46 protein-coding genes and 6 pseudogenes (2 of these 52 cut by a window edge) are annotated in these 57,671 nt (G+C 47.7%); 22 read left to right on the plus strand and 30 right to left on the minus strand.

Annotated elements, in window-relative coordinates:
- From ACIDITHRIX25_RS74415 to ACIDITHRIX25_RS74425, 3 genes are all read right to left on the minus strand, one after another.
- Positions 1 to 293 carry the 5' end (the start) of a UxaA family hydrolase gene (locus ACIDITHRIX25_RS74415; RefSeq protein WP_052605934.1) on the minus strand. 865 nt of this gene lie to the left of the window's left edge, so the window shows 293 of its 1,158 coding nt (coding positions 1-293); it begins with the start codon at positions 291 to 293; its stop codon lies beyond the left edge, outside the window.
- Positions 275 to 571 (minus strand): UxaA family hydrolase, encoded by a 297-nt coding sequence (locus ACIDITHRIX25_RS74420; RefSeq protein WP_052605933.1) that lies wholly within the window; start codon positions 569 to 571, stop codon positions 275 to 277. The genes ACIDITHRIX25_RS74415 and ACIDITHRIX25_RS74420 overlap by 19 nt, the downstream gene beginning before the upstream one ends.
- A 111-nt stretch (positions 572 to 682) precedes the next feature.
- On the minus strand, positions 683 to 1,402 hold the full coding sequence (locus ACIDITHRIX25_RS74425) for a FadR/GntR family transcriptional regulator (RefSeq protein WP_052605932.1): 720 nt from the start codon (positions 1,400 to 1,402) through the stop codon (positions 683 to 685).
- Positions 1,403 to 1,786: 384 nt separating this feature from the next.
- On the opposite strand from ACIDITHRIX25_RS74425, the gene ACIDITHRIX25_RS74430 reads away from it, so the two are divergent.
- A complete protein-coding gene (locus ACIDITHRIX25_RS74430; RefSeq protein WP_201732780.1) occupies positions 1,787 to 2,959 on the plus strand; it encodes an ABC transporter ATP-binding protein in 1,173 nt (390 codons plus the stop codon).
- Between the two features lie 547 nt (positions 2,960 to 3,506).
- The gene (locus ACIDITHRIX25_RS74435) at positions 3,507 to 4,331 is read left to right on the plus strand and encodes an SMP-30/gluconolactonase/LRE family protein (protein WP_201732781.1); all 825 of its coding nucleotides are present in this window, start codon (positions 3,507 to 3,509) and stop codon (positions 4,329 to 4,331) included.
- Here the strand turns inward: ACIDITHRIX25_RS74435 and ACIDITHRIX25_RS74440 are convergent.
- Positions 4,328 to 5,554, minus strand: coding sequence for an MFS transporter (locus ACIDITHRIX25_RS74440; RefSeq protein WP_201732782.1), 1,227 nt, complete (start codon positions 5,552 to 5,554; stop codon positions 4,328 to 4,330). The two genes, ACIDITHRIX25_RS74435 and ACIDITHRIX25_RS74440, sit on opposite strands and share 4 nt — an antisense overlap.
- Before the next feature lie 1,315 nt (positions 5,555 to 6,869).
- Positions 6,870 to 8,288, minus strand: a complete 1,419-nt coding sequence (locus tag ACIDITHRIX25_RS74445) for an ATP-binding protein (protein WP_201732783.1) — start codon at positions 8,286 to 8,288, stop codon at positions 6,870 to 6,872.
- Positions 8,289 to 8,939: 651 nt separating this feature from the next.
- Between ACIDITHRIX25_RS74445 and ACIDITHRIX25_RS74450 the strand changes: the two genes are divergently transcribed.
- Positions 8,940 to 9,389, plus strand: coding sequence for a hypothetical protein (locus ACIDITHRIX25_RS74450; protein ID WP_201732784.1), 450 nt, complete (start codon positions 8,940 to 8,942; stop codon positions 9,387 to 9,389).
- 359 nt (positions 9,390 to 9,748) lie between these two features.
- Here the strand turns inward: ACIDITHRIX25_RS74450 and ACIDITHRIX25_RS74455 are convergent, their stop codons facing one another.
- From ACIDITHRIX25_RS74455 to ACIDITHRIX25_RS74465, 3 genes are read right to left on the minus strand one after another with little or no spacing between them, the layout of a single operon-like run.
- On the minus strand, positions 9,749 to 10,150 hold the full coding sequence (locus ACIDITHRIX25_RS74455) for a type II toxin-antitoxin system VapC family toxin (RefSeq protein WP_201732785.1): 402 nt from the start codon (positions 10,148 to 10,150) through the stop codon (positions 9,749 to 9,751).
- Positions 10,147 to 10,443, minus strand: a complete 297-nt coding sequence (locus ACIDITHRIX25_RS74460; RefSeq protein ID WP_349632136.1) for a type II toxin-antitoxin system Phd/YefM family antitoxin — start codon at positions 10,441 to 10,443, stop codon at positions 10,147 to 10,149. Before ACIDITHRIX25_RS74460 ends, ACIDITHRIX25_RS74455 begins: the two co-directional genes overlap by 4 nt.
- Before the next feature lie 52 nt (positions 10,444 to 10,495).
- Positions 10,496 to 10,678, minus strand: a complete 183-nt coding sequence (locus ACIDITHRIX25_RS74465; protein ID WP_201732787.1) for a hypothetical protein — start codon at positions 10,676 to 10,678, stop codon at positions 10,496 to 10,498.
- Positions 10,679 to 10,995: 317 nt separating this feature from the next.
- Between ACIDITHRIX25_RS74465 and ACIDITHRIX25_RS74470 the strand changes: the two genes are divergently transcribed.
- The 3 genes from ACIDITHRIX25_RS74470 to ACIDITHRIX25_RS000000104245 all read left to right on the plus strand — a co-directional run bounded on the left by ACIDITHRIX25_RS74470 (position 10,996) and on the right by ACIDITHRIX25_RS000000104245 (position 13,504).
- Positions 10,996 to 12,771, plus strand: coding sequence for a DUF2075 domain-containing protein (locus ACIDITHRIX25_RS74470; protein ID WP_201732788.1), 1,776 nt, complete (start codon positions 10,996 to 10,998; stop codon positions 12,769 to 12,771).
- A 107-nt stretch (positions 12,772 to 12,878) separates the two neighbouring features.
- Positions 12,879 to 13,064 carry a transposase gene (locus tag ACIDITHRIX25_RS74475; protein ID WP_201732789.1) on the plus strand — a complete coding sequence of 62 codons (186 nt, stop codon included), beginning with the start codon at positions 12,879 to 12,881 and terminating at the stop codon, positions 13,062 to 13,064.
- Between the two features lie 242 nt (positions 13,065 to 13,306).
- Complete coding sequence (locus ACIDITHRIX25_RS000000104245; protein WP_201732964.1) at positions 13,307 to 13,504, plus strand: IS3 family transposase; 198 nt, start codon at positions 13,307 to 13,309, stop codon at positions 13,502 to 13,504.
- Here ACIDITHRIX25_RS000000104245 and ACIDITHRIX25_RS74480 read toward each other — a convergent pair.
- Complete coding sequence (locus ACIDITHRIX25_RS74480; RefSeq protein ID WP_201732790.1) at positions 13,501 to 13,719, minus strand: TroA family protein; 219 nt, start codon at positions 13,717 to 13,719, stop codon at positions 13,501 to 13,503. The genes ACIDITHRIX25_RS000000104245 and ACIDITHRIX25_RS74480 overlap by 4 nt on opposite strands.
- Positions 13,720 to 14,333: 614 nt before the next feature.
- On the minus strand, positions 14,334 to 14,660 hold the full coding sequence (locus ACIDITHRIX25_RS74485) for a hypothetical protein (protein WP_201732791.1): 327 nt from the start codon (positions 14,658 to 14,660) through the stop codon (positions 14,334 to 14,336).
- A 323-nt stretch (positions 14,661 to 14,983) separates the two neighbouring features.
- On the opposite strand from ACIDITHRIX25_RS74485, the gene ACIDITHRIX25_RS74490 reads away from it, so the two are divergent.
- Entirely contained in the window at positions 14,984 to 16,123 is a 1,140-nt protein-coding gene (locus ACIDITHRIX25_RS74490) for an IS630 family transposase (RefSeq protein WP_201732792.1), read from the plus strand.
- Positions 16,124 to 16,308: 185 nt separating this feature from the next.
- Positions 16,309 to 16,432, plus strand: a pseudogene (locus ACIDITHRIX25_RS74495) (IS1595-like element ISAxf1 family transposase); the annotation flags it as partial.
- A gap of 255 nt (positions 16,433 to 16,687) precedes the next feature.
- Here ACIDITHRIX25_RS74495 and ACIDITHRIX25_RS74500 read toward each other — a convergent pair.
- From ACIDITHRIX25_RS74500 to ACIDITHRIX25_RS74515, 4 genes are all read right to left on the minus strand, one after another.
- Complete coding sequence (locus ACIDITHRIX25_RS74500) at positions 16,688 to 16,969, minus strand: hypothetical protein (RefSeq protein ID WP_201732793.1); 282 nt, start codon at positions 16,967 to 16,969, stop codon at positions 16,688 to 16,690.
- A 10-nt stretch (positions 16,970 to 16,979) separates the two neighbouring features.
- The gene (locus tag ACIDITHRIX25_RS74505) at positions 16,980 to 18,086 is read right to left on the minus strand and encodes an IS1380 family transposase (RefSeq protein WP_201732794.1); all 1,107 of its coding nucleotides are present in this window, start codon (positions 18,084 to 18,086) and stop codon (positions 16,980 to 16,982) included.
- An 84-nt stretch (positions 18,087 to 18,170) separates the two neighbouring features.
- Positions 18,171 to 19,013 (minus strand): MFS transporter, encoded by an 843-nt coding sequence (locus ACIDITHRIX25_RS74510; protein WP_201732795.1) that lies wholly within the window; start codon positions 19,011 to 19,013, stop codon positions 18,171 to 18,173.
- A 366-nt stretch (positions 19,014 to 19,379) separates the two neighbouring features.
- Complete coding sequence (locus tag ACIDITHRIX25_RS74515) at positions 19,380 to 20,450, minus strand: YHYH protein (RefSeq protein ID WP_201732796.1); 1,071 nt, start codon at positions 20,448 to 20,450, stop codon at positions 19,380 to 19,382.
- A 716-nt stretch (positions 20,451 to 21,166) separates the two neighbouring features.
- Between ACIDITHRIX25_RS74515 and ACIDITHRIX25_RS74520 the strand changes: the two genes are divergently transcribed.
- Together ACIDITHRIX25_RS74520 and ACIDITHRIX25_RS74525 are read left to right on the plus strand one after the other, a co-directional pair.
- Positions 21,167 to 21,337, plus strand: coding sequence for a hypothetical protein (locus tag ACIDITHRIX25_RS74520; RefSeq protein ID WP_201732797.1), 171 nt, complete (start codon positions 21,167 to 21,169; stop codon positions 21,335 to 21,337).
- A 528-nt stretch (positions 21,338 to 21,865) separates the two neighbouring features.
- Positions 21,866 to 24,061 carry an IS1634 family transposase gene (locus ACIDITHRIX25_RS74525; RefSeq protein WP_201732798.1) on the plus strand — a complete coding sequence of 732 codons (2,196 nt, stop codon included), beginning with the start codon at positions 21,866 to 21,868 and terminating at the stop codon, positions 24,059 to 24,061.
- 124 nt (positions 24,062 to 24,185) lie between these two features.
- Here ACIDITHRIX25_RS74525 and ACIDITHRIX25_RS74530 read toward each other — a convergent pair whose 3' ends face one another.
- From ACIDITHRIX25_RS74530 to ACIDITHRIX25_RS74550, 5 genes and pseudogenes are all read right to left on the minus strand, one after another.
- Positions 24,186 to 24,509 carry an integrase core domain-containing protein gene (locus tag ACIDITHRIX25_RS74530; RefSeq protein WP_502756213.1) on the minus strand — a complete coding sequence of 108 codons (324 nt, stop codon included), beginning with the start codon at positions 24,507 to 24,509 and terminating at the stop codon, positions 24,186 to 24,188.
- Between the two features lie 336 nt (positions 24,510 to 24,845).
- Complete coding sequence (locus ACIDITHRIX25_RS74535) at positions 24,846 to 25,220, minus strand: DDE-type integrase/transposase/recombinase (RefSeq protein WP_201732800.1); 375 nt, start codon at positions 25,218 to 25,220, stop codon at positions 24,846 to 24,848.
- Positions 25,194 to 25,286: pseudogene (locus tag ACIDITHRIX25_RS74540) on the minus strand (IS3 family transposase); the annotation flags it as partial. The pseudogene ACIDITHRIX25_RS74540 and the gene ACIDITHRIX25_RS74535, both read right to left, overlap by 27 nt.
- A gap of 303 nt (positions 25,287 to 25,589) precedes the next feature.
- Positions 25,590 to 25,803: pseudogene (locus ACIDITHRIX25_RS000000104250) on the minus strand (transposase); the annotation flags it as partial.
- A 53-nt stretch (positions 25,804 to 25,856) separates the two neighbouring features.
- Positions 25,857 to 26,288: a helix-turn-helix domain-containing protein gene (locus ACIDITHRIX25_RS74550; protein ID WP_201732801.1), complete on the minus strand. Its 432-nt coding sequence runs from the start codon at positions 26,286 to 26,288 to the stop codon at positions 25,857 to 25,859.
- 449 nt (positions 26,289 to 26,737) lie between these two features.
- On the opposite strand from ACIDITHRIX25_RS74550, the gene ACIDITHRIX25_RS74555 reads away from it, so the two are divergent.
- A complete protein-coding gene (locus ACIDITHRIX25_RS74555) occupies positions 26,738 to 27,424 on the plus strand; it encodes a hypothetical protein (protein ID WP_201732621.1) in 687 nt (228 codons plus the stop codon).
- A 77-nt stretch (positions 27,425 to 27,501) separates the two neighbouring features.
- Here ACIDITHRIX25_RS74555 and ACIDITHRIX25_RS74560 read toward each other — a convergent pair whose 3' ends face one another.
- From ACIDITHRIX25_RS74560 to ACIDITHRIX25_RS74575, 4 genes and pseudogenes are all read right to left on the minus strand, one after another.
- A complete protein-coding gene (locus ACIDITHRIX25_RS74560; RefSeq protein ID WP_052604386.1) occupies positions 27,502 to 27,888 on the minus strand; it encodes an RNA polymerase sigma factor sigma-70 region 4 domain-containing protein in 387 nt (128 codons plus the stop codon).
- A gap of 512 nt (positions 27,889 to 28,400) precedes the next feature.
- Positions 28,401 to 29,081, minus strand: a pseudogene (locus ACIDITHRIX25_RS000000104255) (TSCPD domain-containing protein); the annotation flags it as partial.
- Between the two features lie 175 nt (positions 29,082 to 29,256).
- Positions 29,257 to 30,399 carry a group II intron reverse transcriptase/maturase gene (ltrA, locus tag ACIDITHRIX25_RS74570; protein ID WP_249685607.1) on the minus strand — a complete coding sequence of 381 codons (1,143 nt, stop codon included), beginning with the start codon at positions 30,397 to 30,399 and terminating at the stop codon, positions 29,257 to 29,259.
- A 734-nt stretch (positions 30,400 to 31,133) separates the two neighbouring features.
- Positions 31,134 to 32,635, minus strand: a pseudogene (locus ACIDITHRIX25_RS74575) (adenosylcobalamin-dependent ribonucleoside-diphosphate reductase).
- 82 nt (positions 32,636 to 32,717) lie between these two features.
- Between ACIDITHRIX25_RS74575 and ACIDITHRIX25_RS74585 the strand changes: the two are divergent.
- Positions 32,718 to 33,056 carry a helix-turn-helix domain-containing protein gene (locus tag ACIDITHRIX25_RS74585; protein WP_052604390.1) on the plus strand — a complete coding sequence of 113 codons (339 nt, stop codon included), beginning with the start codon at positions 32,718 to 32,720 and terminating at the stop codon, positions 33,054 to 33,056.
- 891 nt (positions 33,057 to 33,947) lie between these two features.
- Here ACIDITHRIX25_RS74585 and ACIDITHRIX25_RS000000104260 read toward each other — a convergent pair.
- Together ACIDITHRIX25_RS000000104260 and ACIDITHRIX25_RS74590 are read right to left on the minus strand one after the other, a co-directional pair.
- Entirely contained in the window at positions 33,948 to 34,496 is a 549-nt protein-coding gene (locus ACIDITHRIX25_RS000000104260; RefSeq protein WP_201732955.1) for a DDE-type integrase/transposase/recombinase, read from the minus strand.
- A 569-nt stretch (positions 34,497 to 35,065) separates the two neighbouring features.
- A complete protein-coding gene (locus tag ACIDITHRIX25_RS74590) occupies positions 35,066 to 36,325 on the minus strand; it encodes an IS1380 family transposase (RefSeq protein WP_201732803.1) in 1,260 nt (419 codons plus the stop codon).
- Between the two features lie 121 nt (positions 36,326 to 36,446).
- Between ACIDITHRIX25_RS74590 and ACIDITHRIX25_RS74595 the strand changes: the two are divergent.
- The 9 genes and pseudogenes from ACIDITHRIX25_RS74595 to ACIDITHRIX25_RS74635 all read left to right on the plus strand — a co-directional run.
- Positions 36,447 to 37,302, plus strand: a pseudogene (locus ACIDITHRIX25_RS74595) (IS1595 family transposase); the annotation flags it as partial.
- Positions 37,303 to 37,547: 245 nt separating this feature from the next.
- Positions 37,548 to 39,281, plus strand: a complete 1,734-nt coding sequence (locus tag ACIDITHRIX25_RS74600) for an ABC transporter ATP-binding protein (protein WP_201732804.1) — start codon at positions 37,548 to 37,550, stop codon at positions 39,279 to 39,281.
- A complete protein-coding gene (locus tag ACIDITHRIX25_RS74605; protein ID WP_201732805.1) occupies positions 39,278 to 41,218 on the plus strand; it encodes an ABC transporter ATP-binding protein in 1,941 nt (646 codons plus the stop codon). Before ACIDITHRIX25_RS74600 ends, ACIDITHRIX25_RS74605 begins: the two co-directional genes overlap by 4 nt.
- Before the next feature lie 2,009 nt (positions 41,219 to 43,227).
- On the plus strand, positions 43,228 to 44,376 hold the full coding sequence (locus ACIDITHRIX25_RS74610; protein WP_201732806.1) for an ABC transporter substrate-binding protein: 1,149 nt from the start codon (positions 43,228 to 43,230) through the stop codon (positions 44,374 to 44,376).
- A gap of 41 nt (positions 44,377 to 44,417) precedes the next feature.
- Positions 44,418 to 45,356 carry an ABC transporter permease gene (locus tag ACIDITHRIX25_RS74615; protein WP_201732807.1) on the plus strand — a complete coding sequence of 313 codons (939 nt, stop codon included), beginning with the start codon at positions 44,418 to 44,420 and terminating at the stop codon, positions 45,354 to 45,356.
- The gene (locus ACIDITHRIX25_RS74620) at positions 45,344 to 46,204 is read left to right on the plus strand and encodes an ABC transporter permease (protein WP_052604205.1); all 861 of its coding nucleotides are present in this window, start codon (positions 45,344 to 45,346) and stop codon (positions 46,202 to 46,204) included. Before ACIDITHRIX25_RS74615 ends, ACIDITHRIX25_RS74620 begins: the two co-directional genes overlap by 13 nt.
- 81 nt (positions 46,205 to 46,285) lie before the next feature.
- Positions 46,286 to 47,380 carry an ABC transporter ATP-binding protein gene (locus ACIDITHRIX25_RS74625; RefSeq protein ID WP_201732808.1) on the plus strand — a complete coding sequence of 365 codons (1,095 nt, stop codon included), beginning with the start codon at positions 46,286 to 46,288 and terminating at the stop codon, positions 47,378 to 47,380.
- A 989-nt stretch (positions 47,381 to 48,369) separates the two neighbouring features.
- Entirely contained in the window at positions 48,370 to 48,690 is a 321-nt protein-coding gene (locus ACIDITHRIX25_RS74630; RefSeq protein WP_201732809.1) for a hypothetical protein, read from the plus strand.
- 201 nt (positions 48,691 to 48,891) lie between these two features.
- Positions 48,892 to 51,012: a putative transposase gene (locus ACIDITHRIX25_RS74635; RefSeq protein ID WP_201732810.1), complete on the plus strand. Its 2,121-nt coding sequence runs from the start codon at positions 48,892 to 48,894 to the stop codon at positions 51,010 to 51,012.
- Between the two features lie 530 nt (positions 51,013 to 51,542).
- Here the strand turns inward: ACIDITHRIX25_RS74635 and gad are convergent.
- Positions 51,543 to 53,042: a glutamate decarboxylase gene (gene gad / locus ACIDITHRIX25_RS74640; protein WP_201732811.1), complete on the minus strand. Its 1,500-nt coding sequence runs from the start codon at positions 53,040 to 53,042 to the stop codon at positions 51,543 to 51,545.
- 1,246 nt (positions 53,043 to 54,288) lie between these two features.
- On the minus strand, positions 54,289 to 54,513 hold the full coding sequence (locus tag ACIDITHRIX25_RS74645; protein ID WP_201732812.1) for a hypothetical protein: 225 nt from the start codon (positions 54,511 to 54,513) through the stop codon (positions 54,289 to 54,291).
- A gap of 253 nt (positions 54,514 to 54,766) precedes the next feature.
- Here ACIDITHRIX25_RS74645 and ACIDITHRIX25_RS74650 point away from each other — a divergent pair, with 253 nt between their 5' ends.
- On the plus strand, positions 54,767 to 54,991 hold the full coding sequence (locus ACIDITHRIX25_RS74650; RefSeq protein WP_213333417.1) for a hypothetical protein: 225 nt from the start codon (positions 54,767 to 54,769) through the stop codon (positions 54,989 to 54,991).
- 243 nt (positions 54,992 to 55,234) lie between these two features.
- Here ACIDITHRIX25_RS74650 and ACIDITHRIX25_RS74655 read toward each other — a convergent pair whose 3' ends face one another.
- The 3 genes from ACIDITHRIX25_RS74655 to ACIDITHRIX25_RS74665 all read right to left on the minus strand — a co-directional run.
- Positions 55,235 to 55,516 carry a type II toxin-antitoxin system TacA family antitoxin gene (locus tag ACIDITHRIX25_RS74655; RefSeq protein WP_201732814.1) on the minus strand — a complete coding sequence of 94 codons (282 nt, stop codon included), beginning with the start codon at positions 55,514 to 55,516 and terminating at the stop codon, positions 55,235 to 55,237.
- Positions 55,517 to 55,941: 425 nt separating this feature from the next.
- Positions 55,942 to 56,073: a hypothetical protein gene (locus ACIDITHRIX25_RS74660; protein WP_283770401.1), complete on the minus strand. Its 132-nt coding sequence runs from the start codon at positions 56,071 to 56,073 to the stop codon at positions 55,942 to 55,944.
- A 688-nt stretch (positions 56,074 to 56,761) separates the two neighbouring features.
- On the minus strand, positions 56,762 to 57,671 hold the 3' portion of the coding sequence (locus tag ACIDITHRIX25_RS74665; protein ID WP_201732815.1) for an MFS transporter. 566 nt of this gene lie beyond the right edge of the window; the window shows 910 of its 1,476 coding nt (coding positions 567-1,476); its start codon lies off the right edge, out of view; it ends in the stop codon at positions 56,762 to 56,764.

The following is a 57,671-nucleotide window of genomic DNA, read 5'->3' on the forward strand; positions in this document are numbered from 1 at the left end:
GCAATGCCATCGGCTACCCGATCGGTCCACGATGGTTCAATACCAACTACGACCACAGCCGCGACATTTGGATTTGCGCCAGTTCCAATTAGGGTTCGGAAGGTAAGTTCTAGATCCTCTCCAAATTGAAGACGACCATAGGAGTGAGGTATCGCTATCGTCCCTGGAACCAGTGCGGCGATTCCCTCAACCGCTGCGTTCGAGAGATCATCGACGGCTAGGATCACCACATAGTTACGAATACCTACAGCGCCATTTGCGCGACGAAAACCGGTTAGGCCTTGATTTGCCATCTATTGCTCCTAATGTTATGGATGTGGACCAACTCTCCAACTTCGATCTCTTGGCGAGAGGATCCGATAATCTCTCCGTACTCAATAATTTGGGCATCCGCCGGAATCTGCACTAAAGCAACTTTGTGTCCGAGCGGAATTGGCTCTGCAACGGTAATATCTCTTTGATCCTCAGAGTCAAGAAACGCCAATCGGGCAGGCCCGACTTCAACATCTCTCACCGCGATAGCCACGGAATCCCCCGCTAGATGGGCCAATAAGGCCAATTCATCACTCATGTGTCACCTCAGTGTCTAAGTTTGGTTTCAAGGTATGACCTCTGTCCAATAACCTTAGCCTCTGATTTGCATTCTGTCAATTGAAATGACTGACTCTTTTAATAGCAACTCTCACTCGGGCGATTCCACCCCACGTATTCTGAGCAAAGCGGCCTCCCGCGCTCCAATGATATGTGAGGAACATGCAATTCGAGCAGCTTCGCCATCATGATCTCGGATAGCTTCAAAGATCGCCCGATGGTCTTGACGAGAGCGATCAAGACGACCCGGAACAGTCAGCGTGGTTTCCATACCGGCAGCCATCATCTCCTGTAGGATCCCAACAGTCTGCAGGAGAAAGCGGTTCTTGGCGATTTCAACTATCATTAGATGAAAACCGGCATCTAATTCGGCAAGACGCCCATAATCGGTGGGCTGAGTTCTGATCTCTTCCTCTGCCTCAAGTGCTACGCGAAGGCGTTCTATCTCTTCATCGGTCGCGCTATTTGCAGCCCAACCGGCTGCCGGTGCCTCAAGTACATTTCGCATGGCGTAGAGCTCTGTCATGGAAACCTCTTGATTTGCGAGCCGGATTCTCATAACCTCATCGGCGCTTGCGTTGACAAAGACACCCTGACCATGGCGAACTACTACTCGACCATGTGCTTCAAGGGTTTTCACAGCCTCCCGAAGTGCTGGTCGAGAGACCCCTAGGAGTCTCGCTAAGTCCCGCTCAGAGGGAAGACGTGATCCTGCAATTAAATTAGATTCATCGATTATCTGTTCAATTCGCGAGACGATCTTCTCGGTTAGATGGCCCGTCTCTTTGATGGGCCGCCAGATGGTATCCATTGCTTCCTCCGGGTCGCTCTTTGGGCTAAAGTCAAAATAAGAAAGACCTAGCGTTGACGATTATCTCTTGAACCAAATCGGACTGAATTGACCTCTACCGGGGCGCCAGCCAGTGGACAACATATCAGATTCGCATTCATTTCGGCCCCCTCATATAGCGTCTTACCACTTGATCTTTGTAGCAATCTATCATCTAATCGCCTATTTGAATGATTTTCGCCATTCTAGGACTTTAAATACAAACTGTCATTGTCAATATAAATTATCCTCTATGCTAGCATTTGCATAACGCAAGTGGTAAGAACTCTTAACTGCTTAGCAAAGAATTTTCGCCATGGGGGGCGAAGCTTCGCGAAGGCGAAGGTGGGCAATGAGGAGATTTCAATGGCAACAGTCACCATGGAGAAGCTGACCAAGGTCTATCCGAACGGCCAAAAGGTTGTCCACGGTTTAGATCTAACTATCGGAGAGGGTGAATTTGTTGTCTTGGTTGGCCCCTCCGGATGTGGTAAAACCACTACCCTAAGAATGGTCGCCGGTCTCGAAGAAATCTCCGATGGCACCCTTAGAATCGGAGATAGAGTCGTAAACGACCTACCCGCTCGGGAGCGGGATATTGCTATGGTCTTTCAGAACTACGCTCTCTATCCCCACATGACGGTGGCTCAAAATATTGGCTTTGCACTCAAATTAAAAAAGACCTCCAAGGATGAGATAGCAAGGGCAGTCACCAATGCGGCTGACGTCCTTGGCCTAACGGAGCAGCTCGATAAAAAGCCGGGACAGCTCTCGGGAGGACAACGTCAACGAGTGGCCATGGGTCGAGCGATAGTTCGAGATCCTGCAGTCTTTCTCATGGACGAACCCCTCTCCAACTTAGATGCGAACCTTCGCGTTAAAATGCGTGCAGAGGTCTCTAGAGTCCAGCGAAAACTCGGCGTTGCCACACTCTATGTAACCCACGACCAAGTGGAAGCAATGACCATGGGCGATAGGGTTGCAGTCATGCATGCCGGAGATCTTCAACAGTGCGATCATCCACAAACGCTCTACTCAAAGCCAGCAAACCTCTTTGTAGCTAGCTTCATCGGCTCACCTTCGATGAACATCTTTGAAGCTGGCCTCTCCGAAGATGGAACCTACTTCGCCATGGGCGGTCAACGTCTCGAACTTGACCCTATGGGCTATAGTGAAAATCTCAGAAAATATCGAGGCAAAAAGATTGCAGTTGGCTTTCGTCCTGAAAACTTATCGGTAGCAACAACAGCACAAGGACCTGCCAAATTGAAGGTTCAAATCGACCTGGTTGAGGCACTGGGTTCTGAACTACTGGTCTATTTTAGATTTGATGCTAAGGCGATCAAAGTTGCTGGTGCAATTGCAGAGGAAGAGGATTTGGGCGACATTGAAGTCGGCGTTGAAAAGGGAGCCGGCATTGGCCTTGGCGTAGCTCGCATACCACCCTATTACCAATTTCAACAGGGGCAAACTCTGGAACTAAACCTTGACACCCAAAGAATTCACTTCTTTGATATCGCAACAGGCGATGCAATCTAAGACCCTAGATGCAATCTAATACCCAAAGTGCTAGAGCGATTGAGAGACTCTCCCGTTGTTGATTGAGCAGTTATCTGAGCAGAACCAGCGCCATCCATTAGAAGATATTGCTAGCTGGAGCTATTGGAGATATGTTCGATAGGCAAACGCCCATGGCTCCTATAGTTAGCCATGGGCGTTCCTCCAGGCAAACACTGACCCAATGGGTTCAAGTCGGATCGCAAAAAAGTAAGATCGCTAACTGGTTTGATAGTGGCCGAAACCTCATAGGCTCATCGTCGCCCCAAAGATGGCAGTCGATATGGCGCTTCCTCGTGACTTTGGTATCACCGCTTCCACTTTAGAAGTCGAACCCAATCCAATTGGGCCATGCCTAAAGACGAGCATGCCTTGCGCCGTCCAATTATCTAAAGGTTGAGGTTACTGAAACAACCAAGCTCAAGAGGCGATACGTGCCAGACTATGGCCGTTAATTTGAAGTTCAAACCTTATATTTTAGGAAATCACAGTTACACTAGAGATAGAGATTATTGAGACCAAAGCCGAGTTGGGAGAATCTCCCTTTTGGGACCAAAAGAGTCAATCACTCTTTTGGGTCGACATCGACGGCTCCAGTCTAAATTGTCTCAGTGGAGACCACGAAAACCACAACATTGCGACCTTCAAGGGCAAATGTACGCCCGCAATTCCACAAACAAGCGGTGGTTTCTTAGTCGGCGTTGACCTCGATCTATTGCACCTCCAAACAGATGGCTCCACCGCAAAACTATGTAGCGCGCCAAGCGGAGATAGATTCAACGACGGAAAGTGTGACCCCTTGGGACGATTTTATATCGGGACCCTCTCCTATGCTAGAACTCCTAAAGCGTGTGGTCTATATCGTTACGAGGCTGATAATGGGCTAGTGCCCGTAATAGAGGATGTAACACTCTCCAATGGAATGGGATGGAGTCCCGCTGGAGATGAGATGTACTTCATCGATACCCCAACCCGACAACTAAGAGCATTTGAGTACGACTTATCGAGCGGTACCATAGGGGCCACTCGAATCGTGGTGGACTTTGGTGAATTGCCAGGAAACCCCGATGGCCTTTGCGTCGATAGCGAAGGAGGAATCTGGGTATCTATGATCCGTTCTGGGGATCTTCGACGTTACCACCCAAATGGAAGCCTTGATAGTCTTATCAACCTTGGGTACATTGGTACAACAAGTTGCTGCTTTGGCGGAGAAAACCTTGAAAAGCTCTACGTCACAAGTGGAGCATTTCTGATTCCAACCGACCAAAGACAAGACTACCCAACAGCCGGATCAATCTTTGTTCTAGAACCAGGGGTCCAGGGTCTGCCCAGTGTCGCTTACAGCGGCCTCTAAAGTACTGGGGCCCCAGAGGCAGTTTTATGGTGGTGAAAGAATAGCGGCATAGAAAATCCAATAGTTGGAAGCGCCATCAACAAAAACATAGTTGAGATACCAAAACTAGCAGATAAAAGGCCGATGACAAATGGCCCAGTCAAAGAGATCAATCCAGTGGTAGCCGAGAGAATTGAATTTCCCTTTGCGAGCTGATCCGGAGTAGCCGACTCATTCAAAAGGTTGAGCGCCAGCGGATATGTGAGGCCATGAGGTATCCCAAGAAGTCCCATTGCAACTACAAACCATAGAGAACTTCCAGCCAACCCAACTATAACGACACCCAAAATCGTCAAGATCGCTGCACCTCTAAGCCAAGTTTTATCTCTATTTTTGGTTGGATGAAATAACAAGACCGCCCGTGAGATAAACGAAACTAAAAAGAATGAAGTCAATGCCTCTTGTGAAAAGGCCGCACTGGCACCAAAGCGGGTGCGAGCCAAGATTGCACCAAAGTTGATTATTGCGACAAATGGAAACTGGTACAGGGCAAGGCTAAAGACTGCGTCGCGAAAGTCTCGCTGTCGAAAGAGCACGTAAGCTCTTTGGCCCGCGGATGACCCTGAAGAAGGCTGATCTTTGGTGCGACCCAACTTTAATATCCCAAGGACAGATCCCACAGCTGCCAATGGCACAAAGAAAGCGAGCGCAATGCGCAAAGAATCGTGACTTGCGCGCAGGGCGCCTGCCTCGATTAGCGGACCAATGGCGAGGCTCAAGCTGAGTGCAACAGTAAAGGCAACTGCGCCTCGCTTGGAGGAAACCGATCCTAGGGTTGCTGATGAGCTCGCTAGCGCAGGCATTACTATCCCACCGCTAATTGCCAAAAGCAAGATAGAGGCTATCAATTGGAGATAGGTGTGGGAAAAGACAAGAGCCAAGATTCCAAATGGAAATGCAATCAAACCACCAACAAAGATGTAACGGCTAGATCCTCGAATGGATGCTATAAAAATATTGGTAACAACACTTGCGCCACCCCAGATCGTTGCAACCAAGCCAATCTGGCTAACACCAATTCCAAGCAGGTCGTGACCGATCAATGGCATAGTGGTCTGTGCTGCGTTCTGGCTAGCTCTAAAGAGGCCGGTAACGATCAGGTAAGTTGCAATAATTAAGATCTCTTGACCAGATAACTCTAAGAGACGCCGCACTGAAGCAGCTATGCCTCTTGTCTCTTTCACTTGATCTCCAAGGATAGACGAACAGAAAAGGGAAAAAGGCACAAGTGGTAACTTGACAATGAGAGATTAGCCACTCGGCCCAACTTCGACTTCCATCCTAGTGGTAAGGACAGTTACCTTAGCTGTGCGATTCGTCACAAAAGAGATTCAAAGACGTCGCAAAGATCCACTCCAAAAAACAATTCGTACCCAAATTCATCAATGCCATAGCCACTTCTGTTCTCACAGTTACTCGATTTGTCTGTATCGATACCATTTGGGCCCTGAACCCACAAAAGGGCGGATATTTTCTATCCTCATAGCAGCGCCATGGAAAACTGCGTCGGCAACTATACGGGCCAAAGCAAGACACAATAGGAGTTGTGGGCTGTGGGTAGGATCTCCAGAACGATCATAACAGCTGGTCTCTAAGGATCAATTCGTTTATGGCATTCTTCTTATCCTCGATCGGTTTTCGCCAGGATGAAAGCTTGGCAATGGGAATCGCGTTCTTTACCAACGAAAAGTTCGCCGCGATAATCGCAAGCACCTAAGTTTTTGTATAGTTTCAATGACTTGGTGCGCCTGATGAGAAACGAAGTCACCCAGACAGATCGTATGGACTTTGTGAATCACCTCACGCCACCAATAACAGCCGTAATTGAGAAATAAACCCCTAGTGAGCCCCATATCCTTCCGATGTACAACACGGGCGAAAGTGATCCGTCTTGCCCGACCAAAGTTGATCTTGCGGATGGACATTCCCAGGAAGCGTATGGGGAGTCAACCCATTCGATTTGAAGTATTTGGCATTTTCGGTCTCAATAGCCTTTGATCAACTGTAGTCAAGTCCCTTCGTCACACTAATGGCCTCACCGCGAAGTCATTGATTCCGGCGTTAGGCTTGGGGCACAGGTGTCGGCAACATTTCATTGACTGTAATGGCGGGCACTAATATTGTTGTCTTCAAAATGAGTCACTTCGTCGGCTCGGAGGATGAGCCACCTGTCGTCAATCCTTCCTGGGTGATTTAGGTACAGGGCTACATACCTCGATAGAACGAGCCTCGACCTCGCGCCTTAAATTCAAATGCTGTACACGAAAATGGCAATCTAAGATTCAGAGCAGTAATCGAATTACAGCTGGACCAAAGGACCTTTTTAAAGTTCGGACGATTGAGCGTGACCGATTTCGATCCCCATCAAACAAATTGTGCAGTTACCGTGGATTACGTATCCAATCCTTCACTTGGCGGTTGGCGCAAACTAAACCTCGAACACACGGATCAATACGATCGGAGATTTCCCTTCAGCAACTACGAGCATTCCCGTTCAATTTACCAAGCTTTGATCAGGTCATCTGGGCCAAATTTGAACGCAGCGTTGACGTTTGGCCCCACCCCACTACGGCTAACAGCGATTAACGGCGTATCTTTGCTAGCGCCCGGAACCTGAAGAGTTGCGGCAGCTAGAGCGTTTAGATCGCCGTTGTCAAAAGGTTCGGTTTCAAGCCACTTTATTGAGCCTGCAAAGGTAATCACCTTCGCTAAGGGATTGCGGTCGGCGCCGATGATATCAACCTCAGGGACGTTAGTTCGGGTCCAGTATCCGCCTACGGCTTCCGCAACGAGGCCATCAAGTGGAAGAAGTCGGGCCAGAGACTCCCTAACTATCGGCTCTATTGCTCGCCCTCTCCAAGAGGTCCAGCTAGCTTTTATTCGCGCCAACACCCGATCGGAGCGTCCACGTTCGATTTCCGCTAGATGAGGTCCAATGAAGGTAAGCCAAAATCTCAGGTAGGGATCATCGACGCGATATCTTGCCTCTTTTGAGGGCTTGGTCGATAATGGAACCTCTCGAATGACAATTCGCTTCGCGGTAAGTAGTTCAAGTGCTCGGGAAGCACTAACTGCTTGGAGCCCACCGGCAGCACGCGAAATATTGGTAAAGGTCGTCTCCCCTGCCCCGATCTTTCCTAAAACCTCACGGGCTAATGCTTCTACCGGGAACTCGGCGGCCAAAGACCGTTCTGCACTGACGATCAGAGCTGACGTTGTCTCTGAGAGCGCCCCTTCGAGGTAATCCCACATAGGAAGACCTACAGGCCAATCGTCACAGATGAGTGGAAGTCCCCCGGTGATAAGGTAGGAGTCGAAAGCCGATGTTTCATCAGGTGAACCAACGATTTGTGCCGTCTCGAGTGGTGACAGCGGCGGGATTATCATCTCGGTTCCCCGCTGGTAGAACGCCCGGTCATGAGAGTTCAGAGCCTCCATCATAGCGAGGTCAGAACCGACCAAGATCAGCAGAACTGGCTTGTGGGATAGAATACGGTCCCACTGCTTTTGGAAGATAGCTTCGATACTCACATCTTGTTCGACAAAATACGGAAACTCGTCAAAGATCACAATGCTCGGAGTGTCGTGCGGCAAAGTCTGCCCGAGCAATCGCAGTGCAACATCCCAATTATCCAGGTGAGTACCTCTGAACAGATCAGCATTCGGAAGATTCGACTCCACGACCGCTTCTGCAAACAACTCCAGTTCATGGCTTCGCTGGCGCGATGCCGTGAAATAGAGCGTCGGTATCCCCGAACGGTTGGCAAAGACCTCCACCAGTCGACTCTTGCCAACCCGACGTCGACCACGCATGAGTATGCAACGTCCCGGAAGATCGGTATTAATCTCTGACCGAATACGCCCTAGCAATCGATCAAGCGAATTCAACTGAGTCTGACGACCAACAAAGCCCGGCATAATACCTCACAAGCGTATAATTTATGTTACTAACATTAATGTAAGTAACATAAATGTTAGTATCTAAAGGATTGTTTTTCGTACATTAACGCACCAACCGCTATGAATGCAGAGAACTGGCTTTCACCAAAGCGTCAACGCGGACCTGGAATCTACCTTCCCTGGGTCAAGTCTCCAAGGTGCAACTTAGCTCTCAAGCATCTCCAACAGTGCGAACTTCGACCTTGCATCAAGCTGATTTTCATGAAAGACGCTGCTCAAAAAGTCGAGGGCCTCTTGCGCGGAGCGAAAGTTGCAGTCGTGTACACAACACCGCAACATGCGCAAACCGTAGCAGTGCTCGAGCGACCTACGTAACAAGTATCGAGTGCCTTCCGAAGGAATCACAACATTCTCACTGGATCTAGTAACAAGGTTTACAAAAGGCTGCGGTGCGACATTCGCTCCCCATTAGCACAGGAACGTTAATGGGCGCAGAGACTGTAACTGCCGCTAGGCAGAATAATAATGGTGACTTACAAAGGTGCTACAGCAATGAAAACAGCAAAGGGAGTGGCAAATTTCAGTTCGCCCTTTCCCGACCGCACCTCTCTCAGGTAACAGTGGGAAGCTGAACTTACCACCATCAATCGGGCTCAGAAGGGGAGTTACATGTCAGTTCCATCCACTTGGTTTGAACGAGACCTTCCGATACTTGAAGCCATCATCGAGCTTCTCAATGAGAAAAGGCCCCATAGTTTACTCTCAATAAACGAGGTCGCCGAGCACTTGTCCAGATCAAAAGAGGAAGTCTACGCAGCTGCTCACGCTCTCGGAGAGGAGTACATCACTCTCAGAGAGTTCCTTACTGGAGGAGACCCTGGACCCTACTTAGTCACGGCGGTCACATCAGCCGCACGGCGCGCATCCGGGCAGTGGCCATCCGAGGAGTTAGTGATTGAATCTCTAATTCGTGGCGTTCAAATTGCTATTGAATCGGAAACGGATCCTGAAAAACGTTCCAAACTTAAGCAGTTCCTTGACTCAGCCGTGGGCGTTAGTCGAGAAGTATTGGTCGGCATCCTAACGACGACTTTGACACAAAAAATTGGTGGCATTTAGGCAGCAACTAGTACTACATTCTTCCTACACCAACGAAAGACGTACTGTCACTTTGGAGATTATTGGCACATGAATTTGAGCGATTTACGTGAACTTCCTCTGATGCAAATTTGGAGACGCCATCATTGCGCCAGGCGACTTCGAAAAATACAACGCCTTGAGCAATTGGTCGGAAATCGCAATCGGCGTACTAAAACGTCGCCCTCACTGCCAACGAACGATTCAAAACGATCTAATTTAAGCTTTAGTCCACGAAGGGCTACCGATGCTCATCGACTTATTCGACACTTTCGATTTGCATGGCTGGAACTACCTGATAGTTACAACACAATTGACCGCTGCTAATCCAAAGTCGGACTCTAGTCCACTCTCGATGGCGACTCGACGGCGAACCCCGCTTCGCCAGCTGCTGCACATAAACGCAGATCATATGCAACAAAATATGAAAGTGAGCTACCAATTGAGATCGCACTTGCCAAATGAATCGAATCCAAACTTCGTAACTCGTATGGTTTTAGGTCAGAAGCAATATTCAAGACATTGCTAGTTATCGGGATGCTACCAATGCCAGATAAAAGAGATCGGGCAAAGGGAGTCAAAGTATCGTCGAGTCGGTTGCACGCTCGAATCAGCTCAACGTGAGCTAGTTGACTAGTAACTTTCAAGGCATCTGCATTTATCGCGAGCCAATCTATCAGAGCCACACTTTCCTCCTCGTCGATGACCAACTTGACAAGGGCAGAAGTGTCCAAATAAATCATTCGAATCGCTCTTCACGCAGATCATTAAGTACATCAGCGGAAACGACACCCGGCGATAACTTGCGTCGATGCTTAGGGATTTGAAATTGATTGACAGGTGGAATTATTTGGCCCCTTGCGACGAGCCCTTCGAATCCGTCGGACTCTCGATAGGGAGAAGAAATAAGTGCTACCAAAGCTCCTCGCGCGGTAACTTCAATAATTTCGCCGCGCTTCACTTGCTCTAGATACTTACTGGCATTCTGCCGCAACTCTTTAACACCAATCCTAATCATATAGATAAAGTAGCACATTAAGTGCTACTTTATCTGAAAGTTGATATATTGAGATTCAAACCAGAGATATCTAAAAACGAACCCTCTTGAATCGATCAGCATTCAATATCGATCCAAGAAGCATCAGTTCCGCCTTTTCCATTGTCGGACGAATCACGTCAAGAATCGCTTGAAGACAGGCAAGCGCTCTCATTCCATGGCTTCCACGTAGGGTCCGGTCGTGAGAGCCTCCTGCACTAACATTTTCAGCCACCCTTCCTGTTACGGAAATCCCATAACAAATACAACTATTAATGCTCAAGCGATAAGATTTCAGATTCGCGTTGCGAGTACCTAAAACTAAATCTGTGGATTTCAGCGCGCCTAATAATCCGGATGATCGATCTGATTTCGTATGGCCGAATTTATCTCTCGTTAAGTAGGAGCACAAATCAAAATATTGCTGTAAATTCTGATCAGTGCCATCGAATCGACACGAGTAATTCAAAATAAAATCCGCGTTACACCTCACCCATCACGGACTCGAATCAGATAGCCTAGAAAATATCGACCTAAAGGTATCGAGGTAAAGTGAACATTGAAATTGCCCCTAGCGGACCTGCTCAATTCTCTATTATACGAAAAAGTCCAGAAGAATTGCTCGACGAATCAGTAGTTGCCGTAACATACAAACTTCAAAATTGGCCTGTCGTGTACCTACTCGACAATAGTAGAAAGATCTATGTTGGAGAGAGCGTCAACTTCCTTCATCGCTATCGCCAACACTCACTCAACCCGTCAAAGAACAAACTCGACCAGATTCGAGTAATCCTCGACGATTCGTTCAATAAGTCAGCATGTCATGACCTAGAGTCGAATTTGATACGGTACTTTGCCAGCGATACAAAATACGAAGTAATCAATCGAAACCTTGGACTTGTAGACGTCAACTACTTCAACAGGGATGCCTATCGCGAGCGTTTCAAGGAGATATACCGGCAACTTCAAAAGGAGGGGTTGTTTGACCTTTCTTTTGAAGAAATCGAAAATTCAGATACCTACAAGCTGTCACCATATACGACGCTCAACGACGGACAAAGCGACGTAACTGAACGCGTCATCTCAGCCGTCGTGGCCTCAGTCAAATCAGCTGCAAAGCGAACGCTAATAATTGAAGGTGGTGCAGGAACGGGAAAGAGTGTCCTACTAACGTATCTCGCCAAACTCCTTGTAGACGCGAACGAAGACCAGCAAGAAATTGATGAAATCGATGAATATGGCCCCTGGACTGACATGATCGGTCTCGGTGACGCAATCAAATCCCGAGGTCGCGAACTGAAGGTGGCAGTTGTTATTCCACAGCAATCATTTCGAGCGACTGTCAAGAAAGCTTTCGAAAGCATCCCAGGGCTTCAAAATCTCCCTATCTTTTCACCCCTAGATATTGCAAATTGCGACGACCACTTCGATGTAGCACTGATCGACGAAGGACACCGACTTCGAAAAAGAGCGAGTCACATGATGGGTGTTTACAATACACTCATCAGCCAGATCAATATCAAGCTTTATGGGTTCGACGATTATTCAAAAACTGAGATGGATTGGATGACAGAAAAATCCGATATCCAAATAACCTTCATGGATCCAACACAAAGAGTCCGTCCCTCTGATCTCTCGCTCGAGTACCAGAGCAGCATGATCGAAAAAGCCAAGGCAAATAAGGCCAACTTTCTCCTCTTAAAACAAGAAAGGCTTGGAACGGGAGGGGCCAAATACCTCGAACACCTCCAAAAGGTCCTTGTACCCACGCCAAGTAGAGAGAGCCGCCAGAAATTAATAGGCTACGATTTGAGGATCTACTGCGATCTTGCAAAGATGATTGAAGATCTAAATCGCCTCGAAATGTCAAATGGACGTTGTCGGCTCACATCTGGTTTTGGCTACAAACACTTAAGTAAGAGAGACTCGAAACTTTTTGATATCAAAATCGACGGCATACACCTCAAGTGGAATCGAAAGCAAACCGACTGGATTGAGTCCGTCATTGGATGCGACGAGGTCGGTTCTATTCACACAGTTCAGGGTTACGACTTAAATTACGCTGGCGTCATCTTCGCGCCAGAGATAGCCTTCGATCCAACAAGCTATCAGTTTCGATTCATAAAAGAAAATTATCACGATAGGAAGTCCAAAGAAAACAACAACTTCCTAAATGAAAGCTATGACGACCGATATCACCTCGATCTTGTCCTAAATATTTACAAGGTTCTGCTCTCTAGGGGAACACTAGGAACATTCATCTATTGCGTCGACAACGGAGTACGGAACTTCCTTCTTGAGGCCTTCTACATGGAAATCACCCAGTGAAATCGAACAAAATGCAACCGAAATAAAAGACCAGTGGAAGGCTCCCATTTAATTGATCCGCTACTAATGTGAGCTTTGTATCCATAATGTAGATGGAGGAAATTATTGTGAAGTCCAAAAGGCATACCCCAGAACAGGTGCGCAAGAAGATCGCCGAAGGGGACAAGATGCTAAATGACGGTGCAACCATAAGTGAAGTTGCCCGCAGCTTTGGAGTTACCGAGACAACCTGGTACCGATGGAAGAGTACCTACGCTGCATTGAAAGGAACCAAAGTAAAGCTTACTCATTGAACTTGAATCTAAAGAACCGTCGTCTAAAGAGCATCGTTGCCGACCTAACTCTTGATGTCTCCATGCTCAAGGAGGTGACGATAAGAAATTTCTAACCCCGAATCGTCGTCGTATGGTAGTTCACAAACTACAGATACGATTCGGGGTTTCTAAAGAGACGAGCCTGCAAAGTAGCAAGTCAAAATCGTTCTACGCAGCGTACCGTAGCACCTGAACGCAAAAGTGCAGATCTAGACGAAGAGATCACGCAACTCCTTAGAACGTTTGTCCTAGAACACAAAGCTCAAGGTTACAAAAGAGCATATCGCTACGTCATAGACAAGGGATACCATGTCAATATCAAAAAGGTAAGGTCTCTTTGGCGACAAGCCGGTTTGAAAGTACCCTATAAGAAGAAGAGAAAGTCGACCGCTGGAAATCCAAACGTTTGGATTTCCTAAGCAACTACTTCGCCGCGCTCTGGGACGCCTAGACGCCGCGCTAGCGAGATTACACTTGTAATTACATCTTCCATGGCTCTTGGGTTCATCGAAAATATCTCAATACCGATCGGACATGCAGTTATAAGATCGCCGCTAAAGACAGCGCAAACTTCGCAGAGGTCTTGAGTGATCACGAGATCGGATTTGAGCTCCGCTAATAAATCTGCGTCCACTGCGTATATCGAGTGGCCTTTGGATGCTGACGCATTTACAGCCTATCTATTTCCAGGCTCGTCAATTTGGATACATCGATCTGAACTCTTGCTACTAAGGGTTTATCCATGATCTCAGGCGGCCAATTGCAATCCTCTGAGATGCCAACTAATGAGCTAAGCATCCCTAGATCAGCGATTATGTTTGTCGCGCTAGGAAGCAAGGAGATGATGCGAATAAAATAACAATAGCATTTGACGGCCGTGTAGTGGATCAAGGGTAAGTTCGCCAACTCCCAAGGAAGTCTCCTTCAAATGATTGTCAACGATTGCCAAGGTCCACTAGTCAGGCATAGCAAGGGGCAGTAGGCCTCGACCTCTCCAATTTAAGTATCTCCCACAAAGCCATATTTTAGAGCTCGACCACAAGAGCACTCTGGTGTTGGCACCCCTTGGACAGCTTGGCAAATAAACAAGGAGGGTCCTACCAGCCATTGGGGTTATCGAAAGATATAAAGGAGTCAAAATCACCCGATATGAAGATGAAAAAAAGAACTTGGGGGTCGCAGTTAGGAAGAATTAGGTCCGGGTCATCCAATTCAGCACTAATGGCTAAATACCCACTAGCAAAAGCTTCACAATTGAGAGTGGCCATCATCGACACGACGTAGCTGAAGGGCCAAATCGGAGATGACAAAAGATGCAAGGAAGATAGGGAGAAAGCTCTTGCCGGTGCATCGATAAGAGACGGTTTGACTCTCGGCAGCCTCAAACTTCTGAACGCGGCTGGAATTTCGACCATTGCGAAGTTGCAAGCTGTGGGGTCCGGGGACGATTTTAATCTCTGTGGTTGCATTCATTTTAACCAATCCCGCCAGTCGGCCATCGACTAAAATATCATAGGTACCCCTTCTAACTTCCGCCCCGATGGATTTATGCGTCATCTTCAGGGTCGCTGTCATCTTCGACCTCCCTTATCTGTCGGTCATGGGTCCGATCAAACCAATCATATCAAACTGAAGAACTAAAGAGATATTCCTTAATCCCAGTCGCCGTTACAAGTCCGGTTGGAAAACCACGCCTGATTTAGGTTCAATAACACCAAACAATCATCAGTTCGTTCAAGATCTTCTCTCGTCATGGTTATTTTTTGGGGTGCTTATTTGGGGCTCTTATTCGAATGGGGAGAGTAGGGTCCCAGCGCCCTATAATTTCGTTCCGCTAATAGCATTACATAGATAACAATTTGTGCCATGATTATATTGAACTCTATAAGGAGGCAATCATGGCACGGAAGACACAACGACCACCTCTGGTGCTTACCCAAGATCAGCAGTCAATGCTAAAAGATCTGGCTGGGTCGCGAACAGCTACGCTACGTGAGGTTGAAAGGGCCAAGGTTCTGCTTGGCTATGCAGAAGGCACACCGATCTCCGAATTGGCACGCCAGATTGGAGTGGGCCGCCCGATGGTTTACAAGTGCATCGATAAAGCACTTGCAAAAGGCGTGTTGATGGGACTAAAAGATACCTACCACCGTCCCTATGAACCAGAGATTACAGATGAGGCCAAAGCCTGGGTGGTAGCCATTGCCTGTACCAAACCAGTAGATCATGGACTTGCCGCAGAGCTGTGGTCGATATCTGGACTTGCTGGGTTTGTGTCTGGAAATGCCGATGCTGCTGGATTCCCACGTCTAGCAAAGGCGGGCAAGAGCACAATATGGCGCATCCTGGACGAGAACGAGATCAAGCCCCACAAGATTCGCTATTACTTGGAAAAACGTGATCCAGAGTTCGACCGCAAGATACAGGAGGTCCTGATGGTCTATTCCGAGGTGTCTATCTACGCTGAAGGCGAAGTTCAAACCGGAAGAACAAGTCCGATCTATAGCGTCAGCGTCGATGAGAAGCCGGGAGTCCAAGCCGTTGGACTTACGGCACCCGATCTGCCACCGGTGCCCGGTAAGGCACCAACGATAGGGCGTGATTATGAATATGTCCGTCATGGCACCGTGTCGATCCTGGCCGGGATCGACCTGCATTCAGGCCATATCTTTGCCAATGTGGAGGACCGCCACCGGAGTGTCGAATTTATCGGACTGCTAAAGACGCTCGATGAGTACTACCCAGAAGAGGCAACTATCCGTGTCGTATTAGACAATCATTCAGCCCATATTTCAAAAGAGACTATGGTCTACCTTGCCAGCCGGCCTGGGCGCTTCGAATACGTTCATACGCCCAAGCATGGCTCCTGGCTCAACCTCATCGAATCTGTCTTTTCCAAAATGAGTAGAACCTTCCTTCGCCACATACGGGTTGATTCCACAGATGAACTAAAGGAACGCATTCTGAAAGGTGTTGAGGAATTCAATGCTGCACCAGTCGTTTTTCGCTGGAACAAGTTCGATCTTGGAGTGGCATAACATGTATCTTGTTTAGTGGAAGGGAATACTAGTTCCAATCCCCATCGATGTTCACAGATAAAAGCACCCGGCAATCCACATCGAGCTTTATCAAACATACTTATCAAGTTTCGTAAGTTTCGCCTCCACCGAGACCAGATTGGAGCTAATCTTTAGTAGAACAGATGTTCGATAAAGGAGGCATGGTGGATCTCTCAGGCTTTATGGTACGCTTCGCTTCAGAGGCGGCATGTGAAGATCATTTGATCAAATTGCTTATGCTATGACGGATTTAGATGTCCAAAGTGTAACTTCGATCAATTTACCCTGAATCCACAGAAATGGACCAGCTTGAGCCCCTCGGTGTGACTTCAAGTCGGTTTTTCGGAACTGATTTAGGTTTGACGGAGGGTCTATGGCTTAAATCTGGTTTCAGAGAGCCAAATATGACCTATTCCCTTTGTAATTGAGCCTGTTTGGTCATTTTTGAGATTGTGAAATCTCATTTTGGGTATAGTGACCTAATCCCTTGTCTTCTAGAGCAGTTCCTTCAAGTAATATTCAGCGTGTTAGGTAACCAGATGTTCAGGTGATGGCGATCTCAAACTTTCTGATCCGATCAAGAGCCTCTAAGAACTTATCCTTATAGTGCCAGTGTTCTTCAAGATGCAGTATTACTTTTCTAGCTGAACGAGTGATATGTCCTGCGATCTGAAAGTAACACCGTCGAAGCTTTGGTGTGGTGATAACAGTTTCTGCAATAGCACCTATTCGTGCCCGGTTGTGTGCAGTTGCACCGTGTCGGGTTGTGCAGTTGCACCGTGTCGGGTTGTGCAGTGAACCGTGCCAGGTTGTGTGCAATTGCACCAATGGCTAATTAGACCAGAGCCAACCAAACGGCATTAGCGTTCATGTATCTGGATGGAACATGTTTCCAACCCGAACCTCCTTTGAGATCCTTGATGACTAGTTCGATCTGGGCATGTGCTCGGTGATCAGCCTCAAGGAAAAGCGTTTCGCCTTGTCGATCGGTAATAAATGCGTGATAGTCATAGTCTCTAAATAGTGCCAGCTGAGACCCTGGAGTAGGCTTTGTTCTTCCTACGATAAGACGAACGTCTTGTCTATCTTTTGCAAATGCGCGATATTTCACTTCTGCTACATCAGCTCCACCTTCAAGCCAGTAGGGAATTGAAGTCCAGGCATCCTCTTGGATATCGGAGATGATACCTTTTAGTCTCTTGGACATCCGTGTTGTAATGCAAAAGCGAACATCACCCGCACTAGCTGCGTCTCTAACGGCTCTTGAGTAGAACCCAGAGTCAAAACGCATGGTTATTTCACCAGTTGCTCCAGCGGCTCTGGCATTGTTGATTACCTGAGTTACAAACTCCCCGGCACCACGAGCGGTATTGGCGTTGCCTTCACGTGTCACTATTCCAAGAATGTCACCTGTTTTACCAACTGCTGCTAGGTGTGGGTGATACCCCCTTACTTTGGTATAACCAAAGTAAGCTCCTTCTTTTTTGTTTCCATATACCTGACATATCGTGGAATCAACATCAATGGTGAGCGGCTCATCACCTGGACCTGCTCCAGCTAGCCAGGCTCGTTTTAGCAACAAAGCTGCAACTCGTTCAACATCTGCGATGTCACTGGTCTCAAAACTACGCAAGAAGACACCAAGAGTGGATGGTGCTGGCATTATCTGACCAAGGATAACTTGCGCATTTGGGCTTTCAAGGATTGCAGTGTCATCAATGCAATCACCACCGGCCAAAATGGAGGCCACGATAGCCATAGCTTTTCTGCCAACATTTGCTCGTCCAGGACGATCCTCTAGGTCAATGTGTAAATCAAAGAGATCCCTAAGGCCAAGTCTCTCAGCAAGGGTGATAGGGAGTATTAACCCACTGTTGGAAACTGCGTTCGAATCGTCAAAGGTGACTATCAAACACTCTAAAGCACTAGCAGATGCTCGCATCTAAAAGGTGCTCCTTGAACTGATAGATTTGAATTGTGTTCAAACATCATTCTACCAGTTCAGAGCACCTTTTCTATACCAAAATCAAAGTTGAGCGGCTAAATTTTCGGTGGATCCAGGCTTAGCCAAGCGATCAGAGATTGCCCGACCAATAGTCATCGTTGCAGCAAATGCTCCGTAGGCATAGGGTATTTGATTAGCTGGAGCGTGGCGAATGCTTTGCATATAAAGCGAACTCCAGTCATTGGCAATCCCCTCGCTTACCATTACTGCCAATGCAACGACCGCAAAGATTCGAATCTCGCGAGGCACGTTCTTCCAGGTACTACGGATCACTTTGGATCTAGCTTCCTTGGAAACTGCATCTTTTTTCAAAAGGCCTAAGACCCCGATAACGCTGGCCAATGCACTCAAAACCACAGCGATATCTACGATAACATCAGGAGAGACATTGTATGTTGCTAGCTGAGATGAGTAGATTGACGAGGAAAATCCCCCTATCGAAAAGGTGGCGTGAAAGGAAGACATGATGGGGCGACGATAGCTTCTTTCCACCTCAATGGCATGGGTATTCATAGAGATATCCAAAGCGCCAACGCTAATTCCAAGACTAAATAGAACTATGGCTAGCTCCCACCAGTTGGATGCGCGCAGTGGAAAAAATAGCGCCATCGCACAGCCAAACGCACTCGTTGGCACAATCAGCCGGGCGCTTAATCTATCTGCAAACTTGCCAACCACAGCCATGCTCACAAGCGCACCTACCCCAAGGCACAAAAGTAACCACCCAAGAGTCGCAGGGTTCACCTTGCTTCGAATGGCAACCGTTGGAATTTGAATCACCCAGACACCAAGGATAAAACCATTTATGTAAAAATAGGTAAGTGTCGAGAGACGTGCCATTCTCATTCGAGTTGGAATCTCCATTGTATTCACGATAATGGCTGAAGATTAAAGATGGTTTCAACGAGACAAAGGATGATGCGCGGATCCCAAAAGCACAACCGCCCTGGGCGCCGATGGAGTTGGCATAATGATGACGTCGCAACTAAAAAAGGACTAACAGCCACCGATATCTTCGAGGAGAATCACTGAGAATCAACTTCGCCTTGGCGTATGTGATCTAGACCGGTCTTCAAAGATACGTTTAGCAATTCTTGCATTTACCTTGGTCTTACCATATGTACGGTCTCTGGAGTTCGGTCTACTTGGCGGCTTTGGATCTCCTGCAAAAGACAAACCAGTTCACAGTGGTCACCTATTTCAATACAGGATCAACTAGCGGAACCCTACCTAGCCTTGCCTTTGGCTAAAGGCAGGAAGTGGATCTCCGATCGATATCGCCGCTGTTGGAGTAACCGTTCCGACAAAGCAGCCAATGGTATATGGGTATGCGCTTGTAGCATCATAGTGGTACATGTTGACAGTCTTTCCATCCCATAGGACCGGCGATACCCGCCCGTGACATGCGTCTAATTGGGAATTTGTGACCAGAGAGCCGTTTGCGTTGCGCTCTACATAGATGCCAAACCCATCAAGAGCATAGCCAACCAATGTCGACTGCCCTGTAGCCTTAGCTAGGATGCACGGAGAAATATCGTGATAGTGATAAGTGCCAAAATGGTCAGGATGACCACCGCAGCTATCTTGAGTTTCATGAGCAACCGCATCGAGCGATCCGGCATCAAGGGCATTGAACAGCATCACGCCATTAGTCAAAACCCCAATAGCCCCCATAGGTAGACATGAAGGAGATTGCGCCACAGTTGGAGACGCGGGCACCGTTATAGAAAGGGCTTTAGGCACGATGTGGTTTGGATTTGTGTCGTACTGATAAGCAGGATCGTTCGGCGAGATCGGAAAGTTGCCGACCGGCATGCCAACGGGTACTGAATCCGTCGCGATAGTGCGAGTTCCATTAGATACGCTCACATTAAAGTAAGCATTTGGATAGTAGTTCGCCCCTTGCACTGCTACCTTTTGAGAGGGCGTCCATGTGGAATTTGAATAATTGATCCAAGGACCCCCATGGACTCTCCTGGTGTTGTTACGAAGCGTTCCACAAGCATCAATATAGCCAACTTGAGACGATCCATAGAGAACCTTGCCATCACCCAAGGGCAGTACTCCACTGATAGGAGCGTTCGTTGGCGCAAGCGTCGAGGCTGGGTTGCTAAATGGCCCACTTGAGGTAGTAGCAGGCGCAAGTGTCGAGACGGGAGTGAGACTTTGCCCGCCTGTGGTCGCCGAAGTCGAAGATACCCCAGCACTACCGCAGCTGGCGAGAATCGCCCCCAATAGCAACGAGCCAGAACTTCGAAGCACAATTGAACTTTTGTGATGACGCTTAGCATTCTTTAGCATTTATCTATTCTTAGGAGGAAATTATTATCAAATCCTTAAATATCTGACATCTTGGCATAATAGACAAATTTCCATAGCCGAAAAGGCAATCTTTGCTGTCTCTGACCTATAGATAACCACACTCCAAGATCCTGTTCCGACTAGCACTCGCCCAAAGCGACATCTGACTGACAGATTGCATGAATTGGGGGGCGAAATTCGCAAATTTACCTCAGCACTGCAATCAGGCTGACTTCTGATACGCCCCGGGTTTAATGGAGACTCCATTATCTGAGAACCAATCGGTTCTCTTGGGTACGCATTAGCGTAGCAGAGACGGATGTCAATACCCCTAAAAGCACGATATTTGATGGAATTTGAGCTGTCTGGCGAACTGGTTGTTTAGATTAAATCTTTAAAATATGGCTGGTTCTTTACTATTTAGGACATCTCTCACTACCACCAACTTTGTAACAAACAAATCCACAATCACAACAGAAGCATTTGTGGTGATAGTTGACTTGAAATGCTGGGTACATCAAAATACCTACGGGAACTTTGATGGAGCTCTGGATTTAACGATGGAAGGTTAGTTATCGAGATCGACGTGGGCGACTGGTTCGTCACAATGAGGACAAGGACCACCCGTTCCAATACGGGTACACAAAAGGTTGCATTCTGGGTATCTTTAAAATACCGAGGTAGCGACTCTCGCAGCGGGGACACTCATAGACGACTTGCATCCGCCGGGTATCGGAGGGATCAGACACAGCAGCTTTGACGCCATGGCGGGCTCGATAAGCCGCCTGGCGACAGGCGTCGCTGTGATACTTACGCCGTCTCGAAGCCATAAAGGTACTGCAGCACCACGCGCATATGACCATAGTCATATCGTAACGCTATTGTAACGAATGGGAATTACCGACCAGGGTTACGTTATTACTTCCAATAGCCATGGCGGGTTTCTGACTGGTCAGTGCTTGTGGCTCATCGTCGATGAAGCGCACCTTCGAGATCACCTAGGCTTCAAGCGCCGTGGTTATCAACCTCGGTCATATTGACTCCACTGGGATTGGGCAGAAAAGATGTGAGAGAGAACTTGGGTCTTTTATGACAACGCGAAGTACACCTACTAGTGGGCTGCAACTTGCAGCCCACTAGTAGGTGTGGGATTGAGGTGTCGATAACCGGTTGCAATTGTTAGCCTTGTCATGGTTATTCATGGCAAAGCCTAACCCTTCTTTCGCAGATTTCCCGAAAAATCGCCCCAATTGGCTCCTTTTGAGGGGATTTTTGAGGATTTTCGACTTGTGTCATTTATAGATGCCCTGGTAGATGGGTATTAGGTCTTTTTGGGTCGCGAATGTAGTGTCCTAATTTTTGAGTAGTGTTGATTATGACTTGCATTAGCTCTGACATGGTGCTATTGTGTTGTTGTGTTTATCCGTGAAACTCCAACAGTTAATAAAAAGACCGGCGTTAGCTACAGTAAGTACCAACTCGTTGAGTCCTACCGCTGTGAAAAAGGTCCCCGTCAACGTATAGTAATGACCTTGACCGAACTGGACCTGGATAAGTCATTGTGGCCAGCTCTGGCCAATGCAATTGCCCAGAGACTCTCTGGAGTAACCTCACTCTTTGAATCAGATCCTATTATTGCCAGATACGCCGATCTGGCAATCACTAAGTATGCAATTCGTTCCGAAGTTGCAGCCGCTAAAGAAACAAGAGCTACTGAGGCTGACCTTGAGATGGTGGATCTCTCTAGTGCTAAGACTATCAATAGTAGAAGTATCGGTCCAGAACTCATAGGAAACTCGTTCTATGAAGCTCTTAGCTTCGATAAGATCCTAGAGAGTGCAGGTCTATCGGGTGAATCTCTTGGCATTGCCAAGGCAACGATAATAGCTCGTCTTATTCATCCTGGATCTGATCGAAAGACCTATTCTTATATCAACTCCAACTCTTCATTACCTGAGATATGTGGTATCGATCTCTCTAAGTTTCACAAGGATAAGGTCTATGCAATTGCAGATAAGCTCTATGACGCTAAAGCCGTCATAGAGCCAGCACTCTATAAAGCTAGCTCTGATCTCTTTAGGACGAATACCAGGCTCTTTCTCTTTGATCTAACCAACACCTACTTCGAAGGTTCTACTAAGGGGAACTCCCTAGCTAAACATGGACATTCCAAAGAGAAGCGTTTTGATTGCACATTAGTTTCTCTGGCACTACTTGTTGATCACCGGGGACTACCCATCTACTCAGAGATACATGAGGGCAATACCTCTGAGCCTAGAACTCTCATTAGCGTACTTGATGCCTTGGAGTCTCTATCGGATGGATCTCTCTTTGGGGATGTTGTTCCTACCATTGTGATGGATAGGGGAATTGCTACCAAGGCAAACCTAGAACTTCTCATTAAGCGCAATCTCAACTACGTAGTAATTGAGAGAGCTAACAAAAAGAGCCTCTATCGAAGCCATTTCATGGAGATGGAAGGCTTCACCGAGATCTACGATGCCCAAGGATCCCCAGTACTGGTGAAAAAGCTCCAAGTGGAACCACAAAAGCCACAAGGACAAGTGAAAACACAAGTACAAGGACAAGTGCAAACGCTAGAAGAAGACACCGGCACTGACGACAATAACAGTTACACCACCTCCGGCAACACTAGCAACAGTATCATCAAGAGCGACAGCAGCACCGGCACTGACGACTATATCCGTAATGGTGTCACCGGCAAGAATACCGGCACCGATGACACCAAAATCACCAACAGCAACACCACCGACACTGATACTAACGCCACCTCCATCTCCTCCTCCATCTCCTCCTCCATCTCCTCCTCCATCTCCATCTCCTCCTCTTCCTCCAACAACAACACCACAACCGTGGTGTTGTGTCGTTCTTTGGGGAGATCCAAGAAGGAATCAGCGATCTCTAGTCAAGCTAACGAGAGATTCTTAGTAGATATCACTTCGTTGAATACCTCAATCACAAAGGGTTCTATATCTAAGACCACAGTTGTCTCAGAGCGTATCGGACGCATCAAGGCCAAGTACCCAAGTATTGCTTCCAAATACGAGATATCCCTTGAATATCATCAAGACCATGGCAAGATCATCAAAAAGAGACGCTTTGACAAAGTAATCAATCTCACTATTACAGAAAAACCCACTAAAGCCAAAGATGATAATCTCCAAGGAGCCTACGTCATAGACACCAGCCATAGCGAGCTAGATGCAGGTGAGATCTGGAATATCTATACGACTCTCACTAAAGTAGAAGATGCCTTTAGATCCCTCAAGAGTGATCTTGGACTTCGACCGGTCTATCATCAACTAGCTAGCCGAACTGCTGCTCACCTCTTCATCTCAGTACTTGCCTATCACCTCCTTAGTGCTATTGAGCTGACCTTGAGGCAAAATAACGATAAGAGAAGATGGTCAACCATCAAAGAGCAACTCAACAGTCACCGCCGAGCCACCATAGTTCTTACATCAGATAAAGGCGTCGTCTATCACATCCGCACTAGTGGTGTTTCTGAGCCGGTTCACAAAGAGATCTACCGTCTCTTAGGAGTTAGTGATCCCCTTAAACGGATAAAGACCATTGCGACGCATTTGTAGTGTCCCAACGTAAGACCACATACTCAAATAGCTGGGAGAATAGGTTGATTTTCGGAAAGATGGGCTAACAATTGATTCGATGAGTCGACCTGATGGTTATAAAAAGCAGAAAAAGCTAGCTTGGCTATGCCACTTTGTTATCACAAGAGGAACTATGGTGGTTATCTTCAAACTCAACTGGTGGAATCATTCCAATTGAGCCATGGAGCCTTCGATTATTGAACCAGTCGATATAGCCAAGTGTCGCCCACTCAAGTTCATCGACGTCAAAGAAGGGCCCATGAGGATTCACCAACTCTGCCTTATAGATGCCATTTGTCGTCTCAGCCAGGGCATTGTCATAAGAATCGCCTTTGGAACCCACTGAGGCGGTAATGCCGACATCAATTAGGCGTTGGGAATATCTAACAGATAGGTACTGTACTCCGCGATCGGTATTAAACCGAATTCGGTTTAATACCGATTAAGCCGAGGTTTTCATTGAGCCGAGAAATTATAGTTCTACCAGCGTAGTCGTGGCTTACTGAACAATTTCTCGGCTCAATATTTCGGTATTAGTGTGGGCTATGTGGAACCAGAAGTCCATCCTTGGTGAGGATGTTCTCGGCGGGGATATCGTTGCTGAAGTCTTCATCTTCGAGGTGCACTCGGTCCCTAACGGCGTAATGTCGATTCGCGCGGCCTTAGCATCTACATTCTTCCCTTTCGTAAAAACATATAGGCGAGACTGAATATAACGATAATCAGCAGGAACATTAAGCCGAGGAATTAGTCAACAAACCTCTCACGTCCAGGGAAAATTTAGATTCCTCGGCTTAATGAAAACCTCGGCATAATCGCTATGGTGTACAAGGCCTGGCGACACCGCTCTTTGGTGAATAGCCATCTCAAGGGCATCGGTTGCCAAGTTTGCCTTAAGCGATGGCGATACCTTCCATCCTAGGATCGTCCTTGAAAATACGTCTGTAACGAAGGCAACGTAGGCCCAGCCAATCTTTGTCTTGACGTAGGTGATATCCGCCACCCACAAGTTGTTTGGCTCATTAGACGTAAAGTTCCTGTTTACCAGGTCTTTCGGGCGTTCTACGAGCTCATTCGCGACGGTGGTTACGACGTAAGTCTTACCACGTCTCACCCCAGAAATACCGAGCTCAGCCATCAAACGCTCTGTTGTGCAGCGCGCGATGTCGATACCTTCGCGCTTAAGCGCACACCAGAGCTTTCTAAGCCCATATACGAAAGTAGTTGTCCTTGTGAATTTTACTTATCTTCGTCTTGAGAGATTTATCACGAATAGATCTCACTGAGGCAACTCGTGATTTATTAGAGTAATAAGTCGAGGAAGCGAACTGTAAGACCCTACAGATCGGCTGGACTCCCCACTTTTGCTTATTGCAATCTATAAAAGCAATTACTTGCTTCGCTTCGCGCTTTGACCGTCCAACTCGGTCGCAAAGAAAATCGAGGCCGCACGTAAAATCTCATTAGCTCTACGAAGCTCTACGACTTCTCGCTCTAGTTGACGGGTGCGCTCTCTCTCATTGAGTAGTTGTTCCTTTAGTCTCACCGACATCTATCGAAGCCTGACGTACCCAAGTACGTAGCGTCTCGGGCGTCATTTACAGCTTCTGAGCAACAGATTGAATAGCTGCCCACTGTGGGGGATACTCACCTCGATGGTCCGTGACCATTCGTATTGCTCGATCACGAACTTCGGGTGAATACTTCTTTACTCTTGCCATAATGATGACTCCTTAACTGAAAGACTAGGAGTCTCCAAGATTTCCGGGGCGTATCACTGTTTGCCCGGCAGATGGAAGCTGAACTTACTTTCCCGAAACAGAACGTAATAGCTAGTCCTAGAGGCATAGAGAACACCGTATCTGCGCTTGAGTACTGTAGCCAGGATCCGTGTTGACCAAAACGGGGAACTGCTATAGCCGTGGTCATTGGGAGTTGTAGTCGTGAGCATGATTGCCACTTCATCTCTTTGAGACTTTGAGAGAAGTACCGGAGCGTTGTTATGGCGCTTGTCCTTGAATGCCTCAGTGCCAACGCTGCGGAATGACCGTCGAATTCGCTGTACATGCTTGACAGAGAGGCCTGTCCTGTTGAGGGGACTCCCATCTTCAAGGGTGAGAACTGCCAGCGCCCGCTTATATTCGTCGATGTTTTCAGTCTTCGCCATGAATGCTTCAATAGTGGCGAGTTCCTCGGGTGTAAGCATGTCATGAGAAGATTAACACACCTTACAAGAAATTAAAAGGGCTCATTGGAGCATTTCAGAGTGTTATGCGAATAGTCCTCGATTATGGCGATCTCGACTAATTGCACCTGACGGGTCCCCATTTGTTGGTCCAAAATTGATGTGAGTTTTGGATCGGGTTGTTCTACATAATAGCTATTCCAGGAGAGATCCCTAGAGCTTTTTACCATTCAGTAGTAGCTAGCTGTTGAGGCTGTGGGCGGAGATCAATCGATTGTGTTTAAACGCTCCGCGTTTATGCACATTTCAATAATCGCTTGCGAACCGATCGTCCACGATGAAATAACCGTTGCGAGAAACCGCGAAATCAGAGAGTCAAAAACGGCTCAAAATGGCCAATTAACCATCAATCTGAAAGAAGGCAAATGCGTCAACTATCCTGACATTCGCCGTTATGCACTAGTGGTATATTGACCAACCCAAAATTAGCTTTATGGACATACAACGCTGGATGGAATGGCGTTAGCTACAAAAATGTAAATGGGAAACCGACGGTGGTCTACAACGACTCCATATTTGCCCATTCTTCTGATAATCCAGCTCGGTACGTCTTAGATGTACTTTCAAATGCTGCTAGATACAGCAGTGGAACTATATCTGGCTCGTCCAGCATGTCAGTTACAGGACTAGCGCCAGGGGCGAGCGGGAGCGTGAATCAGTTACGTCAACGTAGTGCGCTCTGGATGGCGTTACTCTCTGGGAATAGTTGTCAGTCGGCGCTACACACGTCGTGTTTCGATGCGCTTCCAACAATTATGGGCAACTATGACGGAATCGTAATCCCCTCCGCCCCGTCGCAGATGAAACAAGACCTGATATCCACCTCAAAGCCTCTCGCTGGTGACATCATTCTGTTTGGTAGTTATGTGACCACAACCAATCCGAAGACCCACAAACAGACCACCAGGTTGCAGATCAATAACAACAGCTATGGGGTAATGCTCGATCCAACCACAAACAAGATTGCGTTAGTGGTCGCTGGGACGGCACCATCTTTCCGCTCTGCAATAAATGTCTTGCAAATGCCTTCAGCCCCTAGTGTCGGTGGACAGATAGATTCACAGACAGTTCAATTCATTGGAAGTCCATTTGGGTGAGCTATCAAAATTAAAGTGTTAGACGACATATCTACCATCAATACCGCAATTTTCCTCGTGGACGTGTATCGCGACACCTAGCGAGCTATCAGTTGGTGAACTCTCTGATACGAGATGCCGAGAATATCGCCAATATCCCGTAGAGAAAGGCCCTCATTGGCCAGGTCGTGAGCGAGACTTTCGGCATCGGTCTGCACTTCACGTTCGAGTCGTATTGCAGTCTCTCGGGTAGACCGCAGTCGGGCAGTTCGTTCAGCTACCTCCACCGTCCCAACCTTCCCTATTTCTATGTCAACATTGAAACTATCGGATGGAACGTCTAGAGTGATCGCGATCAGTGAGCTCGCCATTGTTCCGGCTTCGCTGAGACGTCGTGCTTGTGTCAACCCGCCGATCTCGGGGATGCTGACCATCCACCAACGGCCCTCTCTGGCAACTGTTGCTTTGTAGGTGTGTTTGGTCATTTGTTGTCCTATCTATCTGTATGGCAGGTACAACCCGCGATTGCCTTACGCGCATTGTGAACGACACCAGGGGAGATCGTTTTGTGACCGTCCGGGAGTGTGAAATGATGCTGGCCACTGGAGCATCCATACATCGTGTGACTACCGTCGGTCCACAATGCTGTCCATTTGGCTGCTTTGAACTCTTTAACCATTTTGCGAGAGGATTCTTCTGCAACCATATGGTTAGTCTAGCCAACAATACACGTAAAGTCAATCAGGCTAGACATGAATGTTTACCGACTTTACATTCCGAAATAGGCATGTAAGCCCTCTGATTCATCCGCTGTGAGGCTGCCAAGCATATACCGAGAGCGTTAAAGTAAGTAAGTGTTTTTATGTTGTGAAGTTGTGAAGTTGATATGTCAAGTAGGCGTGGCATCACAACCGAATACAACAAGGGTGCCCAGCTTGCGCCGAACACCCTTGAAATGTTGCACCTAATCCTATAATAGTGCAGTCTACCAGGGGTTTTAGGAACACCCCCCTGAGCTGCTGCACCCAGGACAACACCAGCAAGATCCCGTTTTCATCATTGATGTTCCACATTCATAACACAGTGGCGCATCAACGATCCTACTATAAGGATGCTCATCTATGGAAACCTGTTCCTTTAGAGGCGACCCCAAAGCTTTAGCATCGGCGGAATAGTGTCCAAGTCGCATTCTAAGTTCAACTTCCGTGGGATTGCCGTCAAGCTCGGGGAATGAACTACCTACTGAGTCGCCGTTCATAGATGTATATGGAGGCTCAACCATGGTTTGACGTTCCTCTGAGCTATGAATCCCAAGCTCTGAGCGAGTGCCAGAGTCAAGCTAATCAATAGCCACACGCCTGAAGATGCAGTCAACCAAAGACGAGGCAATCCGAAGATCGGGATCGTCAGTCATCCCTGCTGGCTCAAAGCGCATGTTAGTGAACTTGCGAACATAAGTTTCAAGCGGTACACCATGCTGTAGGCCAAGACTTATGGCTATCGAGAAAGCGTCCATGACTCCGGCCGATGTGGAACCCTGCTTGGAAACCTTAGCAAACAACTCACCAGGCCGTCCGTCGTCATACTCCCCTACTGTCACGTATCCTTCTGCTTCACCAACACGGAAAGCATACGTGCGGCTTCTGCGGTGACGAGGAAGGCGACTGCGAACTGGAGAGATTACTTTAGGCTTTGAAAGTTCTTCTTCCAGCCCAGCTACACGGTGGCGCAAAGTTGAGCACTCTGCCTCTGCCTCCGCTGCAAGAGCTTCCCACGTTTCTGTTTCTGATGTCGAGTGGCGGGGAGGAACTTGCCCTCCCCGCTCTCACAGAACCGTGCGTGAACCTCTCAATTCACACGGCTCCTAGCGAACCGACTTTTGGTATTACCCCAAATGACCAGTGAGCCCAAAGATTGGGTTCACGTTCGGCTATTTGAGATAGGTATTTCCAAGCATTTGCTCGTATGCTAAGTCGCCTGTACTTTTTGCGTGCCCATCTAATCAAATAGATATTGATACGTCGGAGGAGTTGGCCTAATCTGGATTTGTAGAAGCGTCCATAGTAGTTGATCCAGCCTAAGATCACCGGGTTGTAAAGCCTGGCGAGTTCGGCTATGGTTTGGCCTGTTTGGAGGTGAATACGAAACCGCCTAAGTTCTCTGCCCATTTCTTCTACCGCTTTATCTGAAGCCGCTGGCAGGAAGTTGTTAAACTGCTGCTTGAACTTATTGCGGGCGTAGCGTGGTGCAAAGGTAAATCCTAGAAAGTCAAAGCGTATTTGTTCGAACTCTCCTTTACGGTTGGAGTCCTTACAATAGACGATTTTGGTCTTTTGTGGATGTAACTCCAACTTGACCTGCGTCATTCTCTGACCTATAGCCTCTAGGATCTCTTCGGCTCGTTTCTTTGTTTCCACATGTACCAAAAGGTCATCCGCGTATCGTTCAAACGGGGCATAGGGTAAGTTCTTTACCATCCATTTGTCAAAAGCGTAATGTAAGAACAGATTCGCCAAAATCGGAGAAATCACCCCGCCTTGGGGTAATCCTTGCTCTCGATCTATTAGTTGTCCATCTTTGTTTTGCATTGGAGCTTTCAACCAACGTTTGATGTAGAGAATTATCCATGGCTCTGATACGTGCATAGAGACAGCTTTTAGCAGCAGTTCATGATCTATTGTGTCGAAGAAGGCCTTGATATCTAGATCAATGACCCAATCGTACTTCCAACATCTCTTGCGTGCTTTTTCAATGGCATCATGGGCTGAGCGATTCGGCCTGTAACCATAGGAGTCTTCGTGGAAGACCTCTTCCAATCTTGGCTCTATGTAGGCTTTAGCTACCCCTTGGGCGATGCGATCTTTGACGGTTGGAATACCTAGGATTCTTTTACCGCCATCTGACTTGTCTATCTCGACATATCTAGTTGCCGCTGGAAAATAACTTCCAGAAGCCATTCGATTCCAGAGTTGGTAGAGATTGTTCTTTAGATCCATCTCAAAGACTGAGATGGACTGCTTATCAATCCCTGGTGCTCGCTTTGTGTCTATTGTGATTGGCTTTTGCCTCTTTGTATGCTTTAAGTACGACGTACTTGTCTTTTGTCAAAAGCTTTTTCTTGTCGTGGTCTTGACATTTGATCCCTCCCCCTCAACTTTTACCTTGAGAAGTTGTTCATTTGCCAATTACAACTAGATCTGCTGTTCACTCCATCCCCTTGGCTCCATCCTCATTACAAGGACTTCGTAGCTACTACGGGATGGTCCGCCCCCAATCCATAGGCATTTGGTACTTTCCCTCTTGTTGATCTGCAACTTGTAGGTTTTTCCTCATCTTTGGGCTTAGCCCATGTGGGCTTAGCCAAGAACGTCTAGGACTGGGTTCTCATGTTCCACATAAACGCCTGATGTTAAGCTCACGCCACCTACACGCCGGATGCCCCCATATAGCCAAGGGGAGCACTAATTGGGTTAGTCTCCAAGTTGTCCCGAAAGTTCGACGTCCCTCGGTTTCGACATCATCCATACCAATTTCGAACGCTTCGTCAGTGGTTTGTTTTCACTCGTCTTCTTAACTCATACCTGAAAGAGTCATTGCTCTAACTTTTCCGTACCGCTTTGGACAACAGTCTTTAGCTAATGCCCCGTACGGTGGTTTGGAATCTCCTCCCAAAAGGCGATCCCGGAGGGCCTACCTCCATCATCTATGTAGCATTGCAGTGTGATTGTTATCAGCTTCTACATGATTTACAACCTCTTTCATTCATGACGCACGTCGTATCTTGAGTTGCTAAATCTTTAGTGCTCGAGAGCGGTTGGCTAACCTTGCAGTTATCACGGTAAAGAACTACGGCCATAAGTCCAAGCTCCCACGCTTCGATGTAGGTTTCCTCGACTTCTTCGACGATTGTTTCCTCTGGAAGATTGGCCGTCTTTGAAATCGCTCCAGAAAGAAATGGCTGAACAGCACTCATCATCTTGATATGGCCGCTCGCTGAAATAGAGTTCTCCCCAACGGCAGTCGCGAAAACCGAACGATGTTCAGGCCGAAGATGCGGCTCTGACGTTAGAGAGCTGCCGTTTACTATTGCCTCGAGAATAGCTTACCGATCAGACTCGCTGTAGCCGAGGCGCACAAGTGCTGATTCGACGCACTGTACAGGGAGGATCATATTTCCACCACCAACCAGTTTCTTGTACGAAACAAGCGAGAAAGCGGGTTCGACTCCAGTGGTACCACAGTCCATCAGGAACGAAATAGTTCCAGTTGGAGCAAGCAGCGTAGCCTGAGCATTGCGAACGCCAGAGGTACGAGCTATCTCTAGGGTGTCATCCCAGATTTGTGTAGCAGATGAGAAAAGTTCCGGCGAAACCAACTTCTCGTCGATCTTCCCCATTGCTTCTCGGTGCATATAAAGTACTTGAAGAACTGATTCGGCGTCGCGTGAGTATCCAGTTAACGGCTCAAGGCGTGCTGCAAGTTCAGCCGAAGTCATAAAAGCAACTCCGGTCATAAGTGCCGTAACAGTCGCTGCAAGCGCCCTTCCGCTGTCTGAGTCATAAGGCAACCCTAAAGTCATAAGAAGCGCTCCAAGGTTTGCATAGCCCAGTCCTAGCTGGCGATAAGACCGAGTGTTCTCAGCTATAGCCTCGGTTGGGTAATCACTGTGATTGATGAGAATATCTTGGGCAGCAAATACCAACCGGCTTACATGAACGAAGGACTCGACATCAAACGAACCATCATCACCCAAAAAAGACAGCAGATTCAGAGATGCAAGGTTGCATGACGAATTATCAAGTGAAAGATATTCTGAACATGGGTTCGACCATTTATCCGTCCAGCTTTTGGCGTAGTGTGCCAGTGATTGATTGTGGTATCGAACTGAAGTCCTGGATCGGCACACTCCCACGCAGCTTGGGCAATCTGACGCATCAGGTCACGAGCACGCATGGTGCGAAGTAATCCACCTGTCTTTACTGCTCTAAGTTCCCAGTTCTTGTCCTCGAGCACAGCTTCCATGAATTCATCAGTTACCCGAACAGAGTTGTTAGCGTCTTGGTACTGGACTGAAAATCCGTCCCTACCATCAACTCCCATATCGAAACCAGCATCCCTGAGCGCCCTAGCTTTGTGCTCTTCTACTGCTTTGCACCAGATAAATTCTTCAATTACTGGATGTGAAGCGTCAAGAATGGCCATCTTCGCAGCTCTTCTAGTTTCCCTAGTCATAAATTCGTTTAATTAAGGAATTAATCCCTATTTGTAGTGTTTTACCTATACAGAGGTACATTTCACTACACTTAGTAGAAAAATGGAAAAGAAGATCGGTCGACCTGCTTACAAGGTTGTTCTTTCAGACAACGATAGAAAGTTCCTAGAGGGTGTAATCCGCAAGACCACCTCTCCACAGTCTCACGTAACTCGTGCCAAGATTGCTCTTGGAGCTGCTGATGGCCTTAGCCACGAAGAGATCGTTGAATTGTCCGGTGTCTCAAGCTTTACTGACTCTAAGTGGAGGAAGAGGTTCTCTCTCTTTGGGGTATCAGTTCTATCTGATGCTCCACGAAGTGGAACCCCAAGAATCCGGAGCCCGCCAAAGAAGTTGTCACTTCCACACAATCTAAGCTACCTCCTTTCGGCTCCCTTTTGATACATTTCCAACCGAACTATTCGTAGGAATAATTGGTACCTCTGCTACTGAATCGAAAGTCTCTGCACCTACCCGATATCCACCTTCGTGGTTTAGATTTGTGCTGCTCCCACCTACAGCGTCGCACCGCTTAGCACGTATCTCGATTTGTTCGACGCTATGGGCCCGTTGGGGAGTTTCAAACCATTACGAAGGGGTGTCTCAACTGCACAATTCACACTCACTTGGGCTCAAATCGCAACCCCCGTCACACCCAAAGAATTAGGGACCTCGTGTACCGGTGAATGTCAGGATAGTTGACGCATTTGCCTGCTTTCAGATTAATGGCCATTTGGCCATTTTGAGCCGTTTTAGTCTCTCTGATTTCGCGGTTTCTCGCAACGATTATTTCATCGTGGATGATCACTTCGCAAGCGATTATTGAAATGTGCATAAACGCGGAGCGTTTAAACACAATTCAACAATCTTTGACCGCTTTCACCAACAGTTTTCTTCTGCTGCTACTACCAACTAAGTCAAATAGTCATTGAAGATACTTTAGAACTAGCAGGCAAACTTTGACTAACGACCGATCTATCTCGCGGTGGTGTGGTCCATGTTCTCGCCAGGTGAGGCTCCAATCTCTCACTTTGGAGTTGACCCACCTCTTTGGATTGAGTTCCTTTGTTCTCTTGTAGAGCTCGGCTCGCTTTGAGAGTACCTCCATATGGTTACCTTCGTGGACATCGTGTGGAGTGACGAACTTTAGAGCACTATGGCGGTGGTGGTAGTTGTACTAACTGACAAACTTCTCCACCCAGATCCGACTATCTGCAAGGCTTTCAAATCCTTGAATAAGGATAACCTGGCCAGTACTTGGTTGTACGAAAGAGCGCCTCGATGTGAGGGTTGTCATCTGATATTGAAAGGTCGTGAGTTAGAGGTGGTGATTCCCATCTTGTAACAAAGCTCCAGTAGAGATGATCCTTTCATCGGTGAGCCGTTGTCACTATGTAATATCTTTGGAGCTCTTCCTCCTTCTAGGAGGGTTGCTCTTCTTACTACGTCGCTAAGTTGCTGAGACGATTCGCATCCATACACTTCGTAACCAACTATCTTTCTTGAATATAGATCCATTACGAAGTACAGGTAGTAGTAGATACCACTAGCTGGTCCACGGAGCCAAGAGATGTCCGTGACCCAAATTTCAAGTGGACAAGTCGCTAGGTGACTAGGTGTACCACGCTTGACTTGCTTTTTAGCTCTACCCCTGTGGTTGTTTTGCTTGTTATCTCGAAGAATACGATAAAAGGTAGATTCTGATCCGAGATATATACCCTTATCAGCTAAAGATGGAACTACTTGACTTGGTGGAAGTGATGAGTACTCCTCTTTGTGGAGCGTATCTAATATCTCTTGACGTTCTGATTCATCAAGGGCAAAGCTTGGTTTAGCCTTAATGACAAAGGGACGCTTGTCATGGGTATTCGCACCTTCAGCCTTGGAACCTCTGGTAACTGCGTAGTGACAGACCGAGTTCCTTAACCGCTAGTCGTAATCTAGCTCCAGCATTATGAGCTTCATCAATAAGTTCTACTGCGAGTAGGCGATCTGAGGGAGGAGATCATTGTAACCCCTTTGTCCCTCGCCAGAATAGCCTCGGCTTTTCCTTAGCCTGAATCCACAGAATTGGACCAGCTTGAGCCCTTCGGTGTGACTCTGAGTCGGTTTTTCGGAACTGATTTAGGTTTGACGGAGCGTCTATGACTCGTAACTGGTTTCAGAGTGCCAAATATGACCCATTCGCTTTGTGATTGAGCCTGTTTGGTCATTTTTGAGATTCTGAAATCTCATTTTGGCCATAGTGACCTAATCCCTTGTCTTCTAGAGCAGTTGTTTCAAGTAATATTCAGTGTGTTAGGTAACCAGATCTTCAGGTGATGGCGATCTCAAACTTTCTGATCCGATCAAGAGCCTCTAAGAACTTATCCTTATAGTGCCAGTGTTCTTCAAGATGCAGTATTACTTTTCTAGCTGAACGAGTGATATGTCCTGCGATCTGAAAGTAACACCGTCGAAGCTTTGGTGTGGTTATTACAGTTTCTGCAATAGCACCTATTTGTGCAGTTGCACCGCGCCAGGTTGTGTGCAGTTACACCAATAACTAACCAGACCAGAGCTAACCAGACCAGAGCCAACCAAACGGCATTAGCGTTCATGTATCTGGATGGAACATGATTCCACCTAGAACCTCCTTTGAGATCCTTGATGACTAGTTCGATCTGGGCATGTGCTCGGTGATCAGCCTCAAGGAAAAGCGTTTCGCCTTGTCGATCGGTAATAAATGCGTGATAGTCATAGTCTCTAAATAGTGCCAGCTGAGACCCTGGAGTAGGCTTTGTTCTTCCTACGATAAGACGAACGTCTTGTCTATCTTTTGCAAATGCGCGATATTTGACTTCTGCTACATCAGCTCCACCTTCAAGCCAGTAGGGAATTGAAGTCCAGGCATCCTCTTGGATATCGGAGATGATACCTTTTAGTCTCTTGGACATCCGTGTTGTAATGCAAAAGCGAACATCACCCGCACTAGCTGCGTCTCTAACGGCTCTTGAGTAGAACCCAGAGTCAAAACGCATGGTTATTTCACCAGTTGCTCCAGCGGCTCTGGCATTGTTGATTACCTGAGTTACAAACTCCCCGGCACCACGAGCGGTATTGGCGTTGCCTTCACGTGTCACTATTCCAAGAATGTCACCTGTTTTACCAACTGCTGCTAGGTGTGGGTGATACCCCCTTACTTTGGTATAACCAAAGTAAGCTCCTTCTTTTTTGTTTCCATATACCTGACATATCGTGGAATCAACATCAATGGTGAGCGGCTCATCACCTGGACCTGCTCCAGCTAGCCAGGCTCGTTTTAGCAACAAAGCTGCAACTCGTTCAACATCTGCGATGTCACTGGTCTCAAAACTACGCAAGAAGACACCAAGAGTGGATGGTGCTGGCATTATCTGACCAAGGATAACTTGCGCATTTGGGCTTTCAAGGATTGCAGTGTCATCAATGCAATCACCACCGGCCAAAATGGAGGCCACGATAGCCATAGCTTTTCTGCCAACATTTGCTCGTCCAGGACGATCCTCTAGGTCAATGTGTAAATCAAAGAGATCCCTAAGGCCAAGTCTCTCAGCAAGGGTGATAGGGAGTATTAACCCACTGTTGGAAACTGCGTTCGAATCGTCAAAGGTGACTATCAAACACTCTAAAGCACTAGCAGATGCTCGCATCTAAAAGGTGCTCCTTGAACTGATAGATTTGAATTGTGTTCAAACATCATTCTACCAGTTCAGAGCACCTTTTCTATGTCTAAATCAAAGTTGAGCGGCTAAATTTTCGGTGGATCCAGGCTTAGTCAGGGCAAATCATTTCAAGAAATGCAGCATCTCGAGCTCCACTTTTTCAATGTAAATCTTTTCACCGTCAAACTAGCGTTACCTCCGGAACCATCTTTCATCGAAGTCATATCTCTTTTTCCGAGTGGTTTTCTGCTATCTATCTATTGTCCAACGACAAGCGTGGTCTTTCGGCTACTACCCCCTAGCCATCAGAGCCCTTGCTAAATTCGTTCAAGTATCTTATTCGACTGGCTGGTTGATGCTAAATAAGCTACCTAAGGCAATGGCTGAGCGCAATGGCTGACCGAAATGGTTTATACAAACTTGGAGAAAGCGTCCAGATAGATGAGTTCTTTTTAGGTGGTGAGAGCCATGGCGAAGGCTAAAGAGGAAAGGGAACAAAACAAACCAATGTTCTAATGGGAGTATCGATTAGCAATGGTGCTCCTACTCATTGCTTCATGGAAGTAATCAAAGATACCACTGCTAAATCACCCAAAGATGTTTTTGTGAGATGTTTAGATTCCGACACCAAGCTGATAAGTAATGGTGACCCAAGTTACGGGGTATGTGCTGCAAGACCTTGGACTAGCGCATTGGTTCACTTTATCCAAAGACAAACAAGCACACGTAACATTCAAATGGCTCAAGATCCTAAATTGGAAACTGCAAGAAATTTATCGACGGAACATACCACGGAGATGAGGAACATAAGCAACTTATGTCTCGAGGAATTCGCATACCGATTCAACGCAAGGCACTTTGAAATGTCATTGGTAGAGCGACTTCTCAATACATGTGTGTTTGCGTCTCCACATCCGCTACTCCGCGAATCTGACTCCAAAATGGCTCTTGCCTACGAAACTTGATAAGTATGTTATCAAATGCCGCCACTGTCTCGTCAATGTCTCAAAACCACACTTACACCGGCCTAATTTGGCTCATGGGCGTGAAGCAGTGAGAGACGAGGTGGATTAATCCATAAGGCAAATCCCATTGGAACCTTTAGTAATACCACACAGACTACGATAGCGTAGTAGAAGTTACAGTTCTAAAATATAAAGTTGATTCAATTGCTCCTGTGAGTGATACCCAATACGAATAAACAGGTCAGATGTTAATTAAGATTCTTCGGCGCGCCGTGCCGCCTTATAAACGCGCTATAGCAATAGTTATAAGTCTCATTGTGATCCAGACCATCGGCAACCTCTACCTGCCAAATCTAAATGCTAACCTAATCAACAATGGCGTAATCACCGGCAATTTGAACTACATCATCAAGAGTGGGATTGAGATGATAGTAATCACCCTCGCCCTCGGTGCAATCTCTGTGGTGGCCGTCTATTTCGCCTCTCGAACCGCAATGGGAATCGGGCGCGATTTGAGAGCTATGGTCTTTTCTAAAGTCCAATCGTTCTCACAATATGACATGACCCTCTTTTCTACCGCATCATTGATCACCATGAATACCAACGATATTCAACAGATTCAACTCTTTGGACAGGTTGCCTTGACCATGATGGTAATGGCACCAGTTATGGCAGTCGGTGGGGTAATAATGGCGCTCAGAGAGAACGCCAAGCTCTCTTTAGTGATCGTCGTCGTCGTACCATTGATGGCATTAGTTCTCTATACCATGATCAAATTGGTCGTACCACTCTTTCAGTCGATCCAGGCCAAGATCGACCGTATCAATCAAGTCCTACGTGAGCAGATCACTGGTATTCGAGTTGTACGCGCATTTCTCCAGACCGAGACGGAGAAAGACCGATTCGAAGTTGCAAATGTTACCCTTACCGAAACCTCAATCAAGGTCAACCGCATCTTCGCCATCGCGATGCCAACTCTTATGGCCATTCTGAACCTCTCATCCGTCGCGGTGGTTTGGTTTGGCGGCCACCTTATCTCCAGCGGATCTATGCCAGTTGGAAATCTCGTAGCCTTTATCACATATATCACCCAGATCTTCTTTTCAGTTATGATTGCGGTCTTTGTGGTTTCACTCCTACCGCGAGCGATCGCATGCTCTGAACGAATCGAGGGCGTTCTAAATACCACACCGTCGATTCAAGAACCACAAAATCCCATGGCTCCAACTACAATTACAAAAGCCATCACCTTTGAAGAGGTGAGTTTTGGATACAGTGGCAGCGAAGAACCCATTCTGAAAGATATCTCGCTGAAGATCCTCGGCAATCAAACGACAGCAATTATTGGTGGCACTGGATCCGGAAAGACAACACTACTCAATCTGATCCCAAGATTCTATGACCCAACAGCAGGTAGGGTCATGGTCAACGAAGTTGACGTTTCATTGCAAGATCTTGAGACGCTATGGAAAGAGATCTCAATCGTCCCCCAATCTGCATTTTTATTCAGAGGTACAATCGCCGACAATCTACGCTTCGGAAATCAAGATGCCAGCGATCAAGAACTCTACAAAGCGCTAGAGATCGCCCAAGGCCTTGACTTTGTTAGGGCTATGGCCGGAGGGTTAGAGGCTAAGATCGACCAGGGCGGTACCAACGTCTCAGGAGGACAGCGCCAGCGCCTAGCAATAGCCCGAGCACTGGTGAAAACCTCGCCAATCTACCTCTTTGACGACTGTTTTTCAGCACTCGACGCTACCACCGATGCCAATCTTAGAGCGGCCCTAAAGCGTGAGCTTAGTGATGTCACCGTGGTGATTGTCGCCCAACGGGTAAGTACGATCATGCATGCCGACCAGATCATCGTTTTAGACGAAGGTAGAGTCGCCGGCATAGGGAACCACGAAGAGCTCCTCGCTACTTGTCAGGAATACCAGCAGATCGTCGAATCTCAACTAAATCAAGGAGCCCTCAAATGATGCGAGGTGGTCCACAAAACGCCAGACTTCCCATAGGAAAATCGAAAAATACCAAGGCGACAGCAAAGGCGATGGTCAAACGCTTCAATCCAGAGGCGCATTTTTTAATAGCGGCCCTGATCATTGGTTCGTTTGCAGTCGCCTTCTCGGTGGTTGGCCCTAAATTGCTAGGCGACAGCATTAACGTCATCTTCAATGGAATTGTCGCATCCAACTCCAAGGTCAAAGCCTTGATGTCTCTTTGTCATCAAAACCAGGCCTGTGTCACCCACTATCTAGTAACCCACGGCCAAGCTCATCTAGCTTCAATGCTCTCGGGTATGGCTTTGAGCTCCAATGGCGGCGTCAACTTCCACCAATTACTTACCCTCTCAGGCGAGACCGCTGGTGCCTATGTTTTAGGTTCCGTTCTCAGCTGGATGCAGGGCTTTATCATGGCTGGGGTAGCACAGCGAACGGTAAAAACCATGAGAAGTGACGTAGAGAATAAGCTTGCCAAGCTTCCTCTCTCCTACTTTGACACACATCCCCATGGCGACATTCTCTCTCGGGTCACAAACGATATAGACAACATCTCCACAGTGATCCAACAGGGGCTTAGCCAGCTCTTGACGTCGATTTTGACGATCATAGGAGTCTTGGTGATGATGTTTTGGATCTCCCCCATCCTCGCAGTTGTCTCTTTAATCACGGTACCTTTGGCAATCTTTGGCGCAGGTCAGATTGCAAAGAGGTCACAAAAGCAATTTACCTCACAATGGAAGGAGACCGGCGCTCTAAATGGTCACGTCGAAGAGATGCATACCGGCCACAACTTGGTTAGAACCTTTGGCCGATCTAAGGCCTCAATGAACACCTTCAACTCCATGAATGAGAGGATGTACATTGCAAGTTTCAAGGCCCAATTCCTCTCTGGGATAATACAACCGATGATGCAGTTCTTCTCGAACCTCAACTATGTGACCATCGCTGTAATAGGTGGATATCGAGTAGCAACTGGCGCTATGTCGTTTGGAAACGTCGTCGCCTTTACACAATATGCACGACAATTTACCCAACCAATGACCCAGATAGCCAGTCAGATGAACCTTCTCCAGTCTGGCCTTGCATCAGCTGAACGGGTATTTGAACTTTTAGACGCTCCTCAAGAGGTCGAACTAAAAGATCTAACAACTCTCAACTCGACCATAGCCGGCCATATCAAGATGGATAACGTCTCATTTTGCTACGCAGTCGACAAGCCGCTGATCGACTCCTTTAGCCTCGAGGTTCTACCTGGGCAGACTGTGGCGATCGTTGGCCCTACCGGAGCCGGAAAGACAACTATAGTCAACCTCCTGATGCGCTTTTATGAGATAAATTCGGGATCGATCACCCTAGACGGGATGGACTACTCCAGCCTTTCGAGGGAGAGCGTTAGAAGTTCCTTCGGGATGGTCCTACAAGATACCTGGCTCTTTGGCGGGACAATTTGGGAAAATATTGCTTATGGCCGACAGGGTGCGAGCCACCAAGAGATCGAAGAAGCTGCAAAAGCTGCATTTGCCGATCGATTCATTCGTACTCTAAACCACGGTTATGATACACACCTAGACGGGGAGGCCTCGGGCCTCTCCGAGGGACAAAAGCAACTCCTTACGATAGCCCGAGCCTTCTTGGCAAAGCCAACGGTTTTGATCCTTGACGAAGCAACCAGTAGCGTAGATAGCCGAACAGAAGTACTTATACAAGACGCAATGGCTCGACTGCGCCAGGGACGCACAAGCTTCGTGATAGCTCATCGTCTATCAACGATTAGAAACGCAGACATAATTTTAGTGATGGAATCTGGCCGCATTGTCGAAAAGGGTCACCACGAAGAGTTGATCGCATTGCGCGGCGCGTACTTCCGCCTCTACAATAGCCAGTTCACCGAGGCATCAGTCGTTGACATTTAGCCGCCTTGGATGCCTCAAACTCTGATAACTCATGGCGTGGCTAACTAGATTTATAAAAAGCTAATGGAGACCGAGCTTGCTGGCAAAAGCAAAGACAGCGATCTTTGCTACCCTCCAACCAGAGTCCACATATAGGCTCCGGTCGTCCATTGTGGTAGTTATTGGTGAAACGACTACATCGAGTTCGATGCTAGAACCAGACTGACTCGCCCACTAGAGTCGCCCACTAGAGGTGTCAGTGGCATCACGGTCTTCTTTTGCCAAACGGTACTCTTTTGCTATTGCGACGTCGCCGCTGGATCAACTCATCGCCAGGAGCAAGAGCCTCAAAACACACCATCAATCTCACTCTTTCGCCTTGATAAGAGGCCCTACAAAGCGAAATCCAACCTACCAAGATGTCAAAGACCCTTAGTGGTCACTCCTAGTCCGCGTTCTGGGTCACAAAACCAATGGCACCTTTTTGCTATACAAAAGCAACGTAGTTATGAAGTCTTTGCCATCATCGCCTAGGGATAAAGCAAACAAAAATCTTTAGAGTCAGTCATCTTTTCATCAAATTCACCGCGTTAGATCAAAGATTCGAGACCAAATGATTGTTAAAGATGAGTAAAAATCTCCTCTCACGGCGGTTCATGCGAGAGCCGAAATTCATAATAATGTGCATTAAAGCGTTTCAACTTAACAAATCGTAGAGTTTATTAAATAAATGATCAGAAGATACTGAGAAAATCACCCAGTTGATCGTCCGGATAGCAACGATCTTATAGATCTGACCCAAAAGAGATAATCGGCCACTTCCCTGAAACCATAGCGGAAATGGTGCCGTCCATGACACTGCCTTCGCAAAAGGGCACCACAGGTAAAGATATGCCTCTTTGGTCGACCTCCAAATCGATCGCCTAGGTCCATTACCCTCTTTGATTTCAAGTACATTAGATACAAATCAACGAGAAGAAGGCATGGAAAATGGAAGCCATCTTCTCGTGAGCACACGATTTTGACCTGCCAGTACAACTCTGCATATCCGCTACAAGCCACGAAATACTACAATTCGGATCCAGAACACCAAGGCAAAACGGCATAACTCAATTGACCCTGCCAACTTCGGATCACGCTTAGTAACAAGATCAGTGATTATATATCTATTGTTCTAAGGTGATTCTCGCCACCACCTTTGATCGCAATAACACCTTAAGCTTCAAGTGTTAATATTATTCGGATCAATACGATAACCATTGAAGTTAGAACGTTCATCCATATCTAAATAAGAAAATGAACCTTTGGTGATCCTTTCTGCCATATCTAGTGATGCTGAAGCAAACCGCTTTTATATATTTTATTACTAGGGTCATAATAACTAAATAAAGTAAATCAGCGCGCAACATAATTTTTCCTGAAATATGAATAGAAAAGCTGTCGATGGAAACAAAAAATACACAATTCAACCAAGTGCAAGAATTATCACCAAGTCAATGTCTTTATTGAGAGGCTATAAATCTCGGCATAATATCTAATTACAATAGAATTCAACTACTCAAAGATGATTCATTACCGCTAGATATCCACTTAACTGACGCTGAACAGCCGATGATCAAAACTCACCGGACTTATTGTCACGCTCCTAGCTCAAAGGAGCCTCGCTAGAGACAATAATTGGTAGACCAGCACCTTTAGGCGGCATAGAAAACTCAGAGTTTGAATAATCGCCAAAAGCTAGAACTGGAATCTACCAAATAATGCAACCATGAGGTAGGATCAGATTTCCTTTTGAAACTAATACCCTACAATCTCCCATTCTGTCGTTCCGACTAACCACAAAGTAAGAGTTGTCAAGGAAAGATCTGCGAGGTTTGACTACCCTATCAGCGCCCTTTAAACGGTTACCACCCATTGAACGGAAGGTGGAAAACAAATGAATAAGATATAAATCTTTTGCAAACTGAATACAGTTCTCATAATTTGATGCTAAATTTTGCACATCTGAGGGGTTCAAAACAGGAGGAACATTGAATAAGAAAGTAGCGATTACGCTCAGCAGCACAGCACTAGCACTTGTGCTTGGCGCTTGTGGATCGACCAGTAGCTCAAGTACTGCGACCACTGCGGCATCGTCGTCAACGAATTGGGCCACAGCCACATCAGCTCAAGCCGGAGGCGGTATGAGCGCTCTAATAGCTGCGGCCAAGAAAGAAGGGTCGCTCAACGTTATAGCGCTACCACCAGGTTGGGCGAACTATGGCCAGCTAATCTCATCCTTTGAGAAGAAATACGGAATTACTATCACAAGCGAGAACCCAAATGGTTCATCAGCCCAAGAATTAGCAGCTCTAAAAGCGGAAAAAGGAACTTCCAAGGAGCCTGATGTTGTTGACGTAGGACCATCATTTGCCCTTCTCGGTGCCTCACAGGGTCTCTTTAGCCCATACAAAGTTGCTGAATGGAGCCAGATCCCAAGTAACTCTAAAGATGCAGCGGGAAACTGGTACTATGACTACGGCGGCTACATCTCAATTGGATACAATGCGAGCGCTTTTGGCTCAAATCCCCCAACGAGTTTCGCTAGCCTTCTACAACCTCAATACAAAGGTGCAGTAGCCCTCGATGGAAATCCAACGAGCGCAGGTGCCGCTTTCGGTGCAGTATATGCTGCTAGTCTCGCAAATGGAGGCTCCCTCTCCAATATCCAGCCTGGACTCAACTACTTCAAGAAGCTCGCTGCTGCCGGCAACTTCGTACCAGTACAGAGCTCCCCTGCTGTCATTGAGAGCGGCCAAATCAAGGTCAACATCGACTGGGACTATCTAAATGCTGCTTATGCAATAGCGACAAAGGGCAAGGTCAACTGGAAAGTATTCGTACCATCTAATGGTCAATACGCCTCTTACTATGCTCAGGCAATCTCGGCTAATGCTCCACACCCAGCTGCTGCTCGCCTCTGGGAAGAGTACCTTTATTCCGCCGCAGGGCAAAACCTCTACCTAAAGGGGCTTGCTCGTCCGATCCTACTTCCAGCCATGCAAACGGCCGGAACTGTCAATTCGACCTATCTGAGCTTGCTGCCTACGGTTACTGGGCAACCTCAGTTCCCAACTGGATCACAGCTCTCTGCAGCCCAAGCACTGGTTGCAAACCAGTGGCCATCAATAACAGGCTAGTTTAGATAACAAGAAGTAGCTAAAGCGAACAAGGAGTGTAGTTGACACTAAACGACGAGCTCCTCGATCGTTCGCCATCTCCAGCAGGTGACGGAACATCAGTTCCCGAACCTGCTGGTCGCATTTTGCGGGGGCGGCGTCGGGGCTGGAAAAATGCTGCGGGAACATTACCATTTGTCGCGTATCTTGGGGTTTTCCTAGCAGTACCGGCAGTATCGGTGATTGCCACCGCATTTCAAGACGGTAAGGGCAACCTTACCCTCTCTAACTTCAACGAAGCAATCCATGGTGTATATCTAAAGAGCTTCATAGCGAGTATCCAACTCTCATTTGTCGCGGCACTAGTTGCTGTAGTGGTAGGCCTTCTGGCTGCTTTAGCGGTAAGTTCCACCTCCAACAAAATCGTGCGCTCCCTAGTCACCGCAGGCTCTGGCGTCTTTGCGAATACTGGAGGTGTCCCACTAGCATTTTCATTTGTTGCTACCGTTGGAAACTTTGGTATCGTAACCAAACTCCTACAGTCAGCTGGCTTTGACCTATATTCGCACGGCTTTTCGCTCTATTCGGTAACTGGCTTAGCCATCGTCTACCAATACTTTCTCATCCCTCTAATGATCCTCATTATGCTTCCGCCTATTCAAGCTCTTCGCAAAGAGTGGGTGGATGCTTCGGAATCTTTAGGCGCCTCACGCTCGCAGTTCTGGCGATGGATCGGCATTCCCCTATTGGCACCTCCGATCTTCGCAGCATTTATCGTCCTTTTCACTGATGCTTTTGCAGCATACGCAACCGCTCAAGCCCTGACTTCGGGAACGATTCCATTAGTTCCCATCCAATTGGGCGCACTCATCTCCGGAAACGTCCTAGCCGGACAGACCAACCTTGGGGATGCGCTTGGAGCTGGAATGATTCTCATCGTCGTAATCGCTGGTTTGATCTATGCGACAATTCAAAGGAGGACCTCTAAGTGGTTACGATAGCTCCAGATATCACATCCAAACCAGGATCAGCCAATAACTCCAGTGACGTGTTGCGTCTAGGAAGACCATTTAGATATATTGTTTTGACATTGGTTGGCCTTTTTTTCATCGTGCCAATCGTCTCATCGGCCAGATTCTCATTTCTGGGGAACCATAACAGCTTCACGATCTCGGCATATACTCAACTCTTTGGGACTGCACAATTCTGGAGCACACTTTTTCTGTCAGCAAAGGTGGGGGTTGGAACTGTCTTTCTCACCCTTTTACTTCTGATTCCCACTGTTGTTTGGGTCCATGTCCGTCTTCCAAAGCTGCGCCGTGTCTTTGAAGCTGCATCGCTGCTTCCACTCGTAGTTCCGTCTGTCGTGGTAACTTTGGGGGTCATTACCTCATTTAGGGGGCTTCCCAATATCATCTATGGCACACCGGTAATACTCTCGTTGGAATACGTCGTACTAGCACTGCCATTTAGCTATCGAGCTTTGGATTCTGCAGTACAATCTATCGATCTAAAGACCTTAGTGGAAGCTGGCCAATCATTGGGCTCTGGGTGGATCAAACTTTTACGATATGTTTTACTGCCAAATCTACGGGGTGGGATCATCGGGGCATCGATATTAACCTTTGCCTTCTGTTTGGGTGAATTTGCAGTCGCATCGCTCCTAAGCTTCACCACCTTTCCAGTCTTTTTGGTCCAGGTTGGACAATTGGCTGCAAGCCAAGCCGTAGCACTCTCTTTGCTAGCGCTGTTATTTACCTGGATACCGCTAGCCGTTATCACGATCGTCTTCTCACAGCGTCGCGCCAAACGGAGCACTCCAGTACTAGACGATCTCGAAATTTCATAATGGCAACAGCGCAGGTCATAATTCAAGCCAGCGCTGACAGATCTGAACCAAATTGCTAAGTAAAAGTAAAAGGAATTATCGTTGACAACGAAGACAAATACCCAAGGTGGACGATACGGTCGCTCAGGACTGCCGGTCGAATTCGATGGAATCGCCCGGAACTTCAAGGACGTGGCGGCCTTAAAATCCTTCAACCTGCATGCTGACCCAGGCGAATTAATCGTCCTTTTGGGCCCTTCCGGATGCGGAAAGACAACAGCACTTAGAGTCCTAGCAGGGCTCGAGATGCCAGATAGCGGACGCGTTACCATTGGCAACCACGACGTTACCTCTCTTCCTGCAGCCAAACGTAATATCGGAATGGTCTTTCAAAGCTACAGCCTCTTTCCAAATATGACAGCAAGAGAAAATGTAGAGTTCGGCCTTCGAGTGCGCGGCCAGAAGCAGAGCGACCGAACTGCTCGATCAAATGAGTTGCTTGAGCTAATCGGTCTCAAAGACCAGGCCGATCGTTACCCTCATCAGCTATCAGGTGGCCAGCAACAACGAGTTGCACTCGCCCGTGCACTTGCAATCAAACCTGAAGTACTTGTATTGGACGAACCGTTATCTGCTCTTGATGCGAAGGTACGGTCGTCTCTTCGAGATGAAATTCGAAGAATTCAACTCGAGTTAGGCATCACAACCTTCTTTGTCACTCACGATCAGGAGGAGGCACTTGCCATCGCTGATCGTATAGCAGTCATGCACCAGGGTCAACTAGAGCAACTCGATACCCCACTCGCGGTCTATACAAATCCTGCCACTGAATTTGTGGCTGAATTTGTCGGCACCGTCAACCGCCTCCCAGGGAAGATAATCAATTCCAACACGGTCGAGGTTGCTACGGTCGGGCCAATCAACTACGCCTATGACGGAGCCTTTCCATCTGGAAGTCAAGTTGAGGTCCTTGTACGGCCAGAGTCGATTGGTGTTCGAGATGGTGGCGATGATACATGCCGAGTTCTTGCCAAAAGCTTTCTTGGATCAACAATAAAGTTGACACTTTTAGATAAAAGTGACAGATTGATCATCGTTGCAATACCCACCTCTGAAGCTGCACTGGTGGCCAACTCTGAAACAGTCTCCCTTTACTCAAGAGGTGACGCCCTTTTGGTAAAAGATGGTGCCAGGTAGTTATAACAAATCCAACTCCCTAAGAGATCGACCAAACCAGCGATCATGGGTCGCGGTCGATCTCTCCTACTCGTAGCCTTAGATGACCCAAGCCAAGGCGACAGACAACTACCTATCGTTTTCCAACAGGCGAAGACAATAGGCCGTAGGCTATCTCACTTTGTGCATTAGATCCAGGGCGCATTAATTTAAAGTACATTTATTTAAACAGTGCGCATCACCGCGATCCTTAGCCAAATCACCCATAAGGCTAACCTTCAGCTCGTATGGGAACCAAGGAAACCAAAATGATCACGAAGAGCTTTTGCAACCCTGTCAAACGGCTAAGACTACCCTCTGGCATCTCAAATTGATAGCAGGAAAGATCTCGACATCAGCCGAGCGCTCATCAAGGCCATATTGCACCTTCGATCTCATATGTCAAGAAAGCTATTCCACAACATCATTTAATCGTCTATTCATCTAAATGTGGGTCTGATCGCACTCAATCGACAAGAAAACGAAATGAACTAGATTCGAACGGCGCTAAAGTATCTCGGTCAATCAATGGGTTTCCTTGATACCATGATCGCAGCACCATGCACCATCCACAGAAGCCATTCGGGTTAGCAATAACACTAGGGACTTCGATGAGTCCATGGGATAAGATTGTAAAGATGATTTGAGCTTCGACACTCTCTCAAACGACTACCCTTCGTCTAAAGTGACAAGGGGCCGCTGACTCTAAGATATGCAGACTCGCACTTACTAGTCGAACAAGTGACCAACCACAAAATATAGACTGCAACTTTACCAACTGGCAACTTTATCAACTGAGACGGCGTTTCGTTGGACCAGTTCATCAGGGAGCCAATTTACTTCTCTTGGATGCCGAGGTAATATTGTATAGTGGCAGTTGCATTATTGTTCGAGAGCAAAACAACCCAAGTTCTATCTGGAGTCGAATGAATGAATACTAACGAAATCCAAGTCATGTCGATGATGACACAATGATCGTTCTGATCGGCGGCCCAAACTACCGGGAATGTTCGCCAACAGAACGTCGCCAAGCTCGAAATGCAGTAGTCAAACACAGCCTCGGAGGTACGTCCAAAATCAATCAAGCAGCACTTGAGTGGGCGAAGTCCTCGGTGGTTATCAGTCTGTCGGGTGTCGCTATCATAGTGTTCTTTGGTCTATATTTGTTGGCTGTTCAAGGTAATACTCGTGGTGTGGAACTCCTCATTGTAGGAGTGATCAATCTGGCATTCACTGGTCTCTACCTTAGGAATCTGAAACTATTTCGTCGGCTCGTTGCACCTCAACAGTGATTCTTTGTCACAGCTTTATCGGCAACCATTTTCGGCTCTCCTAACATAGATGTGGATCAACCACCCGCCAAATGATCCCAATTTGACTGGGCGCCTCAAAGGCTCAGACCTCCGGTAGTTGAGCCGCAATCCCTGTTTTGAACAGGGATTTCTTTTATGTTAGGAATTGCATAAGTCGTTCAATAGTGCTATGATAAGGAGATGAGAAAACGCCGAGAACAAATCGAATTGCTTCCGGGTATGCCTGCGCCATTCAAGCTCACTAAGACGATGGTAAACGGCGAGATGGTGGTGAGCTGGGGGCCTCGGGCAGTTTTCGTCTACGATCCAGCGGACCTAGGAATGCGAAACTTGGCCATCGTGGCACTTACTTCGGCAGGAGCCTCGGGCTTAGAGGTGGCTGCTCTCTTTGAGTTGCGACCCGAATACATCTCGAGATTGCGGGGCAGAGCATCCAAGGGCGGTTCCGCCGCTTTGGTCCCACCTATGGGACGACCCCGGCTTCTCAGTGATGAGGCGATTGCTCAGGCCTATGCCATGGCGGATGCAAACCGTCCAGGGACCGAGATCGCCGCTGCAATTTCGGTCTCGACCGCCACTGTGAGCCGTCTTCTGGCACGGCGAGTTCGCCCTGAGTCCGAACAACTACGCCTCAGTGTCATTGATGGGGTTGAAAAGCCCGATCAAGCAAACATAGAAGCCGAATCCGCCATAGTAAAGCCCGATCTTGGAAACAGTAGCGACACCGACAATCTAGTAGTTACCCGCATCAGCGATGGGATCCGCCAAAGTGCCTATGCAGGGGCGATGCTTTTGCATGGCTTTTTTGATCGAGTGGGTGCCAGTGCTGTGTTCGGTGTGTTGCCATCAGGTAGCGCACGCCGCTACGACGTGAGCGCCACGTTGCTTGTTGCAACCTTTGGATTCGCACTTGGTGCATCGTCACTAGAGGGAACCAAGCACCTATTGGACACTGACGCCGGAGCACTGGTCGGCTTGGAACGCTTTCCTCATCTTCGAACCCTGCGCCCCCGGCTCGCTGGCCTTGCCGATGAGATTGATCCTCTTAGAGTACAAGTAGCTCTAGCCAAGGCAATGCTAGAGGCCGACGATAGCGCTCCGGAAGTGTTCTTTGTTGACGATCACTTCGTTGCCTATACCGGGTCTGCTCCACTGGCTAAAGGTTGGAATACCCGCCGACGACGCGGCGAGCCAGGTAGGAACGACACGTTAATCGTCGATGAGAATTGGCGGGCCATCTGTTTTTCATCTGGAGCACCGTCGTCGCTCTCCAAAACCATGTGGGGTCCTCTTGAACAGCTACGGGTCATCTGTGGGGACCGCCCGGTGATGGTCGGCTTTGACCGGGGTGGTGCCTACCCCAAGGTCTTTGCCGAGTTGAACAAGGCCGGCTTCGACTGGGTCACCTATCGCCGTGCCCCTCTTGAGGTACCTAGTGTTTTACCTAAACACTCATGGGTAACCATAGATGGATATCGACACTACATCCAAGTAGCATCAGAGACTCTTCATCTAGAAGATGTCGGAGCGCTCCGCCAGATCAGCATCTATGAGGATGGTCAGGTGGCATTGCAGATCCTCACCTCTGATTTGGTGAGCAGTGCTGCTCGCCTAGCACACACCCTGAGATCGCGGTGGCGCATCGAAAACAGCTTCAAGTACTTACAAGACCACCACAGCATTGGTTGGTTGTGTGACTATCGCATGGATCGCCGCCCTAATGTAGCCAAGGTAACCAATCCCATGCGCACTCAAGCCCATAACGCACTCAAGAGCGCTGAATTAGCTGTTGCAGAGCTTGAGAGATCTATTGGAAGAAACGCTACTACCCAAACTGTCGACATCAAAGAGAAAAACAACACTCTTGATAGTCTCTCGCGTCAACTCGAGGTGGCACGTGTGGTCTTCGAGGAAGCAAGAGTTGCACTCAAAGCTATCCCCGCCAAGATCCCCGCTACCGATATCGATCCCAACGCCACTAGAGCTTGGCCTGTCACCAATCGCCGGGCCTTACAGATGGTCTGTAGATTGCTCGCTTACAACGCAGAACTTGACTTGGCTCGAACGCTCAACAACTATCTCTGTGATCTAAATGAGTACCGGAGCATTACTCGTAACTTGCTTCATCAGCCCGGTGAGATCCGCTATAGCCCAAGAGCAATTACCGTTACCATTCGTCAGCCTGATGCTCCCCGCATCAATCGAGCCCTTAGTCTGCTCATAGAACAACTCAACGCTAACCCACCGCGCCTTAGCGGTGACAACCGACCAATTACTTATCAGATCGAGCCAAAATCTTGACATCGATGTACTTCGCTATTACCGGAGGTTTGAGGCTTGGTCGCTGGAGACAATCGGAAGCATTGAGGGTGAGAAATCTTCATGACGATAAAAAATAAAACCATAGATACTTCATTGACAATTTGCAAAAAAAAAATCGCAATAATTAGGTATCACTAAGCAGCCATCGCCGCGCCATGGAGTTGTAAGGTTGGTTAGTCTAAGCCCTCATAAGATCAGCCTCTCTAAATTGTCTCTCCCTACCCACGATTTAGTCAAATTGATTCTTCGTCACTGCGATGCTCAGGTGCACATATGTAAGCCATCAAACCATTGGTGATCAATCGAACCAACCAATTAGGACAGCCGATTTCAGCTGAGCCGATTTCAGCTGAGCCGATTTCAGCTGAGCCGATTTCAGCTGATCCTATCCGTCAGTAGGTGATTTCGGTTGCGATATCAATAGCGATGGTTATCCTCATTTGCCATTGCACAGCAGGTCAGCCAGTTCTTTCTCCAAAGAACCGCTCAAATCAGATAGACCAAGAGATCTAGCAGATTCCCTGAGGCTTGTCCTTTTGCTTTTGCATCGCTATTTCTTCATGATTACCGCTAGTAACCTTGGTGGCCTTGGCACCTTTAGGAACCAAGCTACGGTGGCGGTGATTAACTCGGGGTGCCGGTTTATGCCCCCTAATGAGGTGATCTATAACAGATTTAAGATCATCAATCAGATTTGATGCTAGATCCATCCCCAACCCCTCGCGCACAACGATACGCAAAACAGCGATCTCAGACGCATTAGGTGCAAGCGTATATGCAGGAACTATCCATCCTCGTTCGCGAAGTGAAGATGAAATGTCAAAGACACTATAACGAGAGGTATCGACCAAAGAGATACATACCACAGGTAGTGTCTCCTCCGCAGATAAGACTTTGAAGAGTCCAATCTCCTCTATTCTTTGAGTTATCCATCGAGCAGTTGAGTCCAAAGCAACCATGACCTGTGTGTATCCTCGACGCCCGAGTCGAAGGAAGTTGTAATACTGGGCAATAATCTGAGACGATCCTCGTGAAAAATTCAAATTGAAGGTGGGGTGATCGCCCCCAAGATAGTTGACATGAAAGATTAGGTCATCGGGTAGATACTGCCGGTCGCGCCAGACTACCCAACCGACACCTGGATAGACGAGACCATATTTATGGCCCGAGGTATTGATTGAATGGACCCTTGGGAGCCGAAAGTCCCACTTCAAGTTGGGAGTTAAAAAAGGAGCCACAAACCCTCCAGATGCAGCATCAACGTGAATCGGTACATCAATTCCGTTTGTGGCTTGTAGGTCATCGAGCGCATTAGCGAGCTCTTCGATAGGTTCGTACTCACCGGTATAGGTTGACCCCAAAATGCCAACGACTCCAATTGTATCTTCATCGACTAAGTCAATAGCCTCCTTCACCCCTATGACGTATCGATCCGATGCCATTGGAACATATCGCGGAGTCACATCAAAATAACGTGCGAACTTCTCCCAGCAGACTTGGACGTTTGCCCCCATCACGATATTTGGCACTCGATGGCTAGTCACGCCCGCACCTTCTCCAAGGCTATTTCGCCATCTCCATTTAAGGGCAAGGCCAGCTAGGTGGATCGCTTCAGAAGATCCAACGGTAGCAGTGCCCAGAGCTTGGCCGCTATTTGGTGCATTGAAGAGATCCGCGATCATATTCACGCATCGATCAGCAATCGCAATAGTTTGAGGGTACTCATCCGCATCGACAAAGTTTTTGCCCAAGCTCTGAGCCATCAGTTCTTCGGCCTCTGGCTCCATCCAAGTAGTCACAAAGGTAGCTAAATTCAACGATTGATTGCCATCCAAATTCAACTCATCTTTGATCAATTGGGCAATCAAACGTGGAGAACTCGAAGAATCTGGCATCCTAAAGCGAGGAATTGGCTCACCCACCTCCCGAGATCCATAGATTGGGGCCAAGTATTGGTTAGCATCCGAGCCACCATCATCTTCAGAGGGATCGATCTTATTTGTCAGCATTAGCTCAGTGCTCCTTAGTCCATCCAATTAGTGCAGCCGACTTAGTCTTTGTTGTCTTCAACTTAAAAATCAAAGCAGTTCACTCAAGAAGGCCGCTTTAAAAAGCCCGCTTCCGATACGTTCTTGGCTCAAACTTAGCACGATTAATCAAAGCGAGTTTGACTCATGGTCGACATTATGGTTCTGAATCGATTAGGTGGCACTGCCACTAGAGGCGAGAACCGACGCCAAAATTGCTCATACCACTTCAAAAATACAGCGTATCAAGAGATCGAATTAGCTCCTTGGGTTATCGCCGCCACGAAGATTGCTATTAACCACCGACAAATCATCAATCAACCTAGGGAACACCCATTGTTGTGGTTGCGCGGGGGTTGTGGTCACCCGGGGGGGGTTGACAAGGGAAAACCCAATAAAAACAAAAATCTCAAACAAAGCGTTTCAGATGCCTCTTTAAAGGCAAACTCTGCAATGTCAAGCCTGGAATGTCAAGCCTCGCAACAACCTGGCTATCAAGGTGACGAGGTTTCGAAATAACCTCAGCTGGAAACGAGATTGACAGGCCAAAAGGCGAAGGCGCCGGAATCGTCGAAATCCAGAAATTGAATCGCTGGGAGTAGATCCCGAAAAGGGGCTCGTCCCAATGACCCTATCTAAGATTCGCCTTAGCGGGCTGCCGATTAAAGTAACGCACGCCCTCGATTACTGGAGCGATGAAAACGGCTAAGCGGTACCGTCCATCTTGGTTTCGATCACACCTGCATTCGATGTCTTCGTTATCAATTCTTTAAAGTAGAAAGCACATTTCGATCTGATTTTTGCTCGCTGTCTCAGGTCGAGACCAGCCGATAAAGCCACCAGTCTGGCCAATCGTAGCGGTTTTGCAAACTAGTTTTCTCAGGAGCATTCAAATGGGGACGGAAGAAGGCCCTAAGCTAAGTCAAGGCAAGTACGCTTTCCATCGGCCGCATCGACATTGCTACAGTGACAGGGAAATACCTATTGCGGCCAAGCAGATCCTCCCGCACCTCGGATCTGCGCCTCGTAAGTCATAACGCTCCCGACTGAATTACTAGAATTTATTAAGCTACATTGTGCTTCCACCTGCAGTTGTCCTTTTCTAACTCTATGATTGTTTAAAATCCTGCTAAAGAGATCCTGGGCATCGATCTGTTAGTCGGGAAATTGAGCTGGGCAACGGGTGTCCAAAGATCGACATCTACCTCCAGTGCCTCAATGCTTACAATTATCGAGTATCTATCGCCATTATCGCTCCGATCAAAAGCTGGGCGATTCGCTCACCATCTAGCAACCAGATAAATTGCGACCGCCTCTTTGCTGGCAAGGTTTGATGCGGATCCATCCCAGATATCGGTGTGGAAGGGCCCACGGATTGCTGCCGGTTCGCTCCGAAGAACCAGTTCTCGGATTGACTAATGGTTGTAGGTCGGGTCTCTTCTTTGGTGCGCACCTCTTTATTGATACGTTTTCGCAAGTCGTCGATGCTCTCGATCGGGCGCTTTAGGGCAAATGAAAGCCCATCTGAGGGATATATTTATCTGTCTGCCCGACTACTGGCGGACAGGTTTGGTTCGATGAAATATGAAAGCGTGACGCGCGCCAGCCTGTGTTTTCCCAAGCATTTCGAGATCAATAGGGGTGGGATTCTGTGAGTAATGTTTCAGCTCGTAAAGTGCGACGGATATCCTCATTAACAAAACTAGATGAAGGTCATCCGTTGGACTCTGTTCGAATTCGGGGATGTGGCGGAGATAAAAGTCACGGGCCTCGTCGGATTGCGCATGAATCAGAAGCCCGCGGCAGCCGATCTTGTCAGACAGGTCGAGGAGTCGCAGAACTACGTCTCGCACAAGAGCGGATCCAAGCCTAGCTTCTCGTGTCTAAGGTCAACTCCAAGACGCGCTAGAAGGGCAATTGGCTCAGGATAATGTCTTCATCCTGCTGAACTCTTGTGGGTGCAACGTCAAAACGAATCTGTGCCATGCACCACGCATAGTAGGCTACAACCGAGTTACTGGAGCGCTGTGGGACCACAAAGACTCGCGTTGAGCCGCTAGAGGTAGCTTGAAGGGCGTGCCGATATAGCCAGTCAGTTTATTCCGATGAACGACAATGGTACTGGCTTAGATCATGACCGAGGAAGAGGAGGTCTGGTGGTGCATACCTCGGGCTCACTCGACGAAGGAAGATGGGCGCTGTGGGACCTGGCAAAGACCTAGAAGATCCCTTGTGGGTCCAGCATTGATTCTGTTCCACTCTTCAAGTACTTCTCCGTCAAGGACGAAACTGTCCCGATCAGCTAGTACGCGTTGGGCAGCCTCACATGCCTGTGAAATAACAAAATTTACAAGATCGCTCGAGCATTCTTGAACCGCACGGTCGATTAGTCGCCTCTCATCTGGAGTAGTCCGAAGGTCCATCCTCATGCTAGGACGTCGAGATGTTGTGGACACTCTAAATCTCCTCTCTGTGCGTCCTTTGTGCTACCATTCGCTAAGCGCAAAGGCGATTACAGCTTGAAAAGTGGCATTTTACGAAGCTCCTGAACTCACCACACTGGGAAGAAAATATGGTGGATGGATTAAATCACTGATGCCATCAACCACGAATCCCATCAACCCCACGTCATTGACGAATACTTATACCCACTTTTCACCCAACAGTTGCGTCCTAGAACGTCCCGTCCAGTCCGAGTCTGTCTCGCAGCTCTTTCCATAACCCTCCAATGAACTACGAAAATGGGACAGCTTCGGCCGCTATGACTAAGGCCTCGGATAACTTCGTGCTGGCTCGTGCTCCCATGATCGAGGTACATGAAATTCGGGTCGGGATCATCAATTACGAGGCCGAATGCAAGTACATCAATGGTTGCAGACCACTAGGTAGGGTTGCCCGCTTCGAAGGCCGCTCGGTCAGTATCTAGATCGTCGGGGAGTTGCGGCCAACTTCCGGCAACAGCCATCAAATAGAGACGTGCATGCCCTGCCGCTTCGATCTCAATATGGTCCACTGCTCGAACCGTGATCGCCCATAGAGATCCTTTTCGCTGTCACCTACATCTGAGAGCAACTTTACAGACTATAAACCATGGTAAAGAGCCACCGTTTGATTAGTCATGAGTACCTCGTGTAAATTCCCCTATAGACAAGCACACACCACTTTGTTTGTTATCAAACACAACCGGGCGCTTGATTATTGTCTTTTTGTAGATGCCAACTCACTTGACGCCTAGGGAGCACGAGATGCCACTACGAGACGAGCCATTCCTGTGACCTCGAAGCTCGAGCACTTATGCTTGCGTTAGCGCAAATCTCTCTTGCTTGGCGGATTCTCATGCGTGGTAAGTCTATCGTTCTTCAACAAGGAAGGCTAGACTTTCTCTAGCTCAACTACTTGGCGCGTCAACCTGGTTAGCTCAACTGGTTCCAGAGCGGTCAGAGGTTTTTCGCTTGTGGATTTACTAGCTTGGATGCGGCAACGTTTCTCGCGGGCCCATCTTCTTAGCAAATCTTCTCTAAGGAAGAGCTCTACAGCAACCTCTATTTCGCTGTTACCACAATCAATTACCCTATGGGCCGCTTTTGAACTCCAAGGTGAAGTTCCCCTTATTGATTGCCAACTTGACGCCTAACATTGCAACATCGTATGGGCAATTGGTAGGTGTCAAGTTGAATCCGCCCAGATATCAAAGAAGAACTCTATTCCATAACAACGCTAGTCATTACTCCAGGTGCGATTGCCTCCTGCTTAGGTCGCCGAACGGAAAACAATGCAATAATACCGGCCAAAACAGCCATTACTGCCCCAGCCTTAAAGCCTGATGTCCAACCTGAAACCTCGATCAGGATCTTGGCATTATGGCCAGTAAAATGGGAGGCAACAAGCTGAGCAGCTTTGTTCGTAGCACTAGCCGCTGACACAGTCGCTAAGACTGAAATTCCGAGGCTTCCTCCAACTTGCTGAGCGACACTCACCATAACCGAACTGAGTCCAGCCTCTTTAGGAGTAACTCCTGTCATAGATGTAGGAAATACCGCTGAAAATGTAGCACCAAGGCCTGTGGCATTCAACAACAAGATAGGAAGAACATGTGTTGTATAAGATGCTCCGGGACCAAGGCGGGAGAACAGGAACAATGCCAATCCAACTGCCATGGGACCATAGACCAAAAGCGGGAGCGGCCCGATCTTACGCATCGCTCTAGCTCCATTCTTGGCAATCAACATAACTGTAGCGGTCATAGGAAGGAAGGCAAAACCTGCCTTTAGAGGCGAGTAGCCAAGTACATCCTGGAGGAATTGGGTAAGAAAGAACCAGAGTGAAAATAGCGCTGCAGCCACTAGAAACATGACAGCGTAAGCACCGCTTCGGTTACGGTTTGAAAAGATCGAAAGATTCAAGAGCGGCTGCTTGGCTGATCGCTCGCGAAGGTAAAAAGAGATGAGTCCAACGACTCCGATACCAAAAGCCCCAATACTAATTGGCGAGGTCCAACCTGAGGCTGCCGAATGGATAAAACCATAGACGATTCCTGAAACACCCAGGATAGATGCGATTGCTCCTATAAAGTCGGCTGGAACGTGTTGCTTTTCAGACTCGCGCAAAACC

Source organism: Acidithrix sp. C25 (assembly GCF_904848545.2).

Excerpts from the sequence above, each read along its gene's own strand:
- ACIDITHRIX25_RS74460 (WP_349632136.1), bottom strand. The coding sequence starts at position 10,443 with ATGTGCTACTTTATCTATATGATTAGGATTGGTGTTAAAGAGTTGCGG.
- ACIDITHRIX25_RS74535 (WP_201732800.1), bottom strand. The coding sequence starts at position 25,220 with ATGGCTGAGCTCGGTATTTCTGGGGTGAGACGTGGTAAGACTTACGTC.
- ACIDITHRIX25_RS74585 (WP_052604390.1), top strand. The coding sequence starts at position 32,718 with ATGGAAAAGAAGATCGGTCGACCTGCTTACAAGGTTGTTCTTTCAGAC.
- ACIDITHRIX25_RS74510 (WP_201732795.1), bottom strand. The coding sequence starts at position 19,013 with ATGGAGATTCCAACTCGAATGAGAATGGCACGTCTCTCGACACTTACC.
- ACIDITHRIX25_RS74650 (WP_213333417.1), top strand. The coding sequence starts at position 54,767 with ATGAAGGTCATCCGTTGGACTCTGTTCGAATTCGGGGATGTGGCGGAG.
- ACIDITHRIX25_RS74425 (WP_052605932.1), bottom strand. The coding sequence starts at position 1,402 with ATGGATACCATCTGGCGGCCCATCAAAGAGACGGGCCATCTAACCGAG.
- ACIDITHRIX25_RS74450 (WP_201732784.1), top strand. The coding sequence starts at position 8,940 with ATGTCAGTTCCATCCACTTGGTTTGAACGAGACCTTCCGATACTTGAA.
- ACIDITHRIX25_RS74590 (WP_201732803.1), bottom strand. The coding sequence starts at position 36,325 with ATGCGAGCATCTGCTAGTGCTTTAGAGTGTTTGATAGTCACCTTTGAC.
- ACIDITHRIX25_RS74445 (WP_201732783.1), bottom strand. The coding sequence starts at position 8,288 with ATGCCGGGCTTTGTTGGTCGTCAGACTCAGTTGAATTCGCTTGATCGA.
- ACIDITHRIX25_RS74560 (WP_052604386.1), bottom strand. The coding sequence starts at position 27,888 with ATGACCAAACACACCTACAAAGCAACAGTTGCCAGAGAGGGCCGTTGG.
- ACIDITHRIX25_RS74515 (WP_201732796.1), bottom strand. The coding sequence starts at position 20,450 with ATGCTAAAGAATGCTAAGCGTCATCACAAAAGTTCAATTGTGCTTCGA.
- ACIDITHRIX25_RS74630 (WP_201732809.1), top strand. The coding sequence starts at position 48,370 with ATGATCGTTCTGATCGGCGGCCCAAACTACCGGGAATGTTCGCCAACA.
- ACIDITHRIX25_RS74485 (WP_201732791.1), bottom strand. The coding sequence starts at position 14,660 with ATGACAGCGACCCTGAAGATGACGCATAAATCCATCGGGGCGGAAGTT.
- ACIDITHRIX25_RS74635 (WP_201732810.1), top strand. The coding sequence starts at position 48,892 with ATGAGAAAACGCCGAGAACAAATCGAATTGCTTCCGGGTATGCCTGCG.
- ACIDITHRIX25_RS74505 (WP_201732794.1), bottom strand. The coding sequence starts at position 18,086 with ATGCGAGCATCTGCTAGTGCTTTAGAGTGTTTGATAGTCACCTTTGAC.
- ACIDITHRIX25_RS74490 (WP_201732792.1), top strand. The coding sequence starts at position 14,984 with ATGGCACGGAAGACACAACGACCACCTCTGGTGCTTACCCAAGATCAG.
- ACIDITHRIX25_RS74455 (WP_201732785.1), bottom strand. The coding sequence starts at position 10,150 with ATGATTTATTTGGACACTTCTGCCCTTGTCAAGTTGGTCATCGACGAG.
- ACIDITHRIX25_RS74420 (WP_052605933.1), bottom strand. The coding sequence starts at position 571 with ATGAGTGATGAATTGGCCTTATTGGCCCATCTAGCGGGGGATTCCGTG.
- ltrA (WP_249685607.1), bottom strand. The coding sequence starts at position 30,399 with ATGGATCTAAAGAACAATCTCTACCAACTCTGGAATCGAATGGCTTCT.
- gad (WP_201732811.1), bottom strand. The coding sequence starts at position 53,042 with ATGCTGACAAATAAGATCGATCCCTCTGAAGATGATGGTGGCTCGGAT.
- ACIDITHRIX25_RS74430 (WP_201732780.1), top strand. The coding sequence starts at position 1,787 with ATGGCAACAGTCACCATGGAGAAGCTGACCAAGGTCTATCCGAACGGC.
- ACIDITHRIX25_RS74600 (WP_201732804.1), top strand. The coding sequence starts at position 37,548 with ATGTTAATTAAGATTCTTCGGCGCGCCGTGCCGCCTTATAAACGCGCT.
- ACIDITHRIX25_RS74605 (WP_201732805.1), top strand. The coding sequence starts at position 39,278 with ATGATGCGAGGTGGTCCACAAAACGCCAGACTTCCCATAGGAAAATCG.
- ACIDITHRIX25_RS74550 (WP_201732801.1), bottom strand. The coding sequence starts at position 26,288 with ATGCTTACACCCGAGGAACTCGCCACTATTGAAGCATTCATGGCGAAG.